The sequence below is a fragment of the Rhodococcus sp. 06-1460-1B genome (assembly GCF_002258475.1).
Lineage (GTDB): Bacteria > Actinomycetota > Actinomycetes > Mycobacteriales > Mycobacteriaceae > Rhodococcoides > Rhodococcoides fascians.
This window is the reverse complement of record NZ_NOYS01000037.1, coordinates 115,344-169,021: the sequence shown is the minus strand read 5'-3', so window position 1 is coordinate 169,021 and position 53,678 is coordinate 115,344. Positions and strand designations below refer to the sequence as shown.

At 64.1% G+C, this 53,678-nt stretch carries 67 protein-coding genes and 1 riboswitch (2 of these 68 cut by a window edge); of the genes, 30 read left to right on the top strand and 37 right to left on the bottom strand.

Going from position 1 to position 53,678, the window contains the following annotated elements; translation table 11 throughout:
* On the top strand, window positions 1-643 hold the 3' portion of the coding sequence (locus tag CH268_RS22550; protein WP_094665943.1) for an FAD-binding domain-containing protein. The gene continues 578 nt to the left of window position 1, outside the view; only the last 643 of its 1,221 coding nucleotides appear in the window; the start codon falls outside the window, past its left edge; its stop codon occupies window positions 641-643.
* Here CH268_RS22550 and CH268_RS22545 read toward each other — a convergent pair.
* Genes CH268_RS22545 through CH268_RS22535 form a run of 3 tightly spaced genes read right to left on the bottom strand, consistent with a single transcriptional unit; the run spans window position 637 to window position 3,334 of the window.
* Window positions 637-1,416 carry a DUF4097 family beta strand repeat-containing protein gene (locus CH268_RS22545; protein WP_094665942.1) on the bottom strand — a complete coding sequence of 260 codons (780 nt, stop codon included), beginning with the start codon at window positions 1,414-1,416 and terminating at the stop codon, window positions 637-639. The genes CH268_RS22550 and CH268_RS22545 overlap by 7 nt on opposite strands.
* Window positions 1,413-2,069, bottom strand: a complete 657-nt coding sequence (locus CH268_RS22540) for a response regulator (RefSeq protein ID WP_094665941.1) — start codon at window positions 2,067-2,069, stop codon at window positions 1,413-1,415. Before CH268_RS22540 ends, CH268_RS22545 begins: the two co-directional genes overlap by 4 nt.
* Window positions 2,060-3,334, bottom strand: coding sequence for a sensor histidine kinase (locus CH268_RS22535; RefSeq protein WP_082832177.1), 1,275 nt, complete (start codon window positions 3,332-3,334; stop codon window positions 2,060-2,062). Before CH268_RS22535 ends, CH268_RS22540 begins: the two co-directional genes overlap by 10 nt.
* A gap of 194 nt (window positions 3,335-3,528) precedes the next feature.
* Here CH268_RS22535 and CH268_RS28325 point away from each other — a divergent pair, with 194 nt between their 5' ends.
* Window positions 3,529-3,711, top strand: coding sequence for a hypothetical protein (locus tag CH268_RS28325; RefSeq protein ID WP_094665940.1), 183 nt, complete (start codon window positions 3,529-3,531; stop codon window positions 3,709-3,711).
* On the opposite strand, the gene CH268_RS22525 is transcribed toward CH268_RS28325, so the two are convergent.
* A complete protein-coding gene (locus tag CH268_RS22525; protein ID WP_094665939.1) occupies window positions 3,699-4,532 on the bottom strand; it encodes a MerR family transcriptional regulator in 834 nt (277 codons plus the stop codon). The two genes, CH268_RS28325 and CH268_RS22525, sit on opposite strands and share 13 nt — an antisense overlap.
* Window positions 4,533-4,911: 379 nt before the next feature.
* On the opposite strand from CH268_RS22525, the gene CH268_RS22520 reads away from it, so the two are divergent.
* Window positions 4,912-5,562, top strand: a complete 651-nt coding sequence (locus CH268_RS22520) for a cutinase family protein (protein ID WP_027494901.1) — start codon at window positions 4,912-4,914, stop codon at window positions 5,560-5,562.
* A 6-nt stretch (window positions 5,563-5,568) separates the two neighbouring features.
* Here the strand turns inward: CH268_RS22520 and galK are convergent, their stop codons facing one another.
* From galK to CH268_RS22495, 5 genes are all read right to left on the bottom strand, one after another.
* Window positions 5,569-6,735: a galactokinase gene (gene galK / locus CH268_RS22515; RefSeq protein WP_255182480.1), complete on the bottom strand. Its 1,167-nt coding sequence runs from the start codon at window positions 6,733-6,735 to the stop codon at window positions 5,569-5,571.
* Complete coding sequence (galT, locus tag CH268_RS22510; protein ID WP_094665961.1) at window positions 6,732-7,847, bottom strand: galactose-1-phosphate uridylyltransferase; 1,116 nt, start codon at window positions 7,845-7,847, stop codon at window positions 6,732-6,734. The genes galK and galT overlap by 4 nt, the downstream gene beginning before the upstream one ends.
* A 23-nt stretch (window positions 7,848-7,870) precedes the next feature.
* Entirely contained in the window at window positions 7,871-8,686 is an 816-nt protein-coding gene (locus CH268_RS22505; protein WP_094665937.1) for a DeoR/GlpR family DNA-binding transcription regulator, read from the bottom strand.
* Between the two features lie 89 nt (window positions 8,687-8,775).
* Window positions 8,776-9,051 carry a YrhK family protein gene (locus CH268_RS22500; protein ID WP_048319090.1) on the bottom strand — a complete coding sequence of 92 codons (276 nt, stop codon included), beginning with the start codon at window positions 9,049-9,051 and terminating at the stop codon, window positions 8,776-8,778.
* 39 nt (window positions 9,052-9,090) lie between these two features.
* The gene (locus tag CH268_RS22495) at window positions 9,091-10,359 is read right to left on the bottom strand and encodes a reverse transcriptase family protein (RefSeq protein WP_255182479.1); all 1,269 of its coding nucleotides are present in this window, start codon (window positions 10,357-10,359) and stop codon (window positions 9,091-9,093) included.
* 389 nt (window positions 10,360-10,748) lie between these two features.
* Here CH268_RS22495 and CH268_RS22490 point away from each other — a divergent pair, with 389 nt between their 5' ends.
* Both CH268_RS22490 and CH268_RS22485 read left to right on the top strand, forming a co-directional pair.
* A complete protein-coding gene (locus CH268_RS22490) occupies window positions 10,749-11,303 on the top strand; it encodes a DUF3558 family protein (RefSeq protein WP_094665936.1) in 555 nt (184 codons plus the stop codon).
* Window positions 11,304-11,329: 26 nt separating this feature from the next.
* The gene (locus CH268_RS22485; RefSeq protein WP_094665935.1) at window positions 11,330-11,716 is read left to right on the top strand and encodes a hypothetical protein; all 387 of its coding nucleotides are present in this window, start codon (window positions 11,330-11,332) and stop codon (window positions 11,714-11,716) included.
* A 274-nt stretch (window positions 11,717-11,990) separates the two neighbouring features.
* On the opposite strand, the gene CH268_RS22480 is transcribed toward CH268_RS22485, so the two are convergent.
* A complete protein-coding gene (locus CH268_RS22480; RefSeq protein WP_094665934.1) occupies window positions 11,991-12,818 on the bottom strand; it encodes an SDR family oxidoreductase in 828 nt (275 codons plus the stop codon).
* 167 nt (window positions 12,819-12,985) lie between these two features.
* A complete protein-coding gene (locus CH268_RS22475) occupies window positions 12,986-13,543 on the bottom strand; it encodes a helix-turn-helix domain-containing protein (protein WP_032374611.1) in 558 nt (185 codons plus the stop codon).
* Window positions 13,544-13,609: 66 nt separating this feature from the next.
* Here CH268_RS22475 and CH268_RS22470 point away from each other — a divergent pair, with 66 nt between their 5' ends.
* The 3 genes from CH268_RS22470 to CH268_RS22460 all read left to right on the top strand — a co-directional run bounded on the left by CH268_RS22470 (window position 13,610) and on the right by CH268_RS22460 (window position 16,067).
* Window positions 13,610-14,308, top strand: a complete 699-nt coding sequence (locus CH268_RS22470; RefSeq protein WP_094665933.1) for an AzlC family ABC transporter permease — start codon at window positions 13,610-13,612, stop codon at window positions 14,306-14,308.
* The gene (locus CH268_RS22465) at window positions 14,305-14,616 is read left to right on the top strand and encodes an AzlD domain-containing protein (protein ID WP_094665932.1); all 312 of its coding nucleotides are present in this window, start codon (window positions 14,305-14,307) and stop codon (window positions 14,614-14,616) included. Before CH268_RS22470 ends, CH268_RS22465 begins: the two co-directional genes overlap by 4 nt.
* Window positions 14,617-15,047: 431 nt before the next feature.
* Window positions 15,048-16,067 carry a DUF5914 domain-containing protein gene (locus CH268_RS22460; protein ID WP_027494916.1) on the top strand — a complete coding sequence of 340 codons (1,020 nt, stop codon included), beginning with the start codon at window positions 15,048-15,050 and terminating at the stop codon, window positions 16,065-16,067.
* Between the two features lies 1 nt (window position 16,068).
* On the opposite strand, the gene CH268_RS22455 is transcribed toward CH268_RS22460, so the two are convergent.
* The 3 genes from CH268_RS22455 to CH268_RS22445 form a co-directional block, all read right to left on the bottom strand.
* On the bottom strand, window positions 16,069-16,536 hold the full coding sequence (locus CH268_RS22455; RefSeq protein WP_027494917.1) for an SRPBCC family protein: 468 nt from the start codon (window positions 16,534-16,536) through the stop codon (window positions 16,069-16,071).
* Complete coding sequence (locus CH268_RS22450; protein WP_032371450.1) at window positions 16,533-16,877, bottom strand: ArsR/SmtB family transcription factor; 345 nt, start codon at window positions 16,875-16,877, stop codon at window positions 16,533-16,535. Before CH268_RS22450 ends, CH268_RS22455 begins: the two co-directional genes overlap by 4 nt.
* A gap of 63 nt (window positions 16,878-16,940) precedes the next feature.
* Window positions 16,941-17,444, bottom strand: coding sequence for a GNAT family N-acetyltransferase (locus CH268_RS22445; protein ID WP_094665959.1), 504 nt, complete (start codon window positions 17,442-17,444; stop codon window positions 16,941-16,943).
* A 229-nt stretch (window positions 17,445-17,673) separates the two neighbouring features.
* On the opposite strand from CH268_RS22445, the gene CH268_RS22440 reads away from it, so the two are divergent.
* Both CH268_RS22440 and CH268_RS22435 read left to right on the top strand, forming a co-directional pair.
* The gene (locus CH268_RS22440; protein WP_027494920.1) at window positions 17,674-18,123 is read left to right on the top strand and encodes an Hsp20/alpha crystallin family protein; all 450 of its coding nucleotides are present in this window, start codon (window positions 17,674-17,676) and stop codon (window positions 18,121-18,123) included.
* 58 nt (window positions 18,124-18,181) lie between these two features.
* Entirely contained in the window at window positions 18,182-18,364 is a 183-nt protein-coding gene (locus CH268_RS22435; protein ID WP_032371449.1) for a hypothetical protein, read from the top strand.
* 75 nt (window positions 18,365-18,439) lie between these two features.
* On the opposite strand, the gene CH268_RS22430 is transcribed toward CH268_RS22435, so the two are convergent.
* From CH268_RS22430 to CH268_RS22400, 7 genes are read right to left on the bottom strand one after another with little or no spacing between them, the layout of a single operon-like run.
* A complete protein-coding gene (locus CH268_RS22430; protein ID WP_094665931.1) occupies window positions 18,440-18,895 on the bottom strand; it encodes a GNAT family N-acetyltransferase in 456 nt (151 codons plus the stop codon).
* Window positions 18,896-18,944: 49 nt separating this feature from the next.
* Window positions 18,945-20,462, bottom strand: coding sequence for an NAD(P)/FAD-dependent oxidoreductase (locus CH268_RS22425; RefSeq protein WP_094665930.1), 1,518 nt, complete (start codon window positions 20,460-20,462; stop codon window positions 18,945-18,947).
* Window positions 20,459-21,196, bottom strand: a complete 738-nt coding sequence (locus tag CH268_RS22420; RefSeq protein WP_032381923.1) for a class I SAM-dependent methyltransferase — start codon at window positions 21,194-21,196, stop codon at window positions 20,459-20,461. The genes CH268_RS22425 and CH268_RS22420 overlap by 4 nt, the downstream gene beginning before the upstream one ends.
* Entirely contained in the window at window positions 21,193-21,426 is a 234-nt protein-coding gene (locus CH268_RS22415; RefSeq protein ID WP_027494925.1) for an RNA-binding S4 domain-containing protein, read from the bottom strand. The genes CH268_RS22420 and CH268_RS22415 overlap by 4 nt, the downstream gene beginning before the upstream one ends.
* 43 nt (window positions 21,427-21,469) lie before the next feature.
* A complete protein-coding gene (locus CH268_RS22410) occupies window positions 21,470-23,656 on the bottom strand; it encodes a heavy metal translocating P-type ATPase (protein ID WP_094665929.1) in 2,187 nt (728 codons plus the stop codon).
* Complete coding sequence (locus tag CH268_RS22405; protein WP_094665928.1) at window positions 23,653-23,901, bottom strand: hypothetical protein; 249 nt, start codon at window positions 23,899-23,901, stop codon at window positions 23,653-23,655. Before CH268_RS22405 ends, CH268_RS22410 begins: the two co-directional genes overlap by 4 nt.
* Before the next feature lie 26 nt (window positions 23,902-23,927).
* A complete protein-coding gene (locus CH268_RS22400) occupies window positions 23,928-24,440 on the bottom strand; it encodes a GNAT family N-acetyltransferase (RefSeq protein ID WP_228139309.1) in 513 nt (170 codons plus the stop codon).
* Window positions 24,441-24,544: 104 nt separating this feature from the next.
* Here CH268_RS22400 and CH268_RS22395 point away from each other — a divergent pair, with 104 nt between their 5' ends.
* The gene (locus tag CH268_RS22395) at window positions 24,545-26,257 is read left to right on the top strand and encodes a cutinase family protein (protein WP_094665927.1); all 1,713 of its coding nucleotides are present in this window, start codon (window positions 24,545-24,547) and stop codon (window positions 26,255-26,257) included.
* 22 nt (window positions 26,258-26,279) lie between these two features.
* Here the strand turns inward: CH268_RS22395 and CH268_RS22390 are convergent, their stop codons facing one another.
* Entirely contained in the window at window positions 26,280-27,512 is a 1,233-nt protein-coding gene (locus CH268_RS22390; RefSeq protein WP_141215180.1) for a hypothetical protein, read from the bottom strand.
* A gap of 16 nt (window positions 27,513-27,528) precedes the next feature.
* Window positions 27,529-29,064, bottom strand: a complete 1,536-nt coding sequence (amaB, locus tag CH268_RS22385) for an L-piperidine-6-carboxylate dehydrogenase (RefSeq protein WP_094665925.1) — start codon at window positions 29,062-29,064, stop codon at window positions 27,529-27,531.
* 124 nt (window positions 29,065-29,188) lie between these two features.
* Between amaB and lat the strand changes: the two genes are divergently transcribed.
* Both lat and CH268_RS22375 read left to right on the top strand, forming a co-directional pair.
* Window positions 29,189-30,517: an L-lysine 6-transaminase gene (gene lat / locus CH268_RS22380; protein WP_094665958.1), complete on the top strand. Its 1,329-nt coding sequence runs from the start codon at window positions 29,189-29,191 to the stop codon at window positions 30,515-30,517.
* Window positions 30,518-30,590: 73 nt separating this feature from the next.
* Window positions 30,591-30,995, top strand: a complete 405-nt coding sequence (locus tag CH268_RS22375; RefSeq protein ID WP_032373369.1) for a hypothetical protein — start codon at window positions 30,591-30,593, stop codon at window positions 30,993-30,995.
* A gap of 1 nt (window position 30,996) precedes the next feature.
* Here the strand turns inward: CH268_RS22375 and CH268_RS22370 are convergent, their stop codons facing one another.
* A complete protein-coding gene (locus CH268_RS22370; protein ID WP_094665924.1) occupies window positions 30,997-31,854 on the bottom strand; it encodes a LysR family transcriptional regulator ArgP in 858 nt (285 codons plus the stop codon).
* Window positions 31,855-31,926: 72 nt separating this feature from the next.
* On the opposite strand from CH268_RS22370, the gene CH268_RS22365 reads away from it, so the two are divergent.
* The 3 genes from CH268_RS22365 (at window position 31,927) to CH268_RS22355 (ending at window position 33,577) form a co-directional block, all read left to right on the top strand.
* A complete protein-coding gene (locus CH268_RS22365; protein ID WP_094665923.1) occupies window positions 31,927-32,544 on the top strand; it encodes a LysE/ArgO family amino acid transporter in 618 nt (205 codons plus the stop codon).
* A 122-nt stretch (window positions 32,545-32,666) separates the two neighbouring features.
* Window positions 32,667-33,188, top strand: coding sequence for a mycothiol transferase (locus CH268_RS22360; RefSeq protein ID WP_094665957.1), 522 nt, complete (start codon window positions 32,667-32,669; stop codon window positions 33,186-33,188).
* Window positions 33,185-33,577, top strand: a complete 393-nt coding sequence (locus CH268_RS22355) for a VOC family protein (protein ID WP_094665922.1) — start codon at window positions 33,185-33,187, stop codon at window positions 33,575-33,577. Before CH268_RS22360 ends, CH268_RS22355 begins: the two co-directional genes overlap by 4 nt.
* 4 nt (window positions 33,578-33,581) lie before the next feature.
* Here the strand turns inward: CH268_RS22355 and CH268_RS22350 are convergent, their stop codons facing one another.
* Complete coding sequence (locus CH268_RS22350; RefSeq protein ID WP_441346994.1) at window positions 33,582-33,968, bottom strand: VOC family protein; 387 nt, start codon at window positions 33,966-33,968, stop codon at window positions 33,582-33,584.
* A 19-nt stretch (window positions 33,969-33,987) separates the two neighbouring features.
* Entirely contained in the window at window positions 33,988-34,365 is a 378-nt protein-coding gene (locus tag CH268_RS22345) for a VOC family protein (protein WP_032371440.1), read from the bottom strand.
* A 67-nt stretch (window positions 34,366-34,432) separates the two neighbouring features.
* On the opposite strand from CH268_RS22345, the gene CH268_RS22340 reads away from it, so the two are divergent.
* The 3 genes from CH268_RS22340 (at window position 34,433) to CH268_RS22330 (ending at window position 36,672) form a co-directional block, all read left to right on the top strand.
* A complete protein-coding gene (locus tag CH268_RS22340; RefSeq protein WP_255182477.1) occupies window positions 34,433-35,257 on the top strand; it encodes a helix-turn-helix transcriptional regulator in 825 nt (274 codons plus the stop codon).
* Window positions 35,258-35,372: 115 nt separating this feature from the next.
* The gene (mraY, locus tag CH268_RS22335; protein WP_027494939.1) at window positions 35,373-36,443 is read left to right on the top strand and encodes a phospho-N-acetylmuramoyl-pentapeptide-transferase; all 1,071 of its coding nucleotides are present in this window, start codon (window positions 35,373-35,375) and stop codon (window positions 36,441-36,443) included.
* A gap of 16 nt (window positions 36,444-36,459) precedes the next feature.
* Window positions 36,460-36,672 carry a hypothetical protein gene (locus tag CH268_RS22330; protein WP_027494940.1) on the top strand — a complete coding sequence of 71 codons (213 nt, stop codon included), beginning with the start codon at window positions 36,460-36,462 and terminating at the stop codon, window positions 36,670-36,672.
* Window positions 36,673-36,678: 6 nt separating this feature from the next.
* Here CH268_RS22330 and CH268_RS22325 read toward each other — a convergent pair whose 3' ends face one another.
* Window positions 36,679-37,353 (bottom strand): hypothetical protein, encoded by a 675-nt coding sequence (locus CH268_RS22325; protein WP_094665920.1) that lies wholly within the window; start codon window positions 37,351-37,353, stop codon window positions 36,679-36,681.
* 67 nt (window positions 37,354-37,420) lie between these two features.
* On the opposite strand from CH268_RS22325, the gene CH268_RS22320 reads away from it, so the two are divergent.
* Window positions 37,421-37,870, top strand: coding sequence for a MarR family winged helix-turn-helix transcriptional regulator (locus CH268_RS22320; RefSeq protein WP_094665919.1), 450 nt, complete (start codon window positions 37,421-37,423; stop codon window positions 37,868-37,870).
* 24 nt (window positions 37,871-37,894) lie between these two features.
* Here the strand turns inward: CH268_RS22320 and CH268_RS22315 are convergent, their stop codons facing one another.
* Both CH268_RS22315 and CH268_RS22310 read right to left on the bottom strand, forming a co-directional pair.
* Window positions 37,895-38,131, bottom strand: a complete 237-nt coding sequence (locus CH268_RS22315) for a hypothetical protein (RefSeq protein ID WP_094665918.1) — start codon at window positions 38,129-38,131, stop codon at window positions 37,895-37,897.
* Entirely contained in the window at window positions 38,124-38,849 is a 726-nt protein-coding gene (locus CH268_RS22310) for an HAD-IA family hydrolase (protein WP_094665917.1), read from the bottom strand. Before CH268_RS22310 ends, CH268_RS22315 begins: the two co-directional genes overlap by 8 nt.
* Window positions 38,850-38,961: 112 nt before the next feature.
* On the opposite strand from CH268_RS22310, the gene CH268_RS22305 reads away from it, so the two are divergent.
* Window positions 38,962-39,423 (top strand): GNAT family N-acetyltransferase, encoded by a 462-nt coding sequence (locus CH268_RS22305; protein ID WP_176458027.1) that lies wholly within the window; start codon window positions 38,962-38,964, stop codon window positions 39,421-39,423.
* A gap of 22 nt (window positions 39,424-39,445) precedes the next feature.
* On the opposite strand, the gene CH268_RS22300 is transcribed toward CH268_RS22305, so the two are convergent.
* The gene (locus tag CH268_RS22300) at window positions 39,446-40,519 is read right to left on the bottom strand and encodes an aldo/keto reductase (protein ID WP_094665915.1); all 1,074 of its coding nucleotides are present in this window, start codon (window positions 40,517-40,519) and stop codon (window positions 39,446-39,448) included.
* Window positions 40,520-40,648: 129 nt separating this feature from the next.
* Between CH268_RS22300 and CH268_RS22295 the strand changes: the two genes are divergently transcribed.
* From CH268_RS22295 to CH268_RS22285, 3 genes are all read left to right on the top strand, one after another.
* A complete protein-coding gene (locus CH268_RS22295; RefSeq protein WP_094665914.1) occupies window positions 40,649-41,518 on the top strand; it encodes a helix-turn-helix transcriptional regulator in 870 nt (289 codons plus the stop codon).
* 89 nt (window positions 41,519-41,607) lie between these two features.
* Window positions 41,608-42,477: an AraC family transcriptional regulator gene (locus tag CH268_RS22290; RefSeq protein ID WP_094665913.1), complete on the top strand. Its 870-nt coding sequence runs from the start codon at window positions 41,608-41,610 to the stop codon at window positions 42,475-42,477.
* Between the two features lie 116 nt (window positions 42,478-42,593).
* The gene (locus tag CH268_RS22285) at window positions 42,594-43,088 is read left to right on the top strand and encodes a hypothetical protein (RefSeq protein ID WP_176458026.1); all 495 of its coding nucleotides are present in this window, start codon (window positions 42,594-42,596) and stop codon (window positions 43,086-43,088) included.
* Between the two features lie 115 nt (window positions 43,089-43,203).
* Here CH268_RS22285 and CH268_RS22280 read toward each other — a convergent pair whose 3' ends face one another.
* A complete protein-coding gene (locus tag CH268_RS22280) occupies window positions 43,204-43,647 on the bottom strand; it encodes a MarR family winged helix-turn-helix transcriptional regulator (RefSeq protein ID WP_032407772.1) in 444 nt (147 codons plus the stop codon).
* 60 nt (window positions 43,648-43,707) lie between these two features.
* Here CH268_RS22280 and CH268_RS22275 point away from each other — a divergent pair, with 60 nt between their 5' ends.
* Window positions 43,708-44,226: a phenolic acid decarboxylase gene (locus CH268_RS22275; protein WP_217900932.1), complete on the top strand. Its 519-nt coding sequence runs from the start codon at window positions 43,708-43,710 to the stop codon at window positions 44,224-44,226.
* Between the two features lies 1 nt (window position 44,227).
* Window positions 44,228-44,683, top strand: coding sequence for a DUF3237 domain-containing protein (locus CH268_RS22270; protein WP_027494952.1), 456 nt, complete (start codon window positions 44,228-44,230; stop codon window positions 44,681-44,683).
* 94 nt (window positions 44,684-44,777) lie between these two features.
* Here CH268_RS22270 and CH268_RS22265 read toward each other — a convergent pair whose 3' ends face one another.
* Window positions 44,778-45,209 carry a PPOX class F420-dependent oxidoreductase gene (locus CH268_RS22265; protein WP_032389469.1) on the bottom strand — a complete coding sequence of 144 codons (432 nt, stop codon included), beginning with the start codon at window positions 45,207-45,209 and terminating at the stop codon, window positions 44,778-44,780.
* A complete protein-coding gene (locus CH268_RS22260) occupies window positions 45,206-45,751 on the bottom strand; it encodes a tetratricopeptide repeat protein (RefSeq protein WP_217900931.1) in 546 nt (181 codons plus the stop codon). Before CH268_RS22260 ends, CH268_RS22265 begins: the two co-directional genes overlap by 4 nt.
* 292 nt (window positions 45,752-46,043) lie before the next feature.
* Between CH268_RS22260 and CH268_RS22255 the strand changes: the two genes are divergently transcribed.
* Window positions 46,044-46,514 (top strand): nuclear transport factor 2 family protein, encoded by a 471-nt coding sequence (locus CH268_RS22255; RefSeq protein ID WP_027494954.1) that lies wholly within the window; start codon window positions 46,044-46,046, stop codon window positions 46,512-46,514.
* Window positions 46,515-46,595: 81 nt separating this feature from the next.
* Here the strand turns inward: CH268_RS22255 and CH268_RS22250 are convergent, their stop codons facing one another.
* From CH268_RS22250 to CH268_RS22235, 4 genes are all read right to left on the bottom strand, one after another.
* Complete coding sequence (locus CH268_RS22250) at window positions 46,596-47,384, bottom strand: ABC transporter ATP-binding protein (RefSeq protein ID WP_094665910.1); 789 nt, start codon at window positions 47,382-47,384, stop codon at window positions 46,596-46,598.
* Window positions 47,381-48,406, bottom strand: a complete 1,026-nt coding sequence (locus tag CH268_RS22245; protein WP_027494956.1) for a FecCD family ABC transporter permease — start codon at window positions 48,404-48,406, stop codon at window positions 47,381-47,383. Before CH268_RS22245 ends, CH268_RS22250 begins: the two co-directional genes overlap by 4 nt.
* Window positions 48,403-49,431 carry an ABC transporter substrate-binding protein gene (locus CH268_RS22240; protein ID WP_032373382.1) on the bottom strand — a complete coding sequence of 343 codons (1,029 nt, stop codon included), beginning with the start codon at window positions 49,429-49,431 and terminating at the stop codon, window positions 48,403-48,405. The genes CH268_RS22245 and CH268_RS22240 overlap by 4 nt, the downstream gene beginning before the upstream one ends.
* 6 nt (window positions 49,432-49,437) lie before the next feature.
* Window positions 49,438-49,561: riboswitch (cobalamin riboswitch) on the bottom strand.
* A gap of 45 nt (window positions 49,562-49,606) precedes the next feature.
* Window positions 49,607-50,806 (bottom strand): MFS transporter, encoded by a 1,200-nt coding sequence (locus CH268_RS22235; RefSeq protein ID WP_094665909.1) that lies wholly within the window; start codon window positions 50,804-50,806, stop codon window positions 49,607-49,609.
* Between the two features lie 46 nt (window positions 50,807-50,852).
* On the opposite strand from CH268_RS22235, the gene CH268_RS22230 reads away from it, so the two are divergent.
* The 3 genes from CH268_RS22230 to CH268_RS22220 all read left to right on the top strand — a co-directional run.
* A complete protein-coding gene (locus CH268_RS22230) occupies window positions 50,853-51,899 on the top strand; it encodes a LacI family DNA-binding transcriptional regulator (RefSeq protein ID WP_236253956.1) in 1,047 nt (348 codons plus the stop codon).
* A gap of 83 nt (window positions 51,900-51,982) precedes the next feature.
* Window positions 51,983-53,338 carry a putative bifunctional diguanylate cyclase/phosphodiesterase gene (locus CH268_RS22225; protein WP_255182476.1) on the top strand — a complete coding sequence of 452 codons (1,356 nt, stop codon included), beginning with the start codon at window positions 51,983-51,985 and terminating at the stop codon, window positions 53,336-53,338.
* A 10-nt stretch (window positions 53,339-53,348) separates the two neighbouring features.
* Window positions 53,349-53,678: the 5' portion of a TIGR03668 family PPOX class F420-dependent oxidoreductase gene (locus CH268_RS22220; protein ID WP_094665907.1), read on the top strand. Its footprint extends 90 nt past the window's final position; 330 of the gene's 420 nt are visible here — the first part of the coding sequence; its start codon is at window positions 53,349-53,351; the stop codon falls past the right edge of the window.

The following is a 53,678-nucleotide window of genomic DNA, read 5'->3' as shown; positions in this document are numbered from 1 at the left end:
GGACGAGATGTTCACCCACTTGCTCGACGGCTCACGGGCGGCCAATCGACTGGGTTGGCAATGGACGGTCGGTACCGGAAGCGGCAAGGTGTACGGCTTCAGTCGGTGGCAGGTGAACAAGCGCGCACCATCCCTGTGCCGCAACTGCGCGCTGAAAGACGCCTGCCCCATCGAGAATTGGCCCGACGATGATCTCGGACCGGCGGTCGACGGCCCGGATCTCAACAAGGCACCGGTGCCCGCGGGTCCCGTGCACATGGAAGGCGATGGTGCAGAACAGGTCTGGCTGACCGCCGAATCGCTCGGCACCACAGACCCCGCCATGGCTGCGAATCCCGAGCGACCCGCCGTCTTCGTGTTCGACGAGCCACTCCTGCAGAAGCTTCGGCTGTCCGGAAAGCGACTGGTGTTTCTCGCCGAGACTCTCGGCGAGATCGCGTCGACCCGGTCGTTGGAGGTACGTCGCGGCCGAGTATCGGAGGAGCTTTCCGGACGGTCTCTGGCCGCCACCTGGGCACCTGTTCCCGGCTTTTCTCGCATCGCCGACGCCATCGCCCCGGTCGAATTGCATCCATGGCCCTGGCTGACGCGTCCCACCACATTCTCCGTCCGGTCGTTCAGTGCATGGCGGCGCAGTCACTGACGTGCCCGCACCGTGATCTGCCCTTCCTCGCTGGTGGCGGAGACCGTCTTCGACGATCTGGGGTCGTTGATCACGTCGACGACGACGTCGCCTTTGTCGGATGCCGCGTCGACGGCATAGAAGTCGGCGGGCGGAAGCCCGATCGTCGTGTCGCCGATCACGTTGTGCGCCTTGACCGATTCCGGTGCAGTACGCGATTCGACGCTGATCTCGCCGAACGTCGTGCTCACATCCACGATGGACGCAGTTGCATCACTGATCTTCACGTCGCCGAACCGTGTGTCGACCCGGATGACTCCCGCCGATCCACGAGCGAACACCGATCCCGACGCTGTCGAGACGGACACGTCTGCACCGACATCCGACAGCACGACATCACCGCCCGCACCGTTCACCGCGAGGGTCAGGCCTGTGGGTATCTGCAATTCGACGTCGGCGTCACATGTCTTGTACCTGCCGTAGGAACATTCCACAGCCACGCTCGACCCGTCCGCACCGACGTCGATCGTGGGGGCGTCCCCTCGGTAGATCCCGTGCGCTCGAACATGCAGCGAATCATCGGGACTGGGCACGAACTTCAGGTGCGCGAACCCGGTCGTCACCGTCAGCTGCGAGCCGTCGATCGCGTGATCTACCGAGTAGTCGTAGTTCTGAGTCTTCGGAACGGAGAAGCCGAGCGCGATCGCCGCAGTGGTGCCTGCTCCGGCCGCACCGACCACGACGGCCGCTGTGGTGATCGCCAACGTGTAGCGCAACAATGGAATTCGATTCATCGAATAGCTCCCAGGTATCGTAGGACTGCCATGACCCGGCGGTGATCCGCACTGTCGCCGAGCAATCCGAGTTTGGCGAAGATGTTTCCGATGTGCTTCTCGACGGCTGCTTGGCCTACGACAAGAGCGGCAGCGATGCCGGCATTGGACTTACCTTCGGCCATCGCCGTCAGCACATCTCGCTCTCGCGGTGTCAGCGAATCGAGTGGATCCGAACGTGGTGCGCGCGCCAGAATCTGTTGCACAACTTCAGGATCGATGACGGTTCCGCCGTCGGCGACCGTCTTCACCGCGTCGGAGAATTCGTCCACATCGGCGACACGATCCTTCAGCAGGTATCCGACGCCGTCCGTGCTCTGCCGAATCAGTTCTGCCGCATACCTTTCTTCCACGTACTGCGAGAGCACCAGTACTCCGACATCGGGCCAACGCTCACGAATGACCAGTGCCGCTCGCAGACCCTCGTCGAGAAATGTCGGAGGCATCCGCACGTCGATGACGCAGACGTCGGGCAGGGGCTCGGTGGACGACATCAGCGTCAACAGCTGCGACGCGTCACCAACTTTTCCGATCACCTCGGCACCGGAGTCGACCAACAAACGCGCAACACCCTCACGTAGCAGTACCGAGTCGTCGGCAATGATCACTCGCACGGGATGGTCACCTCCACTCGTGTCGGGCCGCCCGACGGCGAAGTCACCGTCAGGGTTCCGTCGATTCCGCTGAGCCTGTCGGCTAGTCCGGCCAATCCGCCGCCCGGCTCGAGATGCGCACCGCCGCAACCGTCGTCGATTACGGTGACGGCGACGGAGGACTCGCCGCGAGCGACGTCGACCTGCACGTTTCCGGCGTGGGCGTGCTTGCCGACATTGGTCAAGGCCTCGGATACCACGAAGTACACCGTCGACTCTGCGGTGGCGTTCAGACGTCGCTCGCCGGTGAGGGCCGGGTCGATGTCGATCGTCACCGGAACCGTCGACAACGCGGCGACCGACGACAGCGCTGCGTCGAGTCCACGATCGGTCAGGATCGGGGGATGCAGTCCGCGCGTCAACGTTCGGATCTCACCGATCGCGTTCTTCGCCTCCCGATGTGCATCGTCGAGCAAACCCTTCAAGACCACGTCGTCCGTAGCCGACGCGCGAGACTTCGCTTGTCCCAGTGACATTGCCACCGAGACCAGCCGTTGCTGGGCACCGTCGTGCAGGTCCCGTTCGATGCGTCGCCGCTCGGCATCGGCGGCGTCGACGACGCGAGCACGGCTCACGGTCAGCTCGTTCACCCGCTTGCTCGACTCCGACTGCCCGAGAAGTGCTGCAGCGCTCCACCAATCGAGCTTGGCAATCAGGGTCGTCAGTGGCGGAACGCCGGCAACCAGGACTACCAGAGCTGCCACTCCGATCACCGCAACCAGCGGAAAGTCCACTCGTTCGGCTATCTCCAACCCGGTGCCCTCGGGATCGGTGACCAACCACGCGACCGGGGCGGCCGCCAGAACCGGAAGCGCCAGGAAGAGCGCAGGCAGCAAGAACAGCAGCGCAGCCGAGATCGGAATACGAATGATCCAGTAGACGAGCGACTTCCACAGCCCGACGTCACGAACACACCACACCAACTTTCGCCAACTGGTCGGATAGACGATGGTGTCCGGTTTCGTGATCTCGATGCCACTGGTCAGGTCGATGCCCGCTCGCGCCGCGATGTCCAGCCAACGAAGGACCACGATCGTGAACACGAAGACGAGCACACCGCTGAGGGCGAACGGCAACGCGAACACCGCGAGCAGGAGCAGACCTACGATCAGCCATCCGCCCAGTCCGGCGAACGTCGTCGCCAACAGCGACGCCATTGCCAACCACCACTGCTGCGAAATCCACGCTCTGAGCGGATTGAGGGGAATCGGTAATGCCTGGTTCATGCGGATGAGCCTAAGTGGGCAGTCGCCGGGGCGTCCTCACTGCGAACCCACGAGGTGAGGTAGGGCCAGCCCTACCCTCGGCGCGCGGGTCCACGTGAGTTCGCCCAGCTCAGGCGTCGAACACGCCCTTTGCTTCCCGAACTTGTCGGTAGCCGGTGATATCAAGGAAGTACACGACTACAGAAAGGGTTCCCATGTCCGCCAGTGTCGATACCTGCCACGGAACGCTCGTGATCCACGCAGTCGGTAGTGCGGAATGCACGGAACCCGATTGCGTGGATCTCGAGTACGTTCGCCACTTCCTGGTGCTCGAGTGCGAGGAGATCACCGGCGGCTGCCAGTGCACAGCGCTGGTTGAGCTCGTTCAGGCGTCCTGACGCCGGACGACCGGCTGCTGCAGCTCCGTCACCCAGTTCTCCTGCGGCGCAGGCTCGGAGACCAGGTAGTACTCGCGGCAGATGCCGGAGAGCTCGTAACCGTTGGCGTCGATCCAGGCCATGAACTGTTCCCAGGTTTCCCCGATCGTCGCCATCGAGCCGTGGTGCACGGTCGTCAGCGCGAGGTCGATCGCGGGTAGCTCGGTGACGTCGTAGTCCTCGCCTGCATCGACGTCGGGGGCGATCTCGAACGCGGCATGCACCGTGATGCCGGTGCCGTCACCGTCATCGACGGCCTCGTACAGGGCGATCGACGACGGTCCGAATTCGACTCCGTCTCGTGCCAGAGACGACGCGAGCCGGGCGTACATCGGACCGATCACCGGGCCGATGTTCTGTGGCCCGTAACCGGCAGCATTCTCGGTGACGACGGCGACTCGGGTGGCCGGCAGCGACTTGGTGTCCACGGTGATCATCGAATCTTCTCCCTCTACGGCGCGGAGGCGCGCATCGATCCGACGCAGTCGGGCGGCGTCGAGATCGAGTCGATGGGCGACGTCTTCACGTTTGGCGACGAGCATCCGACGCAATCGGTCTTCGCTGACCTGCGCATGCACGATCTGCTTCACCTCGTCGAGCCGAAATCCCAGGTCCTTGAACATCAGGATGCGTCCCAACTCCTCGAACTGTCTACCGTCGTACGACCGATATCCGGTGAACGGATCCACCCGTGCCGGCGTCAACAGCCCGATCTCGTCGTAATGCCGAAGCATGCGAACCGAAACCCGGCCGATCGATGCGAACTCTCCGATACTGAACATGACCCTCCGAGACTGCCGTCTCACACTGTGTGAGGGTCAAGTATCGCGCGCCGTGCGGTGGCTCGACCCGTTCTGCGCGCACCGATCAACCAATTTCGCCGGTCGTCGCATCGATCGAGTGCGCTCCCTGATAGTCACGAAAAATTCGGACCAGGCCATTCGCCAGGTCTACGGCACCCCAGCGGTCACCGTAGCGCAACAGACGTTGAGAAACCAGGCTTGGCAGTGAATTCCCGACACATCTCGAGACGGCCTCCCGGACCCGCCTCGATAACCGACCGGGCGTCTGTAATCAAATGTTGAACGACCCTGTGAATGCGACGTCGCAGCGGTTATGGTTCGTTTCGATGCTCCTCCCCCGAACCCACAAGGACTCGCCATGAAGAGACGCCTGATCGCCTATTCCATTGCTGCACTTGCTATCTCCGCCACTGCAGTGGCGCTTCCCACCGGAGTGGCCTCGGCCGCGCCGTGTTCGGATGTGGACGTCTCGTTCGCTCGCGGCACCGGGGAACTTCCCGGCCTCGGCATCACGGGTACTCCCTTTGTGAACAGCGTCAAATCGCAACTCTCGGATCGCTCGGTCAGCACGTACGCCGTGAACTACGCCGCCGACTTCACCCAGGCCAGCGCGGGACCCGGATCTCGCGACCTCGTGGCTCATCTCAATTCCGTTGCGGCATCGTGCCCGTCGACGAAATTCGTGATCGGCGGTTACTCGCAGGGGGCGACCGTGGTGACCAACGCAGTCGGTCTGCGCACTCCCAGCAGCTTCACCGGTGCCGTCATCCCGGCCGCGATCGCCGACCGTATCGAGGCCGTTGTGGTGTTCGGCAACCCATTCGGGCTCACCGGCAGGAAGATCGAAACAGCCAGCAGCACATACGGTTCACGCACCAACAGCTTCTGCAACTTCGGCGACCCGGTGTGCCAGATCGGTGGCTTCAACACCTTCGCTCACCTGACCTACGGCACCAACGGCTCTACGACGCAGGGTGCCTCGTTCGCGGCCGCTCAGGTACGCAGCTGAGTCGACTCACCGAAATCGGTGCGCGGAACCCGACGGTTCTGCAGTGAGGAAAGTCGGTTCCGGTAGCCCGGATTGCACTGCGCTCGTGGAGATTTCCTCCGTGACTGCATCGACCCGAGCTATCGGAACCAACGCAATGGCCGAGCCGCCGAATCCCCCACCCGTCATACGTGCTCCGTACGCCCCGGCTCGCAGCGCAGCCTGGACAGCACTGTCCAGTTCAGGGGAACTGACCTCGTAGTCGTCTCGCAGCGAGACGTGTGACTGCGTCATCAGGTCGCCGAGTTCGGTCCCGATGTCACGGGCGTCCAGCAACGCTACTGCCTGCTCGACTCGTCGTATCTCGCTGGTGACGTGACGAACTCGGGGAACGAGAGCCTGATCGGTGAGCCCCGACACCGCCCGCTCGGGCTCGAGTCCGCGCAGCGTCGACACACTCAGCTCCAGATAGGCGCTGTCGAGTGCTGCTCGGCGGGCACCGTACTGGCCGTCGACCAGACGGTGCGGTGCGTTGGTGTCGATCACCATGATCCGAGCTCCCGACGCCGCGACGTCCAGAGGGATCTGCCGAGTCGAGCCGTCGAGGCAGTCCAGAAGCAGGGCATGACCTGGTTCTGCAAGCATCGCAATGGCTTGATCCATGCCCCCTGTCGACGCGCCGGCCACATCGTTCTCGGCCCGAATGCTGGCGTCGATCAGTACCTTTCGATCGACGTTCAGCTCGAACAGATCGCTCAGGGCCAAGGCGAACGAGCACTGGAGGGCCGCCGAACTCGACAGGCCCGAGCCCACCGGTACCGAGGAGTGCACGGCAACATCGACTCCGCCTACCCCGTGCTCCTGCAGTGCCCAGGCAACCCCGGCCACGTACGCGGCCCAGCCCGACGGGCTCCCCGGACCGATGTCACCGAGTTGCCCCGTCCACGTCTGGTCCGTGTGCGTCGAGACTGCCCGCATCGTCGCATCCTCGCGCCGCCGAACAGCGACTGCTGTGGCGAAGGGCAGCGCGAACGGCAGCACCAATCCTCCTGCGTAGTCGATATGTTCGCCGATGAGGTTGACCCGACCCGGTGCCACCCAGACGCCGTCCGGCTCCCCACCGAACGCGGTGTCGAACAGCTCCGAAGCACCGTCGGCGAGGCTCTGCTCGGACACGACGCTCAACCAGTTCACACCAACACCTCGCGCAATCTGTCTGCGATTCTCTCCGGAGTCGTGTCGTTGATCCATGCGCCCATCGCCGACTCGGATCCGGCCAGGAACTTCATCCGACCCGGTGACCGCATCATCGAGAACAGTTGCAGGTGAAGACGTCCCAGCTCTCGATCGGATCCGACGGGAGCCTGATGCCACGCCGAGATGTACGGCACCTCGTCCACGCCCTCGAAGAATGCGTCGACGCCCCGCAGCAATGCGCGGTAGACGCCGGCCAGCTCGTCGCGCTCCGCATCGTTCAGTTCGGCAAGATCTGCGACGTCGCGGCGCGGAGCAAGATGCACCTCGAGCGGCCAGCGTGACGCCGCAGGGACGTACGCCACCCAATGCTCGACATCCACGACTATTCGTCGACCCGAGCGCAATTCGGCGGCGAGTACATCGGCCAGCAGAACTCGACCAGTGCTCTCGAAGTGCCTGCGCGACTGCCTGATCAAAGCATCGGTACGAGGAGGAAGGTAAGGGTAGGCGTAAATTTGGCCGTGCGGGTGCGTCAACGTGACACCGATCTCCTTGCCACGATTCTCGAAGCAGAACACCTGCTTCACTCCATCGATCGCCGAGAGCTCCGTGGTCCGGTCTGCCCACACGTCGATGATCGTTCGGACCCTCGACAGTTCCAGCGAGACGAAAGACGCCTCGGGATCGCTGGCGAAACAGACGACCTCGCACCGACCGGTACCTGCCGCCAGTGGCCACAGCGGCTCACCGTCGACCGCTGCCGGAAGAGTCTGTTGTGCAGCACTTCCCGCCAACGACGGGAAACGGTTCTCGAAGACCACGACGTCGTAATCCGAGGCCGGAATCTCGGTCGGCGGGCGGCCCGGACGGCTGGGGGCCAACGGGGACAGGTCGGCGGGAGGCAAGAACGTGCGGTCCATCCGCTGGGCAGCCATGACGATCCACTCACCGGTGAGTACGTCGAACCTGATCTGCGAGAGCGACACCGACGGCGGCAGCGGCCGTGAATCCACCAGCTCCCGGGTGGCACCACCGGAAAGGTAGGGCTCGGTGTCGTCGTAATAGATCAATTCTCGACCGTCGGCCAGCGTGGTCGAGGTCTTGCGCATCGGATGGCTGGTGTCCTGCGTGGTCATCGACTGCTCTCTTCTCGAGTGGTCGGCCGGGGTTCGGCGGGACCGGTTGCGACGACCACGTCATCGACGATGTCGGTCAGCGCGTCGCGAATACGTTCGGGCACATCGACATCGGTGACGATCACATCCACCTCCGACAACGCAGCGGTGGTTGCGAGGGCGCGAACACCCCATTTGGTGTGATCAGCGAGGACCGCAACGCGACGAGCCGAGGCGACGAATGCCTGATTGGTCTGTGCCTCCAGCAGATTGGGGCAGGTGAGGCCCGCATCGATGTCCACTCCATGCGTGCCGAGAAACAGAATGTCGACGTGCAGCGTCTGCAACGCGCCGACCGCCAACGGGCCGACGAGTGCGTACGACGGGGTGCGTTGGCCTCCGGTGAGCAACACGGTGTGGTCTGCTCTGCCGCCGGCATGAAGGACGTCGGCGACGGGCAGGGAGTTGGTCACCACGGTGATGTCGGGTATCCGAAGCAGTTCCCGCGCCAACGCGTGCGTCGTCGTACCTCCGGAGATGCCGATGGTCGTTCCTGGCCGGATGAATCGCGCGGCGGCGCGAGCGATGGCGGCCTTGGCGTCACGACTCTGCTCGGACTTGACCGGAAAACCCGGCTCGAACGCGCTCGCGGAACTCGGCGCGGTGATGCCGCCATGCACTCGCTCGACCAGGCCCTGGGCGACCAGTTCATTGACGTCACGTCGAATGGTCATGTCGGACACCGACAGAGCAGTGCCCAACGCGGCCACCGTGACGGCTCCCTCGGACCGCACCCGGTCCAGAATCTTCTGCTGCCGTTGATGGGCGAGCATCACACCATCGCCAGACCTGATTCCATGCACACAATATTCACCAGATAGCAACAAATGTCAACAAAAGCGAACAGGATGCGGCGATGTGGTCAGAAGTCGTCGTCGCTCTCGGACGCGGTTCGTGCGCGACCGATCCGTGTCAGATGCACCCGTCGCGCCAGTCGAATCACGGGACGGATGAGCAGTTCGATACTCCCCAGCAGGAAGAGCCACGTACCGATCACCGTCGTGCTCTCCTGAAAGAAGAGGATGCTGCCGGCGATGAACCAGACCGCAACGAGAATGTCGTTGATGATGCTGACAACTTCCCACCGCTGGCGAATCACCAGTTCCTCGTGCCCGATAGTGAAGGTCAGGTCGTTCATAGCGGCTCCTTCGTAGCATCGTCGGTGTACCCAGTCCGACTACCCGGATCCCTCCCAATCGACCCGGGCTGCCATCTCGAGCAGTTTCCGACGGCGTGTCTCGCTGGTCTCGCCGATCCGCGCGATACGTCCGTACACATGGGCACGGAAGTCGGTCAGAACGTCCCGATTCTGTTGAACTGCACCGCTACCGATGCAGTTGTGCAGTAACGCGCGGAGGTTGTCGTACTCCTCTCGCGGAACTGCGGGCCACGCATTGACCACCAGCCCGGTGAGCTGTTGGCGTTGATGCGCGCGCCGCACTCGGGTTTTGTCGGGATGAATCGTGAAGCCCTCGTCGTGCGCGATCTGGGACACCACCCACAGCAACTTGTCGACGTCGAGCTCGGCCGGACCGGAGAACGCCAGGTCATCGGCGTAGCGGGTATACCGGGCACCCATGGTGCGGGCGAGCCCGGCAGCTCGAATATCGAGTTGGCGGGCAGCCAGGTTGGCCAGGGCGGGCGACGTCGGTGCGCCCTGCGGCAAGTGGGTGGTGCGAAGCCTCGCCGCCGTCGCGCGGTCCATGCCCGTCAATTCGCCGGCCGGGGTGACCGTTGTGCACAGCGCGGCAAGATTGGCCGCGACCTTTCTGCGGTAGCCGACGGCCTCGAAGATCGCCACCACGCGATCGAACCCGATGGACGGAAAGAAGCGACGTAAGTCGACCGAGACCACCACCTCACGCTCGGCGTGGGGCGTCGCGAACGTGCGGGGGCTGCGCCCTTTACGAAAACCGTGCGCGGCGGGATGTGGTGGAATTCGATCCAGGATGCGGTGCAGTATCTTTCGCTGAATCTCGCGCAAGCGCGGTTTGGGCACCTCGAGCAGACGGACGCCGTGGCGCTTGTCGAGACGAGCAGATCGATAGTGCTGCAGGGGAAACGGTGCAGTACGCAGCCGACCCTGCAGATCCGCGAACCACTCGATCTCGGAAATGGTCAGGTCAAGCGATTGCGCGAGCTGGCCCGTCGTCTCGTAGCGAGGCACCTCGAACCGCCAGGGTACGACACGGCCACGTATCGGCGATCGCTGTGACGACTTCGACGGCTGCGTAATCAACGGAAGATCGCGCAGCAGAACGAATATCGACGCCTCGTCGAACGGCGGACTCGGGTACAGGTCGATGATTCGATCGGCCAACCTCGAGGCCTTGGCCGGCATGACCCGAGAGAACGCCTCCTCGAGCCCCGATTGCGTCCACTCTGCGCCTGCCGCCAGGCGAGCCAGGGTTGCGGCGGCGCGCGGCGTCAATTCGCGGTCGTTCACGTGTGTCGCTCCACCGGATCTGGAGCGAGAGAATGCAGCGACGCGCGGCGACCGAAATCTTTCGTCCTCGGAGCTGCCAAGCACGCGAAGCGTGCGGACCAGCTTCGGACGCAGTGCTCGATTCTCTTCATGTACCCAGGGGTTACCCCTGAGACCGGTCCCGCGGACCAACTCTCGCCCACGCGCCGCTGCATCCCACCACAATGCCAAACCGACGCGGATCTGTCAGCGGGATGACTCACTAGTTCGACCGACCGGTCGGGTTTTGAAGTTTTCGTGAGTTGCTCGATTGCGAGCCGGAGCTCTCGAGTCCGGAGCAGGTGAACGGAACCAGCGCCGACTCCGTTGCGTCCAACCCGTAGATGGGCTCTTGGGAAAGGACAGTGCACATGCATCGAAGCAGTCGATGGGCGGCAATCGCAGTAGGTCTGCTCCTGCTCACCGCATGTTCGACGGGCCAAGACGGTACTGCAGTCCCCGAAGTCATCGCGACGACCAGCACCGCCGTCGCCGCACCGACGCCGTGGGATCCATGCACCATCCCCGACGACGCCATCGCGCAGGCGGGATTGAATACGGCCACCAAGGAGTCGGGGGTGTTCGGCAGAGATCAAAACGGATTCAAGATCTGTGGCTGGGAGGCCAACCCTCCGAGCAGCGAGTACTTCTTCTCAATATTCGTCGGATTGGAGAACATCGATTACATCGACGATCCGAGTTACTTCGACCGACTTCAACCCGTTCGAGTGGGCACGCGTAACGCCACCCAATACCAGCAACTATCTGCTGACTCGTCCCGAAACTGCGGAGTCGCCTTCGTGGCCGGCGCTGAATTGATCAGGGCCACGATCATCACCAGCGCGTTGGTACGCGACCCGCCGTATGCCCCATGCACGGAGCTGAACTCCTTGGTGGCAGTGCTCGACTCAGAACTCCCCAGCTGAATCCATCGACCGAAAGAGGCGACACCGTGACTGAAGCCAGGCCGGACCTCATCGCACACTGGCGAGACCTCAACGCCCAAGCCGACGCGGGCACCATCACGATTCCACCCGACGTCGCCGCGAAATGCGACGCGGCATGCGCAACCTACCTCGTACACCTCGCCAAGATGCAAGCTCAAGCAACCCAACTGAGCGAAGTCAAGTCCTGGGGCGACTTCAAGTCTGCTCAGGATTTGCAAAACAGGTTTGCTCGCCTGGCGACCGGCAAAAGCACGTCACTCGATGTCATTCTGCAGCAACACATCGACGTCATCGATTCGATGCGTACGTTGTTTCGGCGCTACTTCGAGGACACGGCCAACACGGATGAACGAACTGCTGCGAACATCGTCGCGCTCACTCCGGAGAATTGACGGCCTGCAGCACTATTCGCTGGACATCGACCTCGCGGTTGTCGTTGTCCAGTCGCCGGGACACCGGCTCGCAACTGCGAGAACGCCACCACTCGATCCGCGCCCTCAGCCGACAGGCACACCCCACCGACGAGGTGTGGATCCCGACGATGGGCGTGAATCCCCGCTCCCCCGCGTTTTCGTCGCGTCCGGAGCGTAGCTGCAAGCAAGCCTCCTGAGACGGATCAAGGCCGCCCAGGTTGGAGCCACACCTAGAGGTTCGTGTGGTGGAGACTCAGCCTCCGTGCGCCTCGACGGCCACTGGCTGCCACTCGCGCCAGTTCGCCAGGCGTGATTCGTAGTCCTTCGTCGCGATCTGGAGCGGTGCCTCGCCGAAAAAGACTCGCAGCGGCGGCTTTTCGGCGTCGACGACCTTGAGCAACGCCGAACGCGTAGCTACCGGATCGCCAGGAGTCGCCTGCCTTGCACTCCGCAGTTCGGCGGCCTTCTTCCGAATCGGGTCGTACGCGGCGATGTCAGTGGACTTCTTGGCAGACGGACCGGCCCAATCGGTGGAGAAACCACCCGGTTCGATCAGCGTCACATGGATACCGAAGTCCTCGACCTCCTGCGCCAGGGCCTGACTGAATCCTTCGAGGGCCCACTTGGACGCGTGGTACGCACCGACATTGGGGAATGCTGAGATTCCGCCGATGGACGACACCTGCAAGATGTGGCCGCTGCCCTGCTCACGCATGAACGGCAGCGCGGCCTGAGTGACCCATAGCGCTCCGAAGACGTTGGTCTCGATCTGCGCGCGGGCGTCCTCCTCGGAGATCTCTTCGATCATCCCGAACTGGCCGTAGCCGGCGTTGTTGACGACGATGTCGAGCGATCCGAAGGTCTTGTGCGCCAGGGCGACTGCTGCGAAGTCGGCAGCGCGGTCGTTCACATCCAGCTCGATCGGCAGAATCGCGTCGCCGTATTCTTCCACGAGATCGTGCAGTGTCGCCGTGTTGCGAGCCGTGGCTGCGACTCGATCGCCGCGGTCGAGGGCTGCAATAGCCCACTCGCGTCCGAATCCCTTGGAAGTACCGGTGATGAACCACGTCTTGGCTGTCATGAATCTCGCCCCTTCGCTACACGGACAAAAGTAAGGACGACGTCCGCTGCAAACGCCTCTCGGCGAGTGGTCGCTCGTAGCGACAAATGGGGTGAGGCCCGGGGCTTGCCAAGCGAACGCCGTCGAAAGAGTCCAACGAGGTGGGTACGCCGACTATTCCCCGCACGTCAGCTGTGTTCGGTGATCATCACCGCCATGGTGTTCGGCTCCAGCGCCTCGAAGATGTGCAGCGCGTCACCGGGGTAGGCGACGTAGTCGCCGGGCATCAGCTCGACTGCCTCGCCCACCGGCCCCACCAGGGCTCGTCCAGCGCTGAGCACAACGTGCTCGACCACACCGGGCGAATGAGGGTCCGAGCGCCTCGGCTCGCCGACGTCCGCGCTGACCAGATAGATGTCTCGTCGCGCGTTCGGCGGAGACGACGCCAGCAGCGTCGCGGAGTAGTCCGCCCGGTCCGACGCAAATCTTGGTCCCTCGCCCGCACGGATCAGGCGGACCGACTGCTTCGCGGGCTCGACCAGCCTGGAGAACGGCACGTCCAGGGTGACGCTGAGGGCCCAAAGAGTTTCCAGACTCGGGTTCCCCGTCCCCGATTCCAGTTGCGACAGAGTCGATTTAGCGATACCCGCACGACGCGCCACCTCAGCCAGCGAGAGGCCGACGCGTCGTCGTTCCTGCTGCAGAGCAGCAGCGATGGCCGCGATCGGTGGTCCGGCGTCCGCCATTCGTTCACTCCATCAGTACGTTCGTTTGATTTGACGAACAGCCTAACATCGTCCACTATAACGACCATGCGTTCGACATGGCGAACCCTGCAGGGGGTCAACATCCGCGACATCGCGTTGGTCTGTCTGGCCGACGCCTTGGTCGGGGCCTCGTTCGGTGCCATCGCCGTAGCCGCCGACCTGCCACTGTGGCTACCGGTCGTGATGTCCCTGGTGGTCTTCGCGGGCTCCTCCCAATTCATCTTCGTCGGCATCCTGGCCGTCGGCGGCAACCCCGTCGCCGCCGTGGCGAGCGCGTTGCTCGCGAACACTCGGCTCGTGCCGCTCGGATTCTCCATAGGATCCGTTTTCGAGAACGTCTCGCCATGGAAGCGACTGCTCGGCACCCACCTGATCACCGACGAAGCGGTCGCATTCAGCGTCGCCGAAGAAGACGAAGGACGGCGTCGAACAGCGTTCTGGCTGTGCGGAATCGGACTGTTCGTCACCTGGAACATCGGGGTGGTGATCGGCACTCTCGGTGGTGGCGCAATCACCGATACCGCCGCACTCGGACTCGACGCCGCATTTCCGGCAATCCTGCTCGGACTGATCATGCCTGCGCTCCGAGATCGGGGCACGCGCAATGCCGCACTCGTCGGCGCAGGGATCGCCCTGGCAGCGTCGATGTTCCTACCGAGCGGACTGCCGGTGCTCCTCTCGCTGATCGCCGTGGTGCCCGCACTGCTGTCCACCAAGCCCGCCGCAGGCAAGGAATCCGCATGAGCCTCACGATCCCGCTGATCGCCATGATCGTCGGCACTTTCGCGCTCCGCCTCATCGGCCCGGCCCTGCGCTCGCGCATGACCATCTCGCCCCGCATCGACCGCGTCATGTCCACCTCGGTCGCCGTCGTGTTCGTAGCCCTCATCGCCACCTCGACCCTGCTCGTGGGCAAGGACTTCGCGGGCTTCGCAGCCCCTATCGGCGTCACCGTCGCCGGAATCCTCGCCTGGCGCAAAGCACCCTTCGTCGTCATCGTGATTGCCGCTGCCGCGACCACCGCTGCCCTCCGCTGGATCGGTGTCGCCTGACCGAACCGCGGCACCCCAAGTCCACTAGATGTGACATTGACCCCCGAAAAGTCCACCAAATGTCACATTGAGTGCATCGGATGGGGAACACGGGTGACAGCCATCGCCCCTTCGCGGACTACCGACTCGGCAACAAGCCCGTTGCCACCCGGGCCACCTCGCTTACTGACCTGAGCGCCCACTATTTCTCTGCATCCACGGGATCCCGCGTTTCGAGCCGAATTGTGGGCGCTGACATCAGTTGACCGGCGCAGCTCGAACCGCCGACCCCCGCTGGACCCACCTGACCTCGCGCACCGCTCCCGTTCACCGGCACCCCGAGTCCACTGGATGTGACATTGACCCCCGAAAAGTCCACTCGACGTCACATTGAGTACCCCCGGGCGGGGACAATGGCGAATGAACACAATGTCTCGATGTGGGGAGCAGCAATGACCGCGCTGGATGCAGTACGACGACGTTGGCCGAAGACGATGCCACTTCAGCCGCTTCCGTCGGAGTCGTGGGCCAAGCAGGAGCCGACGTGGAAGGGTGCGAATCCCCAGGTCATCGAGTCGGCGTTGAAGCGTGCGAAGACTCGGACGTCGGGCAATTGGTTCGTTTTCGCTGCGAGTCGCGACGTGAAGGCCGACAAGCCGTTCGGTCGCTATGTCGGTACCACCGAGTTGGTTGCGTGGCGGGATTCGGCGGGCAAGGTGCATATCGGTCCGGGTGCGTGTCCGCATCTCGGGGCGGCGCTCGATACCGCGAAGATCGAGTGCGACGCGTTGGTGTGCCGGTGGCATGGGCTGGCGTTGGGTCCGAAGGGTAAGGCTGGCTGGCGGCCGGTTCCTGCGTTCGACGACGGTGTTCTGGTGTGGGTCCGGCTCGACGAGCTGGGCGGCGAGGAGCCGACGCCGGTGCCGGTGGTACCGATCAGGCCCCCTGCGTCGACGTCCATTCCTGGTGTCGTCACGTTGATCGGGAAGTGCGAACCGGACGACATCATCGCCAATCGCCTCGATCCGTGGCACGGCGCATGGTTCCATCCGTACTCGTTCGCGAGGCTGAAAGTGGTCAGCGCGCCCACCGACATCGATGTGCCCGAGGAGGACGATCGCTTCCTGGTCGATGTCACGTTCCGCGTCAGTCGCGGCATCGGTGTTCCCGTTCGAGCCGAATTCGTCTGCCCCGGCCCACGCACCATCGTCATGCGCATCCTCGACGGTGAGGGGGCGGGAAGCGTTGTCGAGACTCACGCGACTCCCCTGGCTCCTGCGCCCGACGGCACCCCGCGGACGGCGGTCATCGAGGCGACGATCGCGAGCTCGGATCGACCCGGCTTCCAGATGGCGCGCAAGGTCTCGGGATTGCTGCGTCCGGCGATGAATTTCACCGCCGCACGTCTGTGGAAGGACGACCTCGATTACGCCGAACGTCGTTACGAACTGCGCTCGACGGGTCGCGCGTGATCTAACTTTCGACGAGTGCGGCGAGTTGGCCGATGACGGTTCCCCATCCGTCTTCGAAACCCAACTCCTCGTGCATCTTTCGGTCTTCTACGTTGCGGTGCATCACGTGCGCCCGGTACTCCGTCCCGTCGGGATGGTCGGCAAACGTGATCACCGCGGTCATGAACAGTTGTGGGGCAGGTCGCCAACCTTCGACGAGGGAGTTGGTGAACACGATGCGTTCCTGATGGTCGACGGCGAGGAAGCATCCGTCGATGTGCGGTTCGAAGTCTCCTCCGGGTTCACTCATCAGCGTTCGGAATGCGCCTCCGGGCTGCAGGTCCCACGCATCCACTCGGCACAGAGTAGGTGCGGGAATCCACCATTTCTCGAACTTCGACGGGTCGGCCCACGCATCCCACACCGTCTCGCGCGGAACCGCGATGATGCGGGAGATACTCAGGTCGAGTTCGGGATCGAAGGAAGTCATTGCTGCTCACTCTCTTTCGAGGATCGGGTGACGAACTGTTCGAGACGGTCGGTTCTGGATTCCCACACGGACCGTTGCTGTTCCAGCCACGTGGAGGCCGCATCCAGGTTGGTTCGCTCGATCGTGCACGCGCGTACACGTCCGGTCTTGTGGGTGCGAATCCATCCGCTGCGCTCGAGTACATGAATATGTTTCATGAACGACGGCAGAGTCATGTCGAATGGTTCGGCCAGTTCCCCCACGGTGGCAGGCCCGGACCCTAGTCGGCCCAGTACTGCACGCCGCGTCGGATCGGCCAACGCTTGGAACACGTCGTCGAGGACCTCGGAATACTGAGCCATAAGGCACAGTATCTCCACGAGAATACTTAGCGCAAGGGCACAGTATCGTCGGCTCGCGTCGGACTAGCCACAACCATCAGTCTCGGCGAGGTCCTTGAAATACCGGGCGACAGGCCACCGCTCGAAACCACTCTTCTCGTAGACCGACCGCGCCGGCGCATGACCGGGATCGTCACCGGTCTCGACCATTACCATGCGCATTCCGGCGGATCTCACTCGCGCGAAAGACCGATCGAGGAGCGCCCTTCCGACGCCGGCTCGCTGCTGAGCTGGGTCGACCACCAGGACGTACACCTCACCCATGTCGTCGTTCGGGTGCAGGCGGGTACAGACCCAGCCGACCGGCGTGTCACCGTCCACGGCCACGTCCACGCTCTCGGGTTCGTCGTCGATGACGAATGCGAGATCGTCGTACTGACGTGCCTGCCACCCATGGGGATAGAAGCAGTCGTACACGAACGACGGGACCGCCTCCTGCACGAGCGGAAACACCGGTTCCCACGCGCGAAGCGACAGCGCGAGCAACTCGGCCCGATACCGGGGGACGTACGGCACGATGGTCACCATCGGACCGAGTGTAGATTGCAGCATTCGAGCGAGGCGGCGGTTCGACCGTCACACCGACTGCCGCACGCCACCCCCATTGCGCCGCAGCACTATTGGGTGGAGAGAATTTCCAAAAAAGTGCCGAAAAGGTCTTGGCACTCGCGGCATTCGAGTGCTAATTTCTGTGTTGCACAGTTGAGGAGCGCCTCGCCACAGGGGCGAGCGCATCTGGGTACAGGAGGTGGTTGCTGTGCTTCGTTTCGATCCGTTCCGTGACGTCGATTCGCTCACCTCGGCATTGTTGGGTGCGTCTACCGGTTCGGACCGCGCACCGCGATTCATGCCCATGGATCTGTACAAGGTCGACGATCACTACGTACTCAGTGCCGACCTTCCCGGCGTCGACCCGGGGTCCATCGACGTCGACGTCGATCGCGGCACATTGACGCTCACCGCGCAACGAACCGTGCCGGAAAGCTCCGGCGTGCAGTGGATTTCATCGGAGCGCTTCGCCGGAACGTTCCGTCGACAGATCTCACTGGGTGACGGCGTCGACACCGAGGGCATCTCGGCGTCGTACGACAACGGCGTCCTGTCGATCACCATTCCGCTTGCCGAGCGAGCGAAGCCGCGCAAGGTCGACATCGCTCGTGCAGAGCTGACCGGCGAGCAGAGATCCATCGAACACCAATCGACCTGATCCGTCACGCGCACAAGCACATCGAGCACTGTGAAACCACTCAGGGAGGGTGATGCATATGGAAACGGATACCGTGGTCTGGCCGGAATCTCCCGATCGTGACCAATGGTGGCGCACGGTTCTCGGGGTCGGGACCGAGATCCGTGAATGCGCCACGGCCGATCTACTGGATCAGCAGCGAGCAGAGCCGGTCGACGACGACCTCTACCCGCACGTACCGCGAGAGCCCGTCGCTGCGTAATCCGAACGACCGCAAGGCCGGCACCGACATTCGGTGCCGGCCTGCGTCATTGCCGCACCCGCCACAGGTCACAGGTCACAGGACCAACGAGTAGAACGTGCTCGACGGGTCCACGACGTAGTCGCCGAACGGGGGCACTGCGACGAATCCGTGTCGCTCGTAGAGGCGTCGAGCTGCGGCGAAGTAGTCCTGGGTGCCCGTCTCGAGGCTGACGCGCTCGAACCCCAGCCGCCGCGCCTCCGTCAGAACGTGCTCGAGCAGTTCGGACGCCACCCCGCGGCCCCGCGCGAAACGCGAGGTACGCATCGACTTCAGTTCCCCGTGTTCAGGAGTGAGTGTCTTCAGCGCGGCAATGCCGAGCAGTGCCCCGGCCTCCCACCCCGTCCACACCCGCATGTCCGGCCCGCGCAGGCCCGACAGATCCAGTGCGTGAACACTCTCTGCCGGGGACGTCGCGTGCATGTCCGCAAGGTGCTCGACGAGCAACGCACCGACCTCCGGCCGCGACAGATCGTCGACCTCGAGACGCATGCAACCTCCTGTCGTGAGTGGAAGTTCGACCCCTGCTACGAAGTACCACTCACCTGCGGCGAAGCCGCTCCAAAGCGTCGAACATCTTGAATCGTCCACTCGTGGGTACGGTTTCGATGTCGTGGCCGGTGACGCCCCAGCCCGCCAACAGGGTGTTCGCCGCCTGCAGTCCGGTGGTGGCGGCACGTTCCATGAGAGCCACGGGCAGATCGATCCGAATGCCGTCACCCGCGAGTACCAGCGAGGGCTCGGGGGTGCGCACGGTGGGCCGCTCGGCGAATGCTCCGAGGCCGAACATCGGACAGTCGTCTCGCCATTCGGATCGTTCCGCGACTACCTCTGCCGCAGCGGTCTCCGGGTAGATCTCGTGCATGCGAGCCATCAGCTGCGCGCGGGTGACCTCCTCGGATTCCTCGGCAGCGTAGGCATGCAGTTCGACGACCGAACCTCCGGTCCTCGCTGCCCACTCCGCGGCCTCGTCCTCGAACCGCTCGAGCACACTGATGTTGTCGATCGGAGGCATACCTCCGGTGCCGATGAACGCGGGACGATCGGCATTCACCGCCTTGCTCAGCCACACGCGGTGGACCATGAAAGGCGGGGTGTTCTGCAGCGCGCCGACCTGCTTGCGCCACGCCGGCGTCCCGAGCTCGGGGGATTGCTCGAGCACCCGCTGCAATCCGGCGATGTCGGTAGCGAGGACCACCGCGTCGGCGTCGATGATTCCGCCGGCGTCGACGCGGAACTTGCGCAGGCCACCGCGGGTGATCTCGCCACACGGAGTGGACGTTCTGATCTCGACACCGAGACCACTGAGATACTCCCCCAACGGGTTCCACAGTGCCTGAGGGTAGGGATCGCGGGGGACGTCGAAGATCAAACCCTCGGAGGAGCCGAGGAAGTAGATGTGGAACATCATCGCCAGTTCGGCAGCCGACATCTCCTCCGGGTCGGCGAAGAAGCTGCGGGAGAACACCCCGAACGCCAGATGGCGTGCCGCTTCGGGGAAGTTGATGTTACGCAGGAACTCCGCAGCGGGAGTGGTGTCGAGTTCGTCGAAGGTCTTCGGCACGCTCACCGTCATCAATGGCAGGGCGGCGATTCCGTTGAGATCGGTGAGGTCCTTCCACCGGAACGTCGGACTGCGCTTGACGAACGCGAACGCATTGAGCGGTGGCGTCTCGGGCAGACCCTTGAATCCGTCGATACGACCGTCGCCGTCGATCAGCGGGTAGTCGTCGACCGGGCGTAGACGCGCCAGGTCGGGGTCGGTGCGGCGCAGCAGGTTTCGCAGGTTGTAGTACTGCCGGAAGAACGCGTGGAAGCCGCGGCTCATCGTCGCGGGCGAGCCGTCCTCCAGCGTCGTGTCCCAGCCACCGACGCGGCCACCGAGGTAGCTTTCACGTTCGACAAGATGGACCTTGACGCCGCGTTCGGCCAGCGCGGTCGCGGCGCTCAGTCCCGCGATGCCGCCGCCCACCACCACCACATGCGGGACGTCGGCCAGCTGGCCTGCATCCGAATAGCCTTGCACCGCAGCATGGGTGACCTTCTTGGAATCGGTCAACGCTCTTCCTTCGCGGGTCGAGAGCCCAGGAACGTGTGCACCACACCGTTCTGCCATCCGGTCATCGTCTCTCGGGCGACACCGCTGTAGCCCGCACGCTGCATCCGTCGCATGAACGCCGATGCGCCGTCGAACGTGACGACGCTGCGCCACAGATGCCGATACAACGTGGCGTCTCGCGTTGCGAGCCAGCCGAGCGGGATGATGATGCCCCAGCTCACGACGTTCCAAGAGATTCGAGCACGCAGTGAATCGTGCACCGAGTATTCGTGGAACGCGATCGTCGAACCCGGACGCAGCAGCGCCAGTAGCGATTTGAGTTCGGCGTCGGGGTCGTCGACGTTCCTGATCAGATATGCGGCCAGGATGGCGTCGAACGGCCCGTCGACCCCGTTCACGGCCAGATCCTCCACCCGCGAGTGCACGAACGTGACGTTCGACGGCCAGTCCTTGCTCCGGGCGACCTCGAGCATCTCGGCGGACGCGTCGGCGGCGACGATCTCGGCGTGCGGTGCCGCTTCGAGCAGCGCTGCGGTGGACGCACCCGTACCGCAACCGATATCGAGCAGGCGCAATCCGCTTCCGAGATCGGGAATGCGGAGGCGCTGCGCGGACTTGACGAGGTGCTCGTGGTAGCCGGGGTTCGCTCCGACGAGTCGGTCGTACGCTTTGGCACCGACGTCGAATGCGCCGGGAACTTCGTTTCGCGGCAGACCGCGCTTACCGACCTTCACAGTGCCTCTTCCTTGCTCACGCGGGCAGCTGGCCCACCCTGGACCGATACGACATCTCCGTGCTGCAACTGCCGTCCGCGGCGGATGTCCACGTCCCCGTTTACGCTGACCAGGCCGTCGGCGATGATGCCCTTGGCTTCGGCACCGGATTCGATCAGGTTGGCGAGCTTGAGGAATTGGCCCAGCCGGATCGATTCGTCGCGGATGGGGACATCGTGTGCATCGGACATGTCTCCATCCTGTACTAGCGGGCCGCTCGCTGCTACCAACGAGTCACATCGCGGCGCGGAAGCGGCGCAATCGCAGGCTGTTGCTCACCACGAACACCGAGGACAGCGCCATTGCGGCCCCGGCGAGCATCGGGTTGAGCAGGCCCGCTGCCGCGAGGGGGATCGCTGCGACGTTGTAGGCGAACGCCCAGAACAGGTTGCCCTTGATGGTGCTCAGCGTGCGACGCGAGAGCCGGATAGCATCGCCGACGGCCCGTAGGTCGCCGCGGACGAGCGTCAGGTCGCTCGCCTCGATCGCTACATCGGTTCCGGTTCCCATCGCGAGCCCCAGGTCGGCGGTGGCCAGCGCTGCCGCGTCGTTGATGCCGTCGCCGACCATCGCCACGACCTTGCCTGCGGCCTGCAGTTCACGAACGGCATCGACCTTGCCCGACGGCAGCACACCGGCAACGACCTGATCGATGCCTACCTCCGCGGCGATCGTTCGGGCGGCGGCCTCGTTGTCGCCGGTGAGCATGACCGGCGTCAGGCCCAGCTCGCGCAGTTCTGCGACGGCCTGCTTCGACGTCGGCTTGACAGAGTCGGAGACCACCAGAACCCCGCGGGCCTTCCCGTCCCACCCGATCGCGACGGCGGTGCGTCCCTGGCGTTCGGCGTCGGCGAAGGCGTCGGCCAGTTCCGGTGGCAGAGGCATCGACCAGTCGGTCAGCAGGCTGCGACGGCCGATGACCGCGGCGCGACCCTCGACGACGCCCTGGACACCGAGACCCTCGAGGCTGGTGAACTCCTCGACGGACTGGGACGATGCCCCATCTGCGATGGCCCGGGCGATGGGGTGCTCCGAGCTCGATTCCAACGCTGCCGCCACGGCACGGACCACGTCCTCGTCCTCACCGTCGGCCACGTGCACCGAATGCAGTGTCATCTCACCGGTGGTGACGGTGCCGGTCTTGTCCAGCACGACGGTATCGATGCGGCGGGTCGATTCGAGCATTTCGGGGCCCTTGATCAGAATCCCCAGCTGCGCCGCCCGACCGGTGCCGACCATCAGTGCTGTGGGGGTGGCCAGCCCGAGTGCGCAGGGGCACGCGATGATCAGGACGGCTACCGCCGCCGTGAAGGCAGCGGCCACCGAATTGCCGGTGCCGAGCCAGAATCCGAGCGTTGCCACCGAGATGGCGATGACGATCGGCACGAAGATTCCCGAGATGCGATCGGCCAGACGCTGGGCCTGAGCCTTGCCGGTCTGCGCATCTTCCACCGCCTTCGCCATCTGCGCGAGCTGGGTGTCTGCACCGACTCTGCTGGCGCGCACGGTAATTCGACCACCGACGTTCACCGTGGCTCCGGTCACCGCGTCGCCGGCCCCGACCTCCACCGGCACCGACTCGCCCGTCAGCATCGACCGATCGACGGCCGAGGATCCACTCTCGACGGTTCCGTCCGTGGCGATCTTCTCACCCGGACGAACGACGAACAGATCGCCGACGGCGAGCTGATCGATCGGAATCTGCTGTTCCTCATCGCCTTTCAGCACAGCGACGGTCTTGGCACCGAGGTCCATCAGTGCGCGCAACGCCGCACCGGCCTGCCTCTTGGACCTGCTCTCGAACCACCGGCCGGCCAGGATGAAGGTGGTGACACCCGCAGCCGCCTCGAGATAGATATTGCTCGCCCCGTCCATCCGCGCGATCGTGAACTCGAACGGATGCGTCATGCCGGGCTCACCGGCCGTACCGAAGAACAGCGCATACAGCGACCAGCCCAGTGCAGCAAGGGTTCCCATGCTCACGAGGGTGTCCATCGTCGACGTCCCGTGCTTCAGGTTGGTCCACGCGGCGCGGTGGAACGGCAGCGCTCCCCAAACGACGACCGGCGCGGCGAGAGTCAACGACAGCCACTGCCAGTTGGTGAACTGAAAAGCCGGAATCATGGCCATCGCGATCACCGGAATGCTGAGCACTGCCGAGACGACCAACCGCTGTTTCAGCGGATCGGTAGGGAGATCGTCCTGTGGCTCGGCGGCGGGCAGCGTGGCGGTGTACCCGGCAGCTTCGACGGCGGCGATCAGGTCTTCGGTAGCAACACCGTCACTGGTGACGCGCGCCTTCTCGGTGGCGTAGTTGACCGTCGCCGATACCCCGTCGAGCTTGTTGAGCTTGCGCTCGATGCGGTTGGCGCACGACGCACAGGTCATGCCGCCCAGAATCAGTTCGATTTCCGTACTCATCCCCGATTCCCTTCTGCCTCGATGACGAATGTGGCCGTGCGGACGACACCCTGATGCTGGAAGTCCGGATGAAGCGCAGATGTTCCGTCATGCGACTCCTGGTCGGAATGCGTCGGTTCGCTGGGCGACGCGTCGGGTCCGATCGCGTGGCCGACGAACAGGGCAAGAAAGAAGACGAGGGCTATCCCGACGCCGAATCCGACGAGCTTGGTCGGGGCGCCGAGTTCCTGTCGTGTGGAGTTCACATCCCTACCCTACCCCCCCAGGGTATCTAGTGGGTAGTGCCGATCGCCTTCTTGAAGCCGACGTGTGAGGCAGTGAAGCCCAGACGGGTGTAGAACCGGTGGGCATCCACTCGACGCGAGTCGGACGTCAGCTGCACCAGAGCGCACCCTCGCCGCGTGGCCTCCTCGATCGCCCACTCGATCAACGCGCCACCGAGCCCGCGGCTGCGCCAGGTAGCGGCCACCCGTACGGCTTCGATCTGAGCGCGCAACGCACCACCTCGCGCCAGTCCCGGAATGACCGTCGACTGCAGAGTTCCCACCACCTCGTCACCGTGCACGACGACGACCAGCACGTTCCGTGGATCGGAGGAAATGTCCTCGAAAGCGGTGCGATATCCGTCCATGTTCTCGACGGATTCGCGCGTCGCGCCCAACTGGTCGTCCGCCAGCAGCGCCACGATCGACTCGAGGTCCGACGCCACCGCCTCACGCACGACGCAGGTCGATCCATCGGTCAGAGCTAATTCCATCGGTGTCATTCGGTCGTGAAAAGTCATGTCCACGACGGTAAACGAAGCGTTTTGTAACGCGAACCATCCGAGCGACGAAATGCCGGGTAGCCCACTGGCAATTGCAGTCGGGATCGGTTCGGGCGTGGATGATGGGGATCGAAAACATGAATGGTGGCAAGTCGAAGCGTGTGCGCATCGCGCTCAGCGCGTTTGCGATCGGCGCACTCGGTGCCGGAGTGCTGGTAGCAGCACCCTGGTCTGCGTCGGAAACGAGTGTCGAGGCCTCCGTCGAGCTGGTCTCGACATCGACCTGCTACGACATGGTGAGCATCGCCATCGGCGGACGCGGCGACACCCCACGCGAGGGCGTCAAGTGGCTGACCAAGCCCGACGGCACCCGCCTCCCCGCAGCGATGTCCGGTGACTACTCGAGCGACTGGATCGACCAGGCCGTGCGAGCTCCGAACAACGGCAACGTGGTTCCCGACTCCTACGCCGCGGTCTACGTCGAGTACCCGGCCGACCTGGCGAGCTACGAGAACGCCGTGCAGACGGGCGTCACCAACTCGCAGACCATCATGAAGGAAATCTCCGCGTCCTGCCCCAAGACTCGCTTCGCCATCGTCGGCTACAGCGAAGGCGCAGACGTTGCTCGCCGCACCGCCATGGAAATCGGCAATCAGGCCGTTCCCGAGGACGGCAAGTACGGCATCATCGACCCCTCGCAGGTCGTCGGCGTCGTCATCTTCGCCGACGCGGGACGCGTCGCAGGAGAGGGACCGTTCCCCGGTGCCGAGAACCCGTTCAGTAACCCGGACGGTTTCGACACCAAGTACCAGAACGGCAACAACGCCATCCCCGGACAGGGTGCATTGCCGGGAACGTCGGGCGGCTTCGGCGCACTCGACGGACGCGTCGCGTCCTTCTGCTCCGACGGTGACCTGACCTGCGCACTGCCCGCCAACACGTCGCTGATTCACCTGGCCGCCAACGTCGGTCGACAGGTCAACGCCGATGCGCTGCAGAACGAGAACCTCACCCCGGCCACCGGAGCCGACCTGGCTCTGGCACTGGGACGCATCGCAGTCAACGCCTTCAACGACATTGCGTCGCAGCCCAATTGGATGCAGAGCGACGAGACCTTCCTCGACGTACTGATCAAGGTGTCCGAGCCCAACTACAAGCCCGGCACCGCAACGACCCCCGTCTCGGCCAAGGTCGACGGTGAAGAGCCGATCGAGACCGGCCAGATGGTCGACATGGTGTACCTGCCGCAGAAGATCTTCAAGGAGATCACCGGGTTCATCTCGTCCAACCAGAACACGATCCCGGTCATCATGAACGATCCCTACGGCCTGACCCTCGGGCCCGGCTCGGGACACCACTTCGACTACTGGCGCGACGCCGACGCCGCCAACGGCAAGCCACTGACCTCGGTCCAGTACGCCGCAGCCTGGCTGACCCAGCTGGCCGAGCAGGCCAACCGGGGCGAGCCGGTGAAGACCAAGGAAGTACAGGAGAAGGCAGGCCGCGCAGCAATCCAGGCCATCGCCGCCACACCCGAGACCACCACCTCGGCAACGGCAACTCCGACGGCAACGACGCCGGCACCGGTCACCACCAGCCCCGCTGCGCCGGCCGCCCCCGTTGCGCCTGCTCCCGCCCCCGCGGCCGAGGTGCCGGCACCCGCACCGGCACCGGCTCCCTCTGCCGAGCCTGCAGAACCGGCCTGCACGACTCCGGTCGAGGGTGAGCCACCCGTCGAGGGCGCACCGCCGGTATGCGTCACCGCACCCGCCACGGAAACGCCGGTCACCCCCGAGGCCGCAGCTCCGACGACGACGGTCGCACCGACCCCGTAGGTGTGTGGAAACTCGTAGCCCACTACGAGTTTCCACGCACGACGGGTGAGCGACGCGCCAGCAGAACAGCGGCACCCGTCACCACAGCAAGAACCACGAGCCCGGCCACCGACAGCACCAGGTGGTCGGGCTCGCTTGTGCGTGAGATGACGGATTCATCCATGGACAACGACGGTGTGTAGCCGGCGGACACCACGGTCACGGGCAGGGCCATGACGAACACCGCCGGCAGTGAGATCGCCAGAGATCCGGACGACGTCGCCAGCGCGGAGACCAGAACATAGGCCGCAACGAGCGGCAGAGCGAACTGCGAGACGATCGGAATCTCGACGTAGTTCTCCGTCAGGCTCGTAGCAGCGATGACGAACAGGCCGCCCAGCCCGATGTACAGCTGCGGCCACCGGTAACCGATCCCGGCTCCCGCGACCAACAGTGCTGCGCTCGCGCACAACCGAGCGGCATCTCCCGCGGCGAAGCCGGAGGTGCCCAGGGCCGTCGCCGATACTGCGAACAGCACCAGCAGCAGGCGTCCGTCGCGCCCAGGAACTAGGAACGACGCCAGCAGCGCAGTAGCCGTCATACCGACGAGAGCCCCGAGCCACTCGACACTCCGCGTATCGGCATCTGCCGCAATCCAGCTCAGGACGCTGGCCACGACGGGCAGCGACAGGCCGACGAGCAGAATCCGCGAGGTCTCGGGTGGCTGCACCACCTCGTGGCGGCGTGCCAGGAACAACGTGACTGCCGCGGCCACTGCAGCGATCACCATGACGATCGCGCGCTCGGGAGCCACATCGTCCTCGGCACCGACCACATCCCAGACGAAGACGGGACCGTCGTTCGCCTGCATCAGCGCATCGAGCCAATAGCCCAGCAACCCGGCGCCCACAACCGAGACACCCAGGGCGGCCTGTGCACCACGGTGGTGTCCCGACAAAAGCGCGGCCGCACCCAGCAGCACACCGGTGCCCACTGCAGCAGCCCAGTGCCCGAGTATGCCGGGCACCATTCCGACGGTCTGGAACACCACGACGAGCAGCGCTGCCATCGCCACGATGGTTGCAGTTGGTGCACTGGCCCGGGCCGCGGCGACCGCCGTCCCACAGGCAGCGACGGCAACGACTGTGAGCCCGTTGACAATCGACCAGAACGACCCGAATTCCGCAGTGCTGTTCACCAGTGACTCGACGGGGCCGATGTCACTGATGGCATAGCCGAGAACGAAACCGGCCAAGAGCATCGACAGTACTTTCATACTGCCGATCATGCCGTCAGCCGAATTTCACTCCCTGCGCCAGGGGCAGTTCGTCGGAATAGTTGACCGTGTTCGTCGCCCGACGCATGTAGGCCTTCCATGCGTCCGAACCTGATTCGCGTCCGCCACCGGTTTCCTTCTCGCCGCCGAAAGCACCGCCGATCTCGGCACCGGAGGGACCGATGTTGACGTTCGCGATGCCGCAGTCCGATCCCGCAGCCGACAGAAAGCGTTCCGCTTCACGCAGGTCGGTAGTGAAGATTGACGACGAAAGTCCCTGCGGCACATCGTTGTGCAGGGCGATGGCCTCGTCGAGGGTGTCGTAGGTGAGCACGTACAGGATGGGCGCGAACGTCTCGTGCCTGACGATGTCGGTCTGGGCGGGCATCGTCACGATCGCGGGCTGTACGTAGTACGAATACTCGTCGACGACATTCACGCGCTCACCGCCGACCACCACCGTTCCGCCGTCGGACTTGGCGGCCACGAGCGCCTTCTGATAGCCGGCGAACGCGCCCGCGTCGATGAGCGGACCCACCAAAGTGTCTCTCTCCAAGGGAGATCCGATGGACAGCGTCTCGTACGCCGCGACCAACTTGGCCACCAGTTCGTCCGCAACCGAGGAATGCGCGATGACGCGTCGGAGCGAGGTGCACCGCTGACCGGCCGTACCCGCAGCCGAGAACACCAGCCCGCGCGTCGTGAGATCGAGGTCTGCCGACGGCGTCACGATCGCCGCGTTGTTGCCGCCGAGTTCGAGCAGCACGCGCCCGAATCGCTGCGCAACCCGCGGCGCAACAGCCTTGCCCATCCTGGTCGAACCGGTTGCCGACACCAGAGCGACACGCGAATCATCCACCAGCGCTTCACCGGACGCTCGGTCTCCGATCACCAGTTGAGCGATCTTGGGATCGACACCTGCAGCGGCAGCAGCACGCTCGAACAGAGCCTGCACGCCGACGGCAGTCAGCGGGGTCTTCTCCGACGGCTTCCAGATGACGGTGTCCCCGGCCACCAACGCCAACGCCGTGTTCCAGCTCCACACCGCAACAGGGAAATTGAACGCTGTGATGACGCCGACGACACCGAGCGGATGCCATTGCTCCATCATGCGATGCCCGGGGCGTTCGGTGGCAATGGTGTTGCCGTACAGCTGACGTGACAGGCCGACGGCGAAATCGCAGATGTCGATCATCTCCTGCACTTCCCCGAGCCCCTCGGAGACGATCTTGCCGGCCTCGATGGAGACCAGGGCGCCGAGGTCCTCCTTGTGCGTACGCAGCAGTTCCCCGAGTTCTCGGACCACCTGACCCCGCGCCGGTGCCGGCACCTGCGACCACGAGACGAACGCCGCAGCTGCGTCCGCGATGACACCGTCGACGTCTGCGGCAGAGGCCGATGCCAGCGACGCCAAATTTCCGCCGGTGATCGGCGATCTTGCGGTGATCGCGTCGGGACCGGCCGGCACGTCGAGCGCGATCGTCGCACCCAGCCGGTCGAGAATGGCGCGCGTACGCACACTCAGCTCGTCGTGGGTGATGGATGCAGACATGCGCGTACACCTTCCGTGGAGAGAATCGAACCGTCGGACATAAGCCTACCGACGGGGGTTACAACAGTATTATTTCCTGTTCAATGGTCTTGCTTACGGAATATTAACGCGTATGTTCGTCATCATGACGCAAGTATTACAGCGCACCGGAGTACCCATCGACGCCTCGACCGCCCGCGGCGTGATCGGTGAACACCTACTGGCCGACGGTTTCGAGCTGGTCCTGGACCTCGACGCCTCCACCGGGTCCACCCTGGTCGACGCCCGAGACGGCACCCGCTACCTGGATCTGTTCACCTTCTTCGCGTCCAATGCCCTGGGTATGAACCACCCCGCCTTGATCGACGACCCCGAATTTCGGGCCGATCTGATCCAGGCAGCCATGAACAAACCCAGCAACTCCGACATCTACACCGTGCCGATGGCACGTTTCGTCGACACCTTCGCCCGGGTGTTGGGCGATGCTCGGCTACCGCACATGTTCTTCGTCGAGGGCGGTGCGTTGGCGGTGGAGAACGCATTGAAGGTGGCATTCGACTGGAAATCGCGATGGAACGAGCGCAAGGGAATCGATCCGTCCCTGGGCTCGCAGGTGATGCACTTCGAGCATGCGTTCCACGGGCGCACCGGCTACACGATGTCCCTCACCAACACCGACCCGAACAAGGTCGCGCGCTTCCCGAAATTCGACTGGCCCCGAATTCCGTCCCCATTCATCAGATCCGATGCGAACATGGACGAGCTCGAAGACGCGTCGTTGACGGCCGCGCGGCTGGCCTTCGAAGCCAATCCGCACGACATCGCCTGCGCCATCATCGAACCCATCCAGGGCGAGGGTGGAGATCACCACTTCCGGCCCCGCTTCCTGCAGAAGCTGCGCGCGCTCTGCCACGAGTTCGACGCACTGTTCGTCATGGACGAGGTGCAGACCGGAGCCGGAATGACCGGTACCGCGTGGGCTTTCCAGCAGCTCGACGTCGTCCCGGATGTGGTCGCCTTCGGCAAGAAGGTCCAGGTCTGCGGCGTGATGGCGGGCGGTCGCGTCGACGACATCGGCGACCACGTCTTCGCGGTCAGCTCCAGAATCAACTCGACGTGGGGTGGCAGCCTCACCGACATGGTGCGATCGCGTCGAATATTGGAGGTCGTCGAAGCCGAGAACCTCATCGAACGCGCCGGCCGACTCGGAACAGTGCTGCTGAAGCAGTTGCAGGAGTTGGCGACTCGACATGCGATGGTCTCCGAAGTTCGTGGACGCGGACTCATGTGCGCCTTCTCCCTGCCCGACGCCACGACCCGCGACCGAGTGATCGAACTGTTGCGCACCGAGGAGCACGTACTCGCGTTGGGTTGCGGCGACGCGGCAGTGCGATTCCGGCCGGCACTGACGGTCACCGAAGCCGAACTGACACAGGCAATCGAGTCCATCGATCGGGTGTTGAGTCGGCTCTGACCCACCGCGTCAGGTAATCCTTGACACCAGCCGCAGCCTTCTGTCAGGATAAACCTGACACAGGAGGTGGATCATGGATCCGATCGAGCTGGCCGCCGAGGCCGACATCACTGCGGCAACACGGGCGGTCGTGACGGCCGCAGCCACCGAGGCCGGTCGCAATGCCGACGAGATCATCGGCACCGGCCCACTGCCGGGCACACCGGAATGGGAGGCAGAGCAGTCGACCGACCTGCCTGCACGACGGAGCCTCGCGTGGCATCTGTTGAGTCTTCGTGTGCAACTGGCGGCGGGGCTCGACGGCATCGAAACCGTTGTGGTGTTGCGCGTTCAGGGTGCGACGTGGGCGATCATCGGCCAGGCGGTCGGCATGTCTCGTCAATCGGCGCACGAGCGATGGGGTGCCCGCGCGGCAGCGATTCTCGATCCCGTGGGCGATGGGCAGCCCGATATCGTTCCGAACGACAGTCCGGCGTGACTCACCGCAGCACGGTCGCTGCCGCGGCTGCCACGGCGTCGGCCGCTCGCTGCAGTGCAGGCGACGACAGCGACCACTGCTGCCAGTACAGCTGAACGTCTTCGATGCCGTCGGCGTCGAAGCACCTCAGCGAGTCACAGTCCTGGAGGTCCGGGATCATTCCCCAGCCGAAGCCGAGTTCCACCGCCCGCGCGTAATCCGAGGACGCCGGAACGAGGTGCCGGGGCGGAGTATGCGAATCGACGCCTCGGTGCCGTAAGTAGTTGTCCTGCAATCGGTCGTCGGCGTCGAATACCACCACCGGCGCGGTGCTCAATGCCTCGGTCGTCGCACCGGGGCCGAACCATCGTTCGATGAACCTTTCGGTGGCCGACGGCCGGTAGCGCATGGCACCGAGGGGTCGGACAGTACATCCGCGGACCGGCTCGGACACCGATGTGATTGCGGCAGAGACGATTCCGTCGTGCAGCAACTGGGCCGTGCGGTCCTGGTCCTGGCGATGCAGATCGAAGGTCGTCGTACCGGCGAGTGGCGCGAGCGCAGGCAGCACCCACGTCGCCATCGAATCGGCATTGACGGCAATCGAAATGGGGGCCGAGACGCCGTCGTCGTTGAGCTCGGCCCTCGTCTGATCCGTCAGCGTATCGATCTGACGAGCCAGGCGCAGTACCGCGGCACCCGACTGGGTGGCCACCACCGGTTTCGTCCGCTGCACCAGGGTGCGCCCCAACGACGCTTCGAGCGACTTGATTCTCTGGCTTACTGCCGACGGGGTCACATGCAATGCACGTGCGGCAGCCTCGAATGTTCCACCGTCGACTACTGCTTTCAACGCTCTGAGCTGCTCGATCTCCACAATATGAAGCTACACTTACCGATGGTGAAAAACATTCGCTGGCTCTAATGCTGGTCGACTCCTAGCGTGAACAGCATGACCTCGCTTGCCGCAGCACAATCGACATTGACCGGACTGGGAGTCGGCCTGTCCCTCATCGTCGCCATCGGTGCGCAGAACGCGTTCGTCCTGCGTAAGGGCCTGCAACGCACGCATGTGCTCCCGGTGGTTGCGGTGTGCGCGCTGTCCGACGCCGTGCTGATCGTCGCCGGGGTGGCGGGCATCGGCGTCCTCGTGGACCGGTTTCCGCTCGCGTTACGCGTCGTCACCGTGCTCGGAGCGCTGTTCCTCCTCGTCTACGGGTTGATGGCGCTGAACCGCGCCCGCACGCCTGCCGCGATGACCACCGACGGCGGCGGCGGGGGCTCGCTGATCGCCGCTGTCGCAACGTGTCTCGCGCTGACGTGGCTCAACCCGCACGTCTACCTCGATACCGTCGTATTTCTCGGGTCCATCGGTAACCGGCAGCCGGGCGAGCTTCGGTGGTGGTTCGCCCTCGGTGCAGTGCTCGGCAGCGTGCTCTGGTTCACCGCTCTCGGATACGGATCGCGCGTGCTCAGCCCCCTGTTCGCGCGGCCGATGGCGTGGCGGGTCCTCGATCTCGGTATCGGAATCATGATGCTCACCCTGGCCGCGCTGCTGTTGTTCGGCTGAGTCTGCCGCGCCGACGGAGCGCGAGCAGTGAGCTGAGTGTCCACAATTCACGATCGCGGCCCTCATCCCGATTTCGCATCCACAGAATGGACACGCAGCCCACCACCCGATACGAAGGACCCATGGCACAGCTGACGACGTTCCCGGAGCCCGATTCCTCCTTGTCCGATCCCGCCGACCTGTTCGTCGAGTACCTGCGCTTCTACCGCGGTGAGCTCGCCCGGCGGATCACCGCGTTGAGTGACGACGCGCTGGCCACGTCGGCTGTGCCGTCGCAGTGGACTCCCCTCGAGATGCTCATCCATCTTGTGTACATGGAGCAGCGCTGGTTCGTCTGGGGGTTCCTCGGGCGCGCCGTCGACGATCCGTGGGGCGACAAAAAGGACGGATCCTGGCATGTGCCGACCGACGTGCCGGCGGCGGCATTGCTCGCGCGCCTCGACGACGGCGCTCGACTGACCGAGCAGGTGCTGCGGTCTCATCGCATGGACGACGTGGCCACCCTGGGTGGACGATTCACCGAAGAACAGCCCACCCTGATCTGGATCTGCTTTCATGTACTGCAGGAATACGCCCGCCATCTCGGCCACCTCGACGTCGCCGTCGAACTGACCGGCGGGCCCACAGGCGAGGGGCCGCAATGAGAATCAACATCACCAGTGTGTTCGTCGACGATCAAGACAAGGCACTGGCGTTCTACACCGACGTACTGGGCTTCGTGGTCAAGCACGACATTCCCATGGGCGGAACAGATCGCTGGCTCACGGTCGTATCTTCTCAGGAGCCGGAGGGCACCGAGCTACTGCTCGAGCCCAGCGGTCATCCGGCAACCGGCCCGTTCAAGACGGCACTGTTCACCGACGGCATTCCGTTCACCCAGTTCGCCGTCGAAGACGTTGCCGCCGAACACGATCGGCTTGTCGGACTGGGTGTCAGCTTCACTCAGGAGCCCACCGAGATGGGCCCGGTGATCACCGCCGTGTTCGACGACACCTGCGGCAACCTGATTCAGATCATCGCTCCGGTGAGCTGACCGGTCACACGTTCGCGTACAGATCGACGGTGGTGCCGTCGGGATCGTGCACGACGGCATAACGCTGCCCCCAGAACGCATCCCACGGCTGCAGGTGCCCTGTGTATCCCGCGTCGGTCACCGCCCCCCACGCGGCGTCCACTCCGGCGGCCGTGCCGCAATCGAATGCCAGCGCGACGCGATGGCCTCCGCTGGGCGCGGTCCACGTCGGATCGAACGAGGTGATCGTCGAGGGTAGGTCGAACAACAACCGAACCCCACCGAGGTCGACCTCCACATGTTGCTCGGCGTCGGCGTCGGCCGGAATGTCCAGTCCCAGAACGCGGTAGAACGCCAGTGCAACTGCCATATCGGCGACGACGATTTCGATTCCTGCCAGACGTGGTTTCACCCGGACAAGGCTAGCCACGTCAGCCCCAGTTCGCGGCATTTGTCAGGCAGAACGGATGCCCGGCCGGATCCAACAGCACACGCCAGGTCTCACCCGGTTGCTCGTCGGGCACAGTTGCACCCAACTGCACTGCGGCTGTCGCGGCCGCATCCAGATCGTCGACCGCGAGATCGAAGTGAAACTGTTTGCTGCCCTTGGTGTTCGGCCACTCCGGCCGCTGATAATTCTCCACGCGTCCGAATCCGAGCGCGCTGGAGGGCCCCTGCAGCATCGCGTAATCCTTCTCCGCGTGGACGACGGTCCAGCCGAGCAGCGCAGACCAGAACGTCGCGCTGGCCTCGGGATCTCCGCAGTCCAGCGTGACCATCTTCAGGGTTGCCACGGGTGCATCGTTCATGGTGTTTCTCCTCGACAGCGTCGATCGTTTCTCGAAGGTGTCGGACCAGACTCCTACACTGACGCCCGTGCCGGATAGGAGAAATGCGACAGCCACCCACGCCGGCGTCCTGCGACCGGATCAGCTGGCGCAGTATGTCGACCTGGTCCGGCTGCCGTGTGCGGCGTCGTTGGAACCGTGGGTCGAGAACTACTGGCAACTTCGGTGGGATCTGCCGTCGGGCACCTCGTATCGCAGCTCGACCCTGCCCCACCCGGCATGCACGCTCAGCGTCGAGCACGGCTGGACCCGCGCCGGCGTCACCGAGCCGGTGGTCGTCACAGGAGTGTTGACCCGACGGTTCGACGTCGAACTCGCCGAGTCCGGGTGGGTGTTCGGCGTCAAGTTCCGACCCGGCGGCTACGCGAGCTTCACCGGAACCGTGGCCCGAACTCTGCGCGACGTCCCAGTAGCTCCGCCCACCCCCTTTCGATCGGAGACCGTCGCCGCGTTGACGCAACTGGACGCACAGCACGATGCCAACCACTGCCGAACCGTCGTCGACGCGGTTCTCGAGCCCTACGCCCACGACGTCGAACCGGAGTACGAGATCGTCTTGGATGTCATCGGCACGATGCTCGGTGATCGGACGCTGATACGCGTCGGCCAGGTGGAGGACAGATGTGGCATCGGGACTCGTCGGCTGCAGCGGTTGTTCGAGCGTTTTGTCGGTGCGACGCCCAAGTGGGTTCTGGGCCGATATCGGATTCACGACGCCCTCAGTGATCTCGACAGCGGATACAGCGGGTCGCTGGCGGAACTGGCCGCGCGATACGGCTGGTTCGACCAGGCGCATTTCACCCGCGAGTTCACCGAACTGGTCGGTGTGCCTCCCGGTACGTATCAACTGTGAGTAACACCTTCGTCACGCAATGCGACTTTTGCCGATTCGTTTGGCACAGTATCCCGCGGTGCTCGGTAGCACCCGGTGGGCAACCGCAGCACAGAGGAAGAGTGGGCTTCAACGCATGATCAACATTCTCGTCGCCGGTGGAATCGCATTGGCGGTCTCGATTCTGTTGACGCCATTTCTCATCGCGCTGTTCACCCGGCAGGGCTTCGGCCAGGAGATTCGCGTCGAAGGCCCGGCAAGCCACCAGGCCAAACGAGGAACGCCGACGATGGGCGGCGTCGCCATCATCGTGGGTCTGTGGGCCGGTTACCTCGGTTCCCACCTCGTCGCGATGGGAGGCGACGGGCCGTCGGCATCGGCGCTGTTGATTCTCGGTCTCGCGACCGCCCTCGGCATCGTCGGTTTCCTCGACGACTACATCAAGCTCCGGATGAAGCGAAGCCTCGGCCTCAAAGCCACCGGAAAATACGTCGGGCAAATCAGTGCCGCAGTGATCTTCGCGGTTCTGGCACTGCAGTTTCGCAACGGCAACGGGCTGACACCGGGCAACGTCGAACTGTCGCTGGTGCGTCAGTCGACGTTCTTCACGATGGCTCCGATCGTCTTCGTGCTGTTCTGTGTGTTCCTCGTCGTTGCCTGGTCCAATGCCGTCAACCTCACCGACGGGCTCGACGGGTTGGCGGCGGGCTCGATGACCCTCGTCCTCGGCGCCTACACGGTGATGACGTTCTGGCAGTACCGGCAATCGTGCGCCACCAATTCGGTGGCCGGGTGCTACCAGGTGCGTGATCCCCTCGACCTCGCTGTCGTGTGCGCGGCGGCCGCGGGAGCGTGCATCGGATTCCTGTGGTGGAACGCGGCACCGGCCAAGATCTTCATGGGCGACACCGGCTCCCTGGCACTCGGTGGTCTGCTCGCCGGACTGTCGGTCGTCAGCAAGACCGAGCTGATCGCGGTCGTCTTCGGAGCCCTCTTCGTCGCCGAGAGCGCGTCGGTGGTCATCCAGGTCGCGTCCTTCAAGTCCACCGGCAAGCGGCCGTTCCGGATGGCACCGATCCACCATCACTTCGAGCTGGGTGGCTGGGCGGAAACAACGGTCATCATCCGACTGTGGCTGTTCGCGGCCATCGCGTCGGCGCTGGGGCTCGGATTGTTCTACAGCGAGTTCCTCGCAGCCGTCGGCTGACCTCTACGATTCCGATATGACCGACGAACTGTCTCCGCTGGCCAAGGTCGATGCTCTCGCCGCCGAACTCGAGACCCTCGATGCTCGACGCGTCGCCATCGGAGTCGAACTCGTCAACCTTCAGTTCGGACTCGACGGAAACGCAAAGATCCGCGCCACCGAGGTTTTTCACAGCGACTACCTGGGCAGGCTGTTCACGTTGGTCGACGAACTGCGCACGGACGAGTAGGGCTCGCTAAAGCGCATCCGGGTCCGATCGCGACACCGCAGTCAACCGAAAATCCCTCAGCGACAACGTCCATGCTGCAACCGCGGCCAGCACAGCACCACCGATGGGAAACACGGTCCACGGACTGCCGATGATAGGGGTGAAGGTCGACGGTGACGCGTCGTCGACAGCAGCATCAGAACTGAAGAGATTTCCGACGTAACCCTCGTCGTCCTGAATACTTATGCCGGACAGACCTCCGGTTGCGATCCCGAACGGCGACTGCGGTATTTCGTTGGTGCCGCCGTAAATCGCGATGGATCGGGACCACACCGATGCAGGAACGACAGTCTGTTCCGACCGTTGCGGCGGCCAGTGCGTCCACGCGAAGGCGCTGCCCGCTCCCAGCGCGGCACCGACGACGATCAGCAACGTGAACAGGTGGGCGGAACTGTACTGACGGTCTCTGACGACGCGCATTCCGGAATCGACGAGAAACCACGCCACCACCAGAGCCAGAGCCACTCCGGCGGCAACGAGATACAGCGACACGGGGAACCAGCTCGGTCGCAGATGTGCCGTCCCAGGAGTGTCCGGCGGTTCGGTGATCGCAACGTGCCACACCACTGCGGCCGCAGCCCCTGTGGCCGCGCCGACGCCCCCGAGCACTGCGACGAGCCCTCTGCCGGATGGTCTGTCCACGCGCGAGACTCTACCGGCCAGTCGGTCTCTTGACCTGAAGCATTGTTCAGGTTCTACCGTTCGATGCATGACGACACAGCGCCCCATGCAACCACCCGAGATGCAACCCATCGGCTTCTGGACCGTCCGCGCCGGGGAGGCCGTCCGCGCTCGAACAGGCGGAGCGCTCCGCGACATCGGCATCACCCAGGCCGAATGGTGGCTCCTGCATCAGATTTCACTGCATCCCGCTGGTGCCGATCGAGCGAAGACGATCGACACGATCGGACACAACGACACCCCTGGCGCGATCGTCGACGCAATCGACTCCGCTACCGAGAAGGGGTTGATCACCGAATCCCATGCACGACTGAAGTTCACGCCTGAGGGCCAGCGGCTATTCGCCCGCGCCGCGGACATCCAACGGATGCTGCAGGACGAACGCATGCAGGGAATCAGTCAGGACGATTTCGCGACCACCATCCGCGTCCTGCAAGGAACCATCGAGAACGTCGGCGGCGACGCATGGCACTGGTAGGGCAGTCGCTCGTAGCCGACAGCGTCAGCGTCGCTTTCTGGTGAACAGAACACCGACAACGAGGCCGAGAACAGCGCCGAGGACGGGCAGGCCGAAGACAACGAACGCCGTTGTGTAGGTGATTCCCAACGAGCGGATGTAACTCGAACTGTCCACGACGAACGCGTAGTTGACCCGTCGCGGCCTGATCTCCCACAGCAAGTATCCGAGCGAGCCGATCAATCCGAGACACAGCCCGACCAGGGTGCTCAAACTACGCATTGCCGTGCGCCCCACGGGCCGCGTCGGCGAACTCCGCCATGCTCGGGAACTGCATCGCAAAGCCGTAGTCGCCGTTCGGCTCCGGTGTTGCGCCCCACCCTGGCCGATCGTGTCTGCGATCGATCCACACCGAAGCAAGGCCGTGACGCCGCGCCGGGACGTGATCGTGGAACAGGCTCTGTGCCACGTGCAGCAGACGTGATTTGGGCACACCGAAGTCGTCGAGGATCGCGTCGAGCGCATCGAAATGGTTGTCCGCCGGCTTGTATGCGTGCACATCCTCGGCTGTGACGATGGCGTCTATTTCAACGCCGAGCCGACGGTTGCTACCGGCAAAACCCGCGCGGTGCACGTTGGACAGAATCACCAGCTTGTAGTGCTCGGCGAGTGATGCCAGTGCGTCCGCCGAGTCGGGAAAGGCCGGCCAGTCCGGAACGGAGCCGGCGAGTCTGCCTGACCATTCCGGGGTGACCGGTATACCCAGCGCGTCGCCTGTTCGTCCGAATGCGTCGGCCAGGATGTCGGGATAGAGCATCGACGGTGAATCCTGCTGCGCCTGTGCTTCGTTGGGCGCATAGGCGGCGAGTAATTCGTCCTTGGACATCGGCGACCCTGTATCCGCAGCCCATGCGCCGAGCACGTCACCGGTACCCGACTCCCAATCGATCAGCGTTCCATAGCAATCGAAGCTCAAGACGTCGTAGTCGGCCAGGTTCATCGGGCTCCCTTGGGTATTCGGTGGCGGTCGGATCCGGATGCCTCTATCGTCTGCAGGTCATGTGCATCGTACTGCGGTTGGCCGACCCTCGACCGATCGATGGTCGGCGGTTGTGACGGCGACCCGGCTACGGCCGGCAGCCGCCACGGATGCCGAATTCCTGTACTCGATGGCCTCGAACGCCACCGTCATGCAGTGGGTGGGCGACGGAAAGCCCTGGACAAGAGCTTATTTCGACCGTCGATTCAGCCGAGCACTGGCGACGACGGACCTCGATACACCCGACCTGCCCATGTGGTCGATCGGAGTCGAAGACGCGGTACCGGTCGGACTGCTGAGCCTCATCCGTCGAGCCGATCACGTCGAGGTGGGCTACTGGGTGCATCCAGAGCACTGGGGACGCGGCTGCGCTGGGCAAGTGCTGGGCTTGGCCCGCGAGACCGTGGGCAACCTCGCGTCGGTTGCGTCAGTCGCACGCGGCAATGCCGCGTCGCGCCGAGTGCTGGAGAAGGCAGGTTTCACAGTCGTGCACGACGGTGATCCGTTGACCTATCGTCGATCACCGTCGTCCTGATCCGACTGCTCACCAGGTCCGATCACCAGGTCCGCAGTGGGCGTGGTCGCACCGACGTCCGCCCGCTCGTGACCCCACGCACCATCGGACGCGCCAGGAATTCGTGCGGAAATCCCATGTCGATGGCGCTGACCGACTGCAGTCGAGCCAAGTGCGTCTCGTCGAAGACGATATCGAGGGCACCGATGTTGTGCTGCAACTGTTCTGCCGTCCGGACACCGATCAACGAACTGACGACGGCGGGATGCAGCAGCGTCCATGCCAACGCCACCTGGGCCGGAGTCGCACCCAACTCTTCTGCCACCTCGACGACCACGTCGGCTGTGCGCAACCCACGTTCGGTCAGTGTTCGGTTCGACCTCGCGTGATCGCGCCGACTACCCGCCGGTGAATTCGAGCTCGCCCCTTCGAGGTCGGCAGCGGTGTACTTACCCGTCAACACACCCCCGCCGAGCGGTGACCACGGAATCACACCGAGACCCAGATCTGCTGCCATCGGTAACAACTCGCGTTCGGTAGTGCGCTCGATCAGGCTGTACTCGACCTGCAGTGCGGACAGCGGTGGCCATCCGCGTAGCTGCGCAAGGGTCTGCATTCGCGCGACCTCCCAGGCCGGGGTATCCGAAATGCCGAGGTAGAGAACTTTACCCGATTGCACCAGGTCACCGAGGGCGGCCATGATCTCGTCGCTCGGCGTAACACCGTCCCATGCGTGCAGGTACATCAGATCGATGTAGTCGGTGCCCAGGTTCCGCAAACTGGCCTCGACCGAACCACGCAGGCTCTTCCTCCCGCCGCCACCCGCATTCGGGTCCGCCGGATCGCGCGTCGCCGCATATTTGGTCGATACGACAACCGAGTCTCGACGACCATCGAGAAATTCCCCCAGATACCGCTCCGATTGACCGTCGGTGTAGATGTTCGCGGTATCGATCATGTTGCCTCCGAGGTCCAGATAAGCGTCGAAGATGCGTTTCGACTCCTGCTTGTCGGCTCCCCACCGCCAGGCGTCCCCGAATGTCATGGCCCCCAACGACAACGGTGCCACGCGCAGTCCCGAGCGTCCCAGGAGTCGATAGTCGTCCATCCGTGTCATCGTGTGTCTCCTTCTCGATCGATCCGTCCGGCTCACAGTGCCGGTCCGGTCGAGAAGCGGGAAGGTCATGGTCATCCTGGGACGCGCGATACCAGGATGACTGATCCGAATTGACCTACGCTGTGTGGAATGACCACGACGCCACCGGAGATGGCCCGCCGAGAACTGGCGGCCTTCCTGCGGTCTCGACGTGAAGCGCTCGTTCCGTCCGACGTCGGTCTGCCGCCACGGATCGGGGCCTCCCGGACCCCCGGACTCAGGCGCGAGGAGGTCGCCGCGCTCGCCGGTGTCAGCGTCGACTATCTCGTGCGGCTCGAGCAGGCCCGTGATATCCGACCGTCCGCCCAGGTGGTGGGGTCACTGTCGAGGGCCTTGAAGTTGTCCGGCGACCAGACGGCCTACCTGTTCACGTTGGCGGGGCATCGTGCACCCGAACGGCCCACCGACCGAAAGATTCCCGACGGAATCGCCCAGTTGGTACACGACGTCGAGCCCCTGCCTGCCATGGTCCTCGATTACAGACTCGACATCCTGGCCATCAACGAAACCATGGCCGCCCTGCTGCTCGACATAGACGAACGGCCCGCCGAGAGTCGTAATGTCCTCCGAATGTGCTTCTTGGACAAATCATTCGACGGCTTCTACGAGTCACGCGACGACGTCGTCCGCGGTGCCGTCGCCGATTTGCGTGCCGCGTGGGTCGACCATTCACACGACGCTCACCTTGCCCTGCTGATCGACGAACTCCAACACGGCAGTGCCGAATTCGCGCGATACTGGCAATCCCGAGAAGTGTCGATACGAAGCCGGGGAGACAAGCCGATGCGGCACCCGCTCGTCGGCCCGGTGACCGTGACGTTCGACGTCCTCACTCCACTCGGCGACCCGGATCTTCGATTGATCGTCTATCGCCCGGCCGACGCACAATCGCATGCCGCGTTGGCCGAACTCGGTCGCCTCCGTGCTCGGCGACGCGGACGGCATCTGCGCACCATCTGAGCCCGACCCAGCCGGGCTCGAAAAGTCGAGCCAACCGTGCCTCCGCCTCCCTATCGTTGTCACCAGAACGAAGGAAAGGCCACCGGCACATGCTCGAACGATGGAATGCAGCACTCGATTACATCGAGGACAACCTCGATCACGACATCGACCCGGCACAGCTCGCTCGCATCACCCTCACGTCCGACTATCACTTTCGACGCGTGTTCTCCGCGCTGGCCGGAATCCCACTGTCGGCGTACATCCGACAACGGCGAATGTCGTTGGCAGCAGCAGACATTCTCGCCGGCAACGGGGTGCTCGACGTCGCGACCAAGTACGGCTACAGCGGCGACGCATTCACTCGCGCATTCCGAGACATGCACGGGGTCACACCATCCCACGCCCGCAAGCCAGGGACCACCCTCCGCTCCAGACCGCCACTGGCATTTCACCTGACCATCGAAGGAAAGAGCACCATGGACTACCGCATCACCGAACTGCCCGCATTCCACATCATCGGCAAATCGACGCGAATCCCCCTCACATTCCACGGCGAGAACACCGCCATGACCCAGTTCCACCAGACCTTGCCCACCGGATTCGGCGAACAACTCCGCCGACACGCCGACCTGCCCGAACTCCCCCACATCCTCTTCGTCAGCGATGGCTTCGAGGCCGACCGAACCGACGGCAGTCTCTTCGACTACTACTTCGCCGTCGCCACCACAGCCCCCATACCGGCCGACCTGGACTCCCTCAGCGTCCCCGCATCGACATGGGCGGTCTTCGAAACACGCAGCGACACCGCACTCGCCCCAGCACTACAACAACTCTGGGCCGACGCATTCAGCGAATGGTTCCCCTCCCACCCCTTCCACATCACCCCCGGCCCGGAAATTCTGACCGTCACCGAGAACACCCCCGACTGGTCATCGGGAGCCGGAGAACTCTGGATCCCGGTTGCCCGCAACCAATGACTCCCCGCCCGCCCTGGTCACTCAATGTGACATTTGGTGGCCTTTTCGGGGGTCAATGGCACATCCAGTGGACTGTGGGGGCGGGTGTCGGGCCAACTCATGACTAATCTGGCGTGATGTCCAGTGGTCGCCGGAACGAGTTGCGGCGACGGTATCTGTCGCTCGGCCTGGGTGAGCTGTCCGCCGCAGCGGTGTTTGCTTCGATTGCGCTCACCATGGCAGAACCACGGCTCGACGGTCGAGAGGAGTCTCTCGCCATGTGGTCCGCTCTCATCCCGTTGCTCGCCGTCCTCGTGCAGGCGGGGATCTACTGGTTGATGGCGCGATCCTGGGTCGAACTCAACCCGATGCCACCGGTCATTCGCGCGTTCTATCGCGTATGTCGAGTCGCAAACGTCCCACTGTTGGCGGGTGGGCTCATCGGTGTCGTCGTATGGTTCCCGTCGAGCGCCGGAATTGGCGTCGCACTGCTCGTCGTGTGGCTGTTCGCCGTTGTCGAATTCGTCAACTACTTCGTGGTTCGACTGTCGTATCCCACACACCGCTGGCGGTCGACAGTCGGTCAGATGCGCACTCCTCGGCTTGTCCTCGACATCAACACGCGTCGCTGATCGAAACGGGGAGCACTAGTACGACATCCCGGTACTCAATGTGACATTCGGTGGCCTTTTCGGGGGTCAATGGCACATCGAGTGGACTGCGTGGGTGCGGGCGCGCCGCCGAGAATCAGGAGCTGCGGCGGGAGAGGATGCTGGTGATTTCCGCCAAGGCCGGCAGAGCTGCGGCGATGGCTTCGCGGTTGTGTCGACTCAGTTCGTCCAGTGCGTCCGCGAGTACTCGGGAGCTCGCCGCGTCGTATTCGGCGAGGAGCTTCACAGCTTTCGGCGATGCGGTGAGTGTCGCCCCTCGAAGGTCACCGGCGGTGATCGATCTTTCCACCAGGCCGGCGTCGACCATCGCTCTGATCAGGTTGCTCACGGTGGATCGGGCCAGGTTGAGGCGGGTGGCAAGGCGTCCCGGACTCATGGACGGTTCTGCTGCGAGGGCTCGCATCACCTCGATGTGCGAGTCGGCGATGTCGGGCAGCTGCGCGACATCCCGCGTCGCCCGGAGCAGTGATCGCCGCAGGGGCCCCAGCTGTCGGCCCAGTTCCGTTGCGGTGGAGTCCATACGTCGATGATCGCACAGATAGTTTTGCCGCAAACATAGTTTTGTGACAAAATGAAGACCATGACCACAGTCGAGAACCCCATCCCCAGCCAAGATCTGAGCGGCATCGTCGGGCATCGCTTCATCTACACGTACGCCAACAGCTGGCAGTACGAGATGTATGTGAAGAACGCGACCACGATCGACTACCGAATTCACACCGGCATGGTCGGCGGACGCTGGGTCAAGGACCAGGAAGTCGATCTCGTCCAGCTCGACGACGACGTCTACAAGATCTCGTGGAACGAGCCCACCGGGACCTCGGTCGTCGTCAACGTCATCCCAGGAAAGCGTCGTCTGCACGGAACCATCTTCTTCCCTCAGTGGATCGAATTGGACGGCACCAAAACGGTCCTCTACCAGAACGATCACCTCGACGAAATGCGTGCGTACCGCGACGCCGGACCGACCTACCCCATCTATGTCGTCCCCGAGTTCGCCACGATCACGCTCTTCGAGAACGTCGGAACCGACGACGAGACCATCGTGTCCGTCGCACCTGGCGATCTTCCCGACGGCTTCGCGGACCGAACGAACTGACGTGCGCCCCGATCTGACGTTCGTCGCGCACCTGTCCGTCACGGTCGGGGAGCCCATCGATCTCGGCCAGGTCAGCGACGGACATCGACGCCTCGTGCCGATCCTCGGTGGGACCGTCGACGGGCCGGTGATACGAGGACGCGTCCTGGCCGGCGGCGCCGACCACCAGGTCCTCAGATCGGCCACTGTCACCGAACTCGACGCCCGATATGCACTCGAGACCGACACAGGCGAACGGATCTCGGTCCACAACGTCGGGGTTCGCACCGGCAGCGAACAGGACATCGACGCATTGACTCGCGGCGAGCAGGTTCCCGCCGACCGAATCTACTTCCGCACCATTCCCCGACTGTCGACGTCCGCCGACTCCCTCAGCTGGATGAACGGAACACTCTTCGTGGCCACCGGTGAGCGTTTACCGAATTCCGTCGAACTGGACGTCTACCAACTCACATGACGGAGGCAGATATGCACCGACCCCAGTGCACTCAATGGCACATTCAGTGGCCTTTTCGGGGGTCAATGGCACATCGAGTGGACTGCCTAGGCGATCAGGTGAGGCTTTCGCCGTAGACGTGGTCGACGGCGATGGTCACCAGTACGCGGCGATCCGCGGCCATTGCGGCGCGGTATTCGTTCCAGTCGGGGTGCTCTCCGGCGGCGGCGCGGTAGTAGTCGACCAGCGCATCGATTTCGGGGCTGTTCGGGTTCGCGCCCGGTCCGGTGAGGGTGACGGATCCTTCTGCTGTTGCCCAGGCCTTGCCGTCGGCGCTGGTCACTTCGAGTGCAGCGCGCGGGTCTCGGCGTAGGTTGGCCGTTTTCGCTCGTCCTTCGGTGACCGAAATCTTGATTGTTCGCTCGGTGCGATCGTAGAACGGCGTCACCGGCGACAGTTGCGGCAGGCCGCTCGCTTTTATCGTGGCGAGTACGCCGAGTCGGCTGCGCTCGAGGAGGTCGTGTGGATCGAATGCTCCGCTGGTCATGGCTTCACCTCGGGGTCGTCGAACGAACTGGCACGATCATGGTGGGCAACACGGTCGTCGGTGCCGCTGTTCCTCGGCCTGTCGGTAGGGAGGTCGTCGGCATAAGTTCCGATTGCGCGACGGTATGTGCCGAGCGCAGGCTTCGCTGCCTGCAGTGCCGCCTTCAGCGCGCCAGCACCATCGCCCAGATCCCACAGGATCAGGGCAATGAATGCATCTCGCGCAGAGGAGAATTCGTCGGAAAACTCGAAGTCTTCCAACACACGCGACGCCTCCTGGAGTCGGCCGACATCACGCAGCGAACTGGCGAGCTGAATTCTGGCCTTGCTCTCGTGCACGGAATCGAGCCCACTCGACAGCGCCGCCTCGTACAACGGAATCGCAGCCGATTCTTCGCCCAGAAAATCCTCGAGCGACGCACGTTCGAACAGTGTCCGTGCTCGGGAAAGCCTTGTCGCCGAGAGCAACTGATTCATCTCCGACCGCATCAGAGCAGGCTCGCCGTCATCTGCGTGGCACCAGAACGCAGCTATGGAGTCCATCTGGGCCCCCCGAAATTCGGCCGGACAGCTACCGACAAGCGACATGCGCTCACGTTCGTCCCCTTACCAGTCCATCGTTGCAGAGCATGCCTACGCTTGGAACCTTCACTCTGTGATGCTCTCTGAACCGAAGCGAAGTACACGATATCGATGTGAGTCGTCATCGACGGTATCGGCCGATCTACGAACTCGAAAAGATGGTGAACAGCACCACCACCGACCTGGGTGAAGCCGGGTCTCGAAACGTCCCACTCGATTGACACGTCGGTGAACGGTAAGCAAACGTATAGCCATGCAACTGAGATTTCTGGCCGGCATCTCGACGGCCTTCGCGTGCAAGCTTCTGCTGATGCGAGTGCTGACCCTCAAGTTGCAGCGAGACATCGAGGCGCTCAACAACGGAAACTATCGCCCACTGCTCTCATCGTTCCACCGAGACGCGGTGCTCAAATTCGCCGACGGTGACAGCCGATGGTCGGGCACCCACCGCGGACGACCGGCAATCGAAAAGTTCTTCCAGGACTTCGTCGCCGCCGGCATCCGCGGACAGGTCACGGAAATCTACAGCGGCGGAGCCCCCTGGCGCATGACCCTCCTCGTCCGCTTCGACGACCAAGCACACGCAGCCGACGGCACCGAGTTGTACAGCAACCGAACGGTGCTCCTTGTCCGCACCAGCTGGGGCAAAATCGTCTCGCAAGAGGACTTCTTCGAGGACACCACACGCATCGACGCATTCGAGCGAAAGTTGCGCCAACTCTAGATTCGGTCTCCCCCTCCCACCGGTTTTGCCCCTTCCCCGGGTACTCAATGTGACATCTAGTGGCCTTTTCGGGGGTCAATGTCACATCGAGTGGACTCCGGGGGCGGTCGGTCGGGGGCGGCGATAGGTCACCTGGGGGTAGTCGTCGGTATGCGAGACGCTGGCGTGCACGTTGTACACCTCGCGCACCAGGTGTTCGGTGATCACTTCGTGTGGGGTTCCCGATGCCACGATGTTGCCGTTGTTCAGGACGATGATGCGGTTGCAGAACATGGCGGCGAGGTTGAGGTCGTGGAGGGCGATGTAACTGCTCAGGGGTAGTCCTGCGACGAGGGTGAGGATGTCGAGTTGGTGTTGGATGTCGAGGTGGTTGGTCGGCTCGTCGAGCAGTAGTTCGGTGGGTTGTTGAGCGAGGGCCCGTGCGATCTGGGCGCGTTGGCGCTCTCCACCGGAGAGGGTGTGCCAGCGTCGGGTGGCTTTCGACGCCATGGCGGTGTCGGTGAGTGCCTGTTCGATCGCGGCGTCGTCGGCTGCTGTGTCTCCGCCGAGGATGCCGTGGTGGGGGATGCGGCCAAGGCGTACGACGTCGCGGACGGTGATGTCGACGTCGGTGTCGGAGTGTTGGTCGACCATTGCTACGCGGCGGGCGATGCTGCGACGACGTTGGGTGCGCAGGTTCTTTCCGTCGAGCAGCACGTCGCCGCTGTCGGGTGCCACGATGCCGGCGAGGATGCGCAGTAGCGACGATTTGCCGGAGCCGTTGGGGCCGATGAGCCCGATGGTCTCGCCCGGTTCCGGTGCGAAGCTGATGCCGTCGAGAATCGGGTTCCCGCCGCGGGTCCACTGGATGTTGCTGACGTGCAACGTCATCGGGACCTCCTGAGCCGAAACAGAATGAGCGCGAATGCCGGCACGCCGATGAGTGCGGTCACCACTCCGACGGGTATTTCCTGCGGGGCGAACAGCGTTCGGGCGATGGTGTCGACCCACACCATGAAGATCGCGCCGATGACCACCGTCGTCGGCAGCAGTCGTCGATGCCGCGCGCCGACGAGAAAACGGGCGGCGTGCGGCAGAACGAGACCCACGAACCCGATGGCTCCGGCGGCGCTGACGAGCGAGGCCGTGATCAGTGCGGTGATGACCAACAACAGGATTCGCACCCACTTGACCGGAACACCGAGGGACGCGGCCGCGTCGTGCCCGAATGTGAAGGCGTCGAGGGCCGAAGTGTTGAACAGACACAACACCATTCCGAGCAGCGCAACCGATCCGCACAGCACCACGTCCGTCCAGTCGGCACCGCTCAGCGATCCGAGGAGCCAGAACAGCACGCCGCGTGTCTGTTCGGCGTCGGCCGAGGAAATGACGATGAACGACGTCAAGGCCGAGAACAGCTGCGTCCCCGCAACCCCGGCCAGCACCACGCGGTCGTTTCCACCGCCTGCCCCTGCGGCCAGCAGCATCACCAGGACGAACGAGAGCAGCGCACCGGCGAATGCCCCTGTGGACAAGGACAATGCGCCACCGCCGACGCCGAGAACCGCGACGAGGACAGCTCCGGTGGATGCACCGGACGAAATGCCCAGGACGAAGGGATCGGCGAGAGGGTTGCGCAGCAGCGATTGCATGATCGCCCCGCACAGCGCGAGACCCGCGCCGCACACGGCGGCCAGCAAGGTCCGGGGCAGGCGCAGCTCCCAGACGATTCCGTCCTGGATGCGACCGACTCCCGAACTCCCGATACCCATGTGCGTCAGTATCACTCGATACACGTCGGGCACCGACACGTTCGCGGGTCCGATGGTGACGGCGACGCCGATCGAGAGCACCAACAACGCCGATCCTGCGAGCAGCAGTGGGACGAGCACCCCGCGATCGGTGCGGCTCATCGCGACGCCATTCCCCAATCCTGCAGGGCGGCCGCAACTTTCTCGACACCGTCGATCGTCCGAATGGACGGGTTCAGATCGGCACCGTTGACGACGATGTACCGCTTGTTCTCGACGGCGGGCATTCGGTTCGTGACCGAATTCGACTCCAGGAAGCCGATTTTGCTGTCCAGGGCGTCCCCGGCGATACTGCGTCGGCTCAGATCTGCGAGCACCAGTGCAGTCGGGTTGCGATCGAGCACACTCTCCCAATTGACCTGTGGCCATTCGTCGGTGGTATCGGCATAGATGTTCTCGGCGCCGACGGAGTCGGTGATGATGCCCGACGATCCGCAGCAACCGGCCATGTACGGCGTATCGGTGTCGGCGAACCAGTAGGCCAACGACACACCTGACGCGTCGACCGAACCGGAGGCCTTCTCGAACCGATCCTGCAGTTCGGCGACCAGGCGCTCGCCACGGTCTCGCACGTCGAAGACCGCCGCGAGATCACGAATCTCCCGATAGACGGTGTCGATCACCAACGGCTCCGTGCGAGCACCGTCGGAATTGACGCTCTCGTCGGTCTTGCCCTGACAGTCGGTGGGCGAGAGGTAGTTCGGGACGCCGAGTTGCTCGAACCTGCTCCGATCTGCGACTCCCCCGGGTCCGAGGGTGCCGCCGAAGGACGCGGACACGAAATCGGGCTCGGTATCCAACACGACCTCGAGCGATGGCTTGTTGTCCGCGAGCCTCGGCACCCTGGCGTTCTCGGATTCGAGGTTCGAGCGGACCGGGTCGGTCCAGGTGGCGGTGCCCACCATCCGGTCTGCGAGGCCGAGCGAGAGCAGTATTTCCGTCGAGCTCTGATTCAACGACACCGCGCGTTGCGGTGGTGCGTCGACGACGACGTCGCGTCCGCAGTTCTCGATGGTCAGGGGATAGTTCCCGGAGGTGTCGGTGGACGCGTCGGGGGTCGACGCGGTCGAACAACCGGAAACCAGAAGGATGGAGACAGCGCCTAGTGCGGCGAGAGAGGTACGCATCGAAGAGCTTCCTGCTTGGGGCTCGTGTCGCGGAGCCGCGGGTGGGGTTCGATCACGACGTCCGAGCATTCGGACTTCGAGCTCTCACCCGTCACCGTTGCGCGCCAGCTCCGGAATTGCACCGGATTCCCTCGTTCGTCGCCTGCTGACCCTATCGCGCGAGTGGGCCGCGAGGTCAGTGCGCCGGCGTCGAGACCGGTACCGACGGATACGAGCTCGGAAAGGCTCTGCGCGCGACCACTACGACTGTGAGTGCCACAGCCACCAGGATCGTCGCCGCAGCGGTCACCGCCCCGATACCCCTGGCGTCGACGACGACGCCTCCCACCAGGGCCCCGGTGGCAATGGCCAGTTGGAAGGCGACGACATAGATCGCCGACGCCTTGTCGGCGTCGGCAGGGGCGGCCCGAACCACGGCGGACTGGATGCAGACCGGCAGTGTGGTGAATGCCAGACCCCACAACGCGATCGCCCCGACAGCAAGGACGGCCAGGCTGCCCGGTGCTGCGCTGAGGGTGCCCCACAGGACCGCCGTCGCGGCCGCGACGGCACCCAGAGCAGCGATGGTGGAGGGCCGCGGCCAACGGTCGTACGTTCTGCCGATCACCCAGATACCGACGACACCGAACAAACCGTAGAGCATCAACATCAGCGTCAAAGTGGTTCCGGCCGAACCGATTGCACGATCGACGATGAGCGAGAAGTACGTGTACGCGGCGAAATGGCCGAGGACGGCCAGGAACGTCACTCCACACAGGATCGCCAGGGTGCCGTCGAGCACGCGCGGTGATTTCTTGTCGCCCGCAGCTGCCCGGGTGACCGGTAGTGCGGGGAGGACGAAGTAGAGCGCCACCGCGATAGCGGCGGCGACGACACCGAGAATCGTTGCAGCAGTGCGCCACCCGAACCACTGACCCATGGCCGCGGTGATCGGATTACCGGCGACCAACGCCAACGAGGTGCCGGCGTACACCGTGGCGATCGCTTTTCCTTGCTTACCGGGAAGTGCGAGTGACGCCGCGACGGGTGCGACCACGGCCCAGAAGACTCCGTGGGTCGCCGCGCACAGCATCCTCGACAGCACCAGCATCGGGTACCCGACGGACACCGCGGAGAGCAGTTGCGAAAAGGCCAGTGCCGCAACGGTGATGACGACGACCCGTCGCCGCGGCCAGTCGCGTACGAACCTGATCAACGGCATGGTCATGACGGCGACGCCGTATGCGTAGAAGGTCAGCAGCAGACCGACCGCGGATTCGCCGACGCCGAGATCGCCCGAGATCTCCGGAAGCAGACCCACGGGCAACGTTTCGGCCGTGACATAGATGAAGGCGGCTGCACCGAGGACCAGCAGCTTGGGGAGGGGCGACGACATGGTGTGTATCGTTACACAGATCGTCGACACGCGCTAAGGTGGCCCCGTGAACAATCGGGTGACGATGGCCGACGTCGCGGCGTCTGCGGGAGTCTCCACCATGAGCGTCTCGTATACCTACAACCAACCCGACCGCGTCTCGCCTGCCACCCGAGACCGCGTCCACGCAGCGGCGGCGGCCCTCGGATACGCAGGTCCCAACCGCGCGGCACGCTCGCTTCGCAGCGGAAAGCACAACAGCATCGGCGTCGTACTCGGTGAAAAACTCACCTATGCCTTCGAGGATCCCCAGGCCCGACGGTTCCTCTCGGGCATCGCCGACGCGTGTCTCGACGCCGACACCGCGCTGGTGATGTTGCCTAATCTGCACCGCGACAGCGACATTGCGAGAATTCGCGACGCGCAGGTCGACGGCTACGTCGTCTGGACCACCGGCGTCGACGACCCCGTCCTCGACGTGCTCGTCGGCACCGGTCGACCCACCTGCGTCCAGGGCGGCCCCCAGCATCCGGGATTGAACTCCATCGGAATCGACGACCGCGCTGCAGCCGACGCGATCGCCACCATTGCTCTGCGCAATCGACGTCGGCCCGCGATCGTTGCGCTACGACCCGATTCGCGACGCGAATCGACGGTGGTGCACGGCGCCGACGCGTCGGACATCTCGATGCCGGTGACTCGCGCACGACTCGAGGGCTACCGCGATGCGTGCATGCGTCGAGGAATCGAATGGTCGACGGTACCGACGCTGTTCACCACCCACAATTCGCGCGAAGAGGGCGCACGGGCAGCACGACTGTTGTTGCGCGACAACGTCGTCGATGTGATGTTCGCGATGAGCGACGAACTCGCCTTCGGCGCACTCGACGCGGCGACGGGTGCCGGGATCGACATTCCCGGCCACGTCGCACTGACCGGATGGGACGACTCCCCTGCAGCGGCGGCGGCCCACTTGACCACCGTCGCGCAATCGTTGTTCGACCAGGGCCGATCGGCGGCCCGGTGGGTGCTCGGTCTCAGCGACGCCGTCGACGCGGCGGTATGGAACATCGAGACGCGAGGGTCGACGGGCACGCTGCGTGAGGGCCAGTAAAAAGGGCGCGCTCCCCGTTTATAGGCGTTAAGCAAACTCTTCGGCTAGTATCGCCGGTGGCCGTCCGGCTACGAGGGGGCACTGTGAGTCGAGAACACGACACGCCGCTCCGCCGTGCCGACCCCAACCCGACGCTCGACGCCCTCACCGGGCTTGCGAACCGGAACGAAATCCTGGCCACCATCACCGCCGCGCTGGTCGACCTAGGCCCTGACCAGCACTTCAGCGTCCTCCTCGTCGACATCGACGGCTTCCGTGAATTCAACGACGCGCTCGGACCGGCCCAGGGCGACGAGCTGCTGTGCATGGTCGCCGACCGACTCACCGCATCGACCCGACCCGGGGACACCATCGGCCGACTCACCGGGGACGAATTCGTCATCGTCGCCTACGGCTGCCATTCCCTGGCAGCCCGAGCGATGGCCGCGGGGTTCGCCAGCATCTTCGAGCCCCCCTTCGAGCTCGGCGGCCGTCAACTCACCCTCACCGCCAGCGTCGGTGTCGCGTCCACCACCGGCAGCACCGATCGCGCCACCCAGCTGGTACACAACGCCACCGCCGCCATGCATGCCGCCAAAGCCACCGGCCGCAACCGGCATCACATCTTCACCGACGAGCTGCACCACACCAACCGCACGCGGCTCGAGCTCCTCGAACGACTGCGCGGAGTCGCCATGACCGCGCGCGAGCTCACCATGGTCTACCAACCCATCGTCGAACTCGCGACCGGAGCCGTCGTCGGAGCCGAAGCCCTCGTTCGCTGGAACCACCCCGAGCTCGGACTCCTGATGCCCGACGCCTTCATCCCCCTCGCCGAAGACAACGACCTGATAATCCCCCTGAGCATGTGGATTCTCACCGAGGTCGCGGCAACCATCGCAGACTGGCAATCCCGCGCGATCATGCTCCAGGTCGGTGTCAACGTCAGCCCCGCACACTTCGCCGCAGGAACCCTGGCCACCGACGTCATCGACATCGTCGACACCCACGGCATCGAACGCGGTCGACTCGCACTCGAACTCGCCGAATCGCAGACGCTGCACGACCTCGACGCCGTGCACTACCAACTCCGCGACGTCCAACGCCACGGCGTCCTCATCGCCATCGACGACTTCGGCTCCGGCTTCTCCTCCCTCGAACGACTCGCCACCCTCCCCGTCGACATCCTCAAAATCGACAGATCCCTCACCCAACACCTCGACAGCACCAACCTCCACCGACGCCGCGCCATGACCACCCTCTGCACCGCCCTCGTCGACGTCACCACCACCCTCGGCAAAGACACCGTCATCGAAGGCATCGAGACCACCGAACAACTCCGAATCTGCACCGACATGGGCGTAACCTTCGGCCAAGGACACCTCCTCGGACGACCCATGCCCGTCGCCGAACTGGAGCAATACATCACCCGACACAGCAGCCACAGCGAATCCGCATGAGGAACCGAACGTGAAGATAGACAACGAAATTCAACGCTTCACCGACGCACCCCGCGCCCAACTCTCCACCGTCAACCCCAACGGCACCCCACACCTGGTCCCCATCGTCTACGCCGTCGCACCCACCGGCGACCGCATCTACACAGCCATCGACTGGAAACCCAAAACCACCCAGAAACTGCAGCGACTCGAGAACATCCACGCCGACCCCGCCGTCAGCCTCATCGTCGACCACTACTCCGACGACTGGTCCCAACTCTGGTGGATCCGTGCCGACGGCAACGCCCGCATCGTCGACGCGGGCAGCGCCGAAGGCACAGTCGGTACCGACACCCTCGTC

What these genes read in the sequence shown, in the direction of transcription:
- CH268_RS22455 (WP_027494917.1), bottom strand. Translation starts at nt 16,536, where the DNA reads ATGACTTCCTTCGATCCCGAACTCGACCTGAGTATCTCCCGCATCATC.
- mraY (WP_027494939.1), top strand. Translation starts at nt 35,373, where the DNA reads ATGATCAACATTCTCGTCGCCGGTGGAATCGCATTGGCGGTCTCGATT.
- CH268_RS22260 (WP_217900931.1), bottom strand. Translation starts at nt 45,751, where the DNA reads ATGGACTCCATAGCTGCGTTCTGGTGCCACGCAGATGACGGCGAGCCT.
- CH268_RS22255 (WP_027494954.1), top strand. Translation starts at nt 46,044, where the DNA reads ATGCAACTGAGATTTCTGGCCGGCATCTCGACGGCCTTCGCGTGCAAG.
- CH268_RS22435 (WP_032371449.1), top strand. Translation starts at nt 18,182, where the DNA reads ATGGAAACGGATACCGTGGTCTGGCCGGAATCTCCCGATCGTGACCAA.
- CH268_RS22490 (WP_094665936.1), top strand. Translation starts at nt 10,749, where the DNA reads ATGCATCGAAGCAGTCGATGGGCGGCAATCGCAGTAGGTCTGCTCCTG.
- CH268_RS22415 (WP_027494925.1), bottom strand. Translation starts at nt 21,426, where the DNA reads ATGTCCGATGCACACGATGTCCCCATCCGCGACGAATCGATCCGGCTG.
- CH268_RS22470 (WP_094665933.1), top strand. Translation starts at nt 13,610, where the DNA reads ATGCGTTCGACATGGCGAACCCTGCAGGGGGTCAACATCCGCGACATC.
- CH268_RS22390 (WP_141215180.1), bottom strand. Translation starts at nt 27,512, where the DNA reads ATGAAAGTACTGTCGATGCTCTTGGCCGGTTTCGTTCTCGGCTATGCC.
- CH268_RS22360 (WP_094665957.1), top strand. Translation starts at nt 32,667, where the DNA reads ATGGCACAGCTGACGACGTTCCCGGAGCCCGATTCCTCCTTGTCCGAT.
- CH268_RS22355 (WP_094665922.1), top strand. Translation starts at nt 33,185, where the DNA reads ATGAGAATCAACATCACCAGTGTGTTCGTCGACGATCAAGACAAGGCA.
- lat (WP_094665958.1), top strand. Translation starts at nt 29,189, where the DNA reads ATGACGCAAGTATTACAGCGCACCGGAGTACCCATCGACGCCTCGACC.
- CH268_RS22300 (WP_094665915.1), bottom strand. Translation starts at nt 40,519, where the DNA reads ATGACACGGATGGACGACTATCGACTCCTGGGACGCTCGGGACTGCGC.
- CH268_RS22395 (WP_094665927.1), top strand. Translation starts at nt 24,545, where the DNA reads ATGGGGATCGAAAACATGAATGGTGGCAAGTCGAAGCGTGTGCGCATC.
- CH268_RS22475 (WP_032374611.1), bottom strand. Translation starts at nt 13,543, where the DNA reads ATGGCGGACGCCGGACCACCGATCGCGGCCATCGCTGCTGCTCTGCAG.
- CH268_RS22290 (WP_094665913.1), top strand. Translation starts at nt 41,608, where the DNA reads ATGCTCGAACGATGGAATGCAGCACTCGATTACATCGAGGACAACCTC.
- CH268_RS22235 (WP_094665909.1), bottom strand. Translation starts at nt 50,806, where the DNA reads ATGTCGTCGCCCCTCCCCAAGCTGCTGGTCCTCGGTGCAGCCGCCTTC.
- CH268_RS22460 (WP_027494916.1), top strand. Translation starts at nt 15,048, where the DNA reads ATGACCGCGCTGGATGCAGTACGACGACGTTGGCCGAAGACGATGCCA.
- CH268_RS22295 (WP_094665914.1), top strand. Translation starts at nt 40,649, where the DNA reads ATGACCACGACGCCACCGGAGATGGCCCGCCGAGAACTGGCGGCCTTC.
- CH268_RS22345 (WP_032371440.1), bottom strand. Translation starts at nt 34,365, where the DNA reads ATGAACGATGCACCCGTGGCAACCCTGAAGATGGTCACGCTGGACTGC.
- CH268_RS22535 (WP_082832177.1), bottom strand. Translation starts at nt 3,334, where the DNA reads ATGAACCAGGCATTACCGATTCCCCTCAATCCGCTCAGAGCGTGGATT.
- CH268_RS22240 (WP_032373382.1), bottom strand. Translation starts at nt 49,431, where the DNA reads ATGCGTACCTCTCTCGCCGCACTAGGCGCTGTCTCCATCCTTCTGGTT.
- CH268_RS22430 (WP_094665931.1), bottom strand. Translation starts at nt 18,895, where the DNA reads ATGCGTCTCGAGGTCGACGATCTGTCGCGGCCGGAGGTCGGTGCGTTG.
- CH268_RS22400 (WP_228139309.1), bottom strand. Translation starts at nt 24,440, where the DNA reads ATGACTTTTCACGACCGAATGACACCGATGGAATTAGCTCTGACCGAT.
- CH268_RS22365 (WP_094665923.1), top strand. Translation starts at nt 31,927, where the DNA reads ATGACCTCGCTTGCCGCAGCACAATCGACATTGACCGGACTGGGAGTC.
- CH268_RS28325 (WP_094665940.1), top strand. Translation starts at nt 3,529, where the DNA reads ATGTCCGCCAGTGTCGATACCTGCCACGGAACGCTCGTGATCCACGCA.
- CH268_RS22310 (WP_094665917.1), bottom strand. Translation starts at nt 38,849, where the DNA reads ATGAACCTGGCCGACTACGACGTCTTGAGCTTCGATTGCTATGGAACG.
- galT (WP_094665961.1), bottom strand. Translation starts at nt 7,847, where the DNA reads ATGCGCAAGACCTCGACCACGCTGGCCGACGGTCGAGAATTGATCTAT.
- CH268_RS22280 (WP_032407772.1), bottom strand. Translation starts at nt 43,647, where the DNA reads ATGGACTCCACCGCAACGGAACTGGGCCGACAGCTGGGGCCCCTGCGG.
- CH268_RS22330 (WP_027494940.1), top strand. Translation starts at nt 36,460, where the DNA reads ATGACCGACGAACTGTCTCCGCTGGCCAAGGTCGATGCTCTCGCCGCC.
- CH268_RS22520 (WP_027494901.1), top strand. Translation starts at nt 4,912, where the DNA reads ATGAAGAGACGCCTGATCGCCTATTCCATTGCTGCACTTGCTATCTCC.
- CH268_RS22545 (WP_094665942.1), bottom strand. Translation starts at nt 1,416, where the DNA reads ATGAATCGAATTCCATTGTTGCGCTACACGTTGGCGATCACCACAGCG.
- CH268_RS22445 (WP_094665959.1), bottom strand. Translation starts at nt 17,444, where the DNA reads ATGGTGACCATCGTGCCGTACGTCCCCCGGTATCGGGCCGAGTTGCTC.
- CH268_RS22480 (WP_094665934.1), bottom strand. Translation starts at nt 12,818, where the DNA reads ATGACAGCCAAGACGTGGTTCATCACCGGTACTTCCAAGGGATTCGGA.
- CH268_RS22245 (WP_027494956.1), bottom strand. Translation starts at nt 48,406, where the DNA reads ATGAGCCGCACCGATCGCGGGGTGCTCGTCCCACTGCTGCTCGCAGGA.
- CH268_RS22250 (WP_094665910.1), bottom strand. Translation starts at nt 47,384, where the DNA reads ATGACGTTGCACGTCAGCAACATCCAGTGGACCCGCGGCGGGAACCCG.
- CH268_RS22500 (WP_048319090.1), bottom strand. Translation starts at nt 9,051, where the DNA reads ATGAACGACCTGACCTTCACTATCGGGCACGAGGAACTGGTGATTCGC.
- CH268_RS22465 (WP_094665932.1), top strand. Translation starts at nt 14,305, where the DNA reads ATGAGCCTCACGATCCCGCTGATCGCCATGATCGTCGGCACTTTCGCG.
- CH268_RS22320 (WP_094665919.1), top strand. Translation starts at nt 37,421, where the DNA reads ATGACGACACAGCGCCCCATGCAACCACCCGAGATGCAACCCATCGGC.
- amaB (WP_094665925.1), bottom strand. Translation starts at nt 29,064, where the DNA reads ATGTCTGCATCCATCACCCACGACGAGCTGAGTGTGCGTACGCGCGCC.
- CH268_RS22315 (WP_094665918.1), bottom strand. Translation starts at nt 38,131, where the DNA reads ATGCGTAGTTTGAGCACCCTGGTCGGGCTGTGTCTCGGATTGATCGGC.
- CH268_RS22410 (WP_094665929.1), bottom strand. Translation starts at nt 23,656, where the DNA reads ATGAGTACGGAAATCGAACTGATTCTGGGCGGCATGACCTGTGCGTCG.
- CH268_RS22505 (WP_094665937.1), bottom strand. Translation starts at nt 8,686, where the DNA reads ATGCTCGCCCATCAACGGCAGCAGAAGATTCTGGACCGGGTGCGGTCC.
- CH268_RS22265 (WP_032389469.1), bottom strand. Translation starts at nt 45,209, where the DNA reads ATGACCAGCGGAGCATTCGATCCACACGACCTCCTCGAGCGCAGCCGA.
- CH268_RS22275 (WP_217900932.1), top strand. Translation starts at nt 43,708, where the DNA reads ATGACCACAGTCGAGAACCCCATCCCCAGCCAAGATCTGAGCGGCATC.
- CH268_RS22525 (WP_094665939.1), bottom strand. Translation starts at nt 4,532, where the DNA reads ATGTTCAGTATCGGAGAGTTCGCATCGATCGGCCGGGTTTCGGTTCGC.
- CH268_RS22285 (WP_176458026.1), top strand. Translation starts at nt 42,594, where the DNA reads ATGTCCAGTGGTCGCCGGAACGAGTTGCGGCGACGGTATCTGTCGCTC.
- CH268_RS22375 (WP_032373369.1), top strand. Translation starts at nt 30,591, where the DNA reads ATGGATCCGATCGAGCTGGCCGCCGAGGCCGACATCACTGCGGCAACA.
- CH268_RS22450 (WP_032371450.1), bottom strand. Translation starts at nt 16,877, where the DNA reads ATGGCTCAGTATTCCGAGGTCCTCGACGACGTGTTCCAAGCGTTGGCC.